The sequence below is a fragment of the Marinobacter sp. L-13 genome (assembly GCF_056857715.1).
In genome coordinates this window covers 1-57,303 of the sequence record NZ_JBSXNQ010000047.1, presented here as the reverse complement: position 1 = coordinate 57,303, position 57,303 = coordinate 1, and the positions used below count along the sequence as shown (strand labels likewise).

Here is a 57,303-nt window from a genome sequence, read left to right as displayed (position 1 = left end):
GCCCGGGTTGTCCGGGTGCTGCTCGAGAACGAGCGTCCCCTGGTGCTGGGGTCTCGCTCCATTCTCAACGTGAATGTCCCGGATGTTCCCTGGGAGGAACTGGCTGGCATTCGGGTGACGCGCCTCGGCCACCGGGAACGGGCAGAGGGTGCCGTCCCGATGACCTGTCCTCGCGGCAAAGAGCGTTACTGGATCGGGGCGGCAGGTGTCGGCGGTGACGCCGGTCCCGGCACTGATTTCAATGCCGTACGTGAAGGTTATGTCTCGGTTACCCCGGTTCACATCGACATGACCCGGCATGAGGCGCTCTCACGGCTCCGGGATTGGGTCGATACCCTGGAGGTTTCGCTGGAGGGGCGGGGATGACAGCGCAGCTCGAAGGCATCGGGATGACCTCCCGACGCACCCGGATGCGACTGGTTCAGCGCCTCAGGGAAGCCGGCATCGAGTCGGACCGGGTACTTGAGATTATGGGAGAGGTGCCACGGCACATTTTCCTGGATGAGGCGCTTTCCCATAGGGCCTACGAAGATACATCGCTACCGATTGGCTACGGCCAAACCTTGTCACAGCCCTACATAGTGGCCCGCATGACTGAATTAATGCTTGCCCACGGGCCCTCACGGGTCCTGGAGCTTGGCACCGGGTCCGGTTACCAGACCTCTGTGCTATCCCGTCTGTTCGCCGAAATCTACAGCGTCGAGCGTATCAAGGCGCTTCAGGACAGGGCCCGGGACCGGTTGCGACAACTGAACGCCAGAAACGTGTTCCTGAAACATGCTGATGGTGGCATGGGCTGGCCTGAACGTGGCCCTTTCGACGGTATTATCGTGACCGCAGCGCCCATTGAAGTTCCAGCCGAATTGCTCGCCCAACTGGCAGACGGTGGCGTGTTGATTGCCCCTGTCGGTGAGGAGAATCAGGTGCTGGTGCAGGTAACCCGGCGGGGAGATCGCTTTGATCACAAGGAGCTGGAACCGGTCCGGTTTGTGCCGCTTCTGGGCGGGGTTGTCCGATAATCATGGTCGACTCTTCAGAAAGTAAACCAAACCCGGACAGCGATATTGCACGCAGCCACCACCCTGCAGCCGTGTTTCTTCGGGGAATCGCCATGGGTGCCGCTGATATTGTTCCAGGGGTTTCCGGTGGTACCATTGCCTTCATCACCGGTATCTATTTCCGCCTCCTGGAAGCTATCAACGCGGTTCCGGGAGCAGTTTTCCATGACTTGATTCGCGGCCGGTTCAGCCGGTTCTGGCATGCCTGTGACGGAACTTTTCTGGTCGCCTTGCTGGCGGGCGTCCTGACCAGTATTGCTACCCTGGCATCTGGGATCAGCTATATGCTGGTGGCCTACCCGATCCTGATCTGGAGCTTTTTCTTTGGATTGATCGTCGCTTCGGTGTGGCATGTCGGGCGCCAGGTGCGACACTACAAGCCCGCACTGCTGGTTCCGCTGTTGTTCGGCATTGTTATCGCGTGGTGGATAACCACCCTGTCTGCCAGCGAAGTCGCGCCTTCTACTCTGGCGTTCTTTGGTGCCGGAGCGCTGGCCATCTGCGCCATGATTCTTCCTGGCATCTCGGGCAGCTTTATCCTGGTGATTATTGGTATGTATGCGCCCGTGCTCGCCGCGATCAAATCGTTGGACGCGGGCATTCTGCTTCTGTTTATGGCAGGTTGCGTGGTGGGTCTTTTATCCATCGCCCGCCTGATCACTTGGGCGTTCCACCATTTTCATGATCTCGTGCTCGCCTTGCTCACCGGCTTCATGATCGGAGCGCTCAACAAGGTTTGGCCCTGGAAGGAGACTCTCAGTTGGCGTATCAACAGCTCCGGTGAACAAGTTCCCCTGAATGAGACGAGTATCTGGCCCTCTACCTTTGCAGAGCAGGCCGGCCAGGATCCCCAGGTGCTATTTGCCCTGCTCATGGCGGCGGCCGGTTTTGCCCTCGTTCTGCTGGTGGAGTGGCTCGGTTCCCGGCATGGAGAGGTCGCACCATCGAGGTGATTTGAGGCGACTGTGTGCGAAGAGTGTTACCTAACGCACAAAACGGGTGTTTCTGGAGGTAACAAGGGAGGTCGGTCAGTAACTTGGCTTCCCGAGAAAAATGTGCAATATATTAGCAAGTTACTATAAAAACTTTAGAAACTGCTTCGACAACCGACAGCGGTTATACGGATTTTTCATAACTGGGTCAGTTTTATTCCTGTGAGATTCATGCGTGGGCTCATCACTGCCGTTTCACCGGCGTCCCCGCGGTTCCCGTCCGGTGCCTCAGAGCCTGATCGCCCCGCGAAAAAGGTGCTGGCCAGCCGCCTTGCACTCCTGCCCCTCATGGCCCTGCTGCTGCTTTCCGGCTGTAACACGCCGGCACTCTACCAGGACGACATTTACAATCCCCCGGTCTATTGGGGCCGTCACGTCGTCAAACCCGGTGAAACCCTTTACAGCATAGCCTGGCGGTATGGTCGGGACTACCGCGAGCTTGGCGACGCCAATGGCATTGGCCCGCCCTGGAATCTCAAAGCGGGTCAGGTGATTCGTCTGGATCTTCGCGGAAGTGTAACCTCGGGCAGTCAGACTACAGCAGCCAAAAAGCCGTCTGGATCGCAACCGCCGAAAACGGCGAGTCGTGCTTCGCCTCCAAAACAGACAGCTGCCACGGCACCCAAACCTGCGGTGACGAGAGCAGCGAACAAGGGCGCGCCGCTCGCTTCCCAGACCCAGACCGTGGCCCGGATTGAATGGCGCTGGCCTCACGTTGGCACTGTAATTGCTGGATATTCAACATCCGGAAAAGTCAATAAAGGTATTGATATTGCCGGGCAAGCCGGGGATGCTGTAAGAGCTGCGGCCACCGGGAATGTGGTCTACGCCGGCAACGGGTTGCTTGGATACGGCAACCTGATTATCGTGAATCACAACGAGCACTATTTAAGTGCTTACGCTCACAACCGGAAGATTCTGGTGCAGGAAGGGGAGGATGTGAAAGCCGGGCAGGTGATCGCAGAGCTCGGTAGCAGTGGCGCTGAACGACCCATGTTGCATTTTGAGATTCGTAAAAATGGTAATCCGGTTGACCCAGTCCATTATCTGCCGCCGCGCTAATGAATGACGCAGTCAGCAGGCTGCCCTGATCGCACACCCTGGCACTGACAAAACACCGCGTTCGCAAGAAAAACAAGAACGGTAAAGGCCATGACAGGCCGACCAACAAAATGTCCTGAAGAAAAAAGTGTGAAGACAAAGACGTCCGCAATAACAAGAAGTATCGGGCGAACATCCAGGATTATTGAGAGGCGGGGCAAGACAAATGTCAGCAGAGCAAGAAGACATCATCATTGATCGTGTATCGGACATGGACGATGCCGAGGATCAGTTGTTAGCAGAAGAGAAAGTTGAAAAAGAGCCCACCGAAGAAGTGGCCGAAGTAGAAGAGGACATCCCCACCCAGGGACGTTATTTCACCAGTCAAAAGCAGCTGGATGCCACTCAGCTGTATCTCAACGAAATTGGTTTTTCCCCCCTGCTTACGCCGGAAGAAGAGGTCTATTTTGCCCGTCTGGCACGCAAGGGAGAGGAGTCCGGCCGCAAACGGATGATCGAGAGCAACCTTCGCCTTGTGGTGAAGATCGCACGACGTTACGTGAACCGCGGGCTGACCCTGCTGGACCTGATCGAAGAGGGCAACCTTGGCCTGATCAGGGCGGTGGAAAAGTTTGATCCGGAGCGGGGTTTCCGATTCTCCACCTACGCCACCTGGTGGATTCGCCAGACCATTGAGCGGGCCATCATGAACCAGACCCGCACCATCCGTCTGCCGATTCATGTGGTCAAGGAACTCAATCTGTATCTCCGTGCAGCGCGGGAACTGACCCAGAAACTGGATCATGAGCCCTCGGCGGAGGAAATCGCCAGAATGGTCGATAAGCCCGTGGCCGACGTCAAGCGGATGTTGGGTCTCAATGAGCGCGTCGCTTCCATGGACACTCCCATTGGTGCCGGTGGCGAAAAGTCGCTTCTGGATACCGTAGCGGATGAAGGGGCTTCGGATCCGGCGGATCTCCTGCAGGACAACAATATGTGTTCCTGCCTGGAGAAGTGGATTGACCAGCTTAGCGACAAGCAGCAGGAAGTTCTGTCACGCCGTTTTGGTCTGCGGGGCTACCCGGTGAGCACGCTGGAGGAAGTCGGCCAGGAGATTGGTCTGACCCGTGAGCGAGTAAGACAGATCCAGGTCGAGGCGCTTCGTCGTCTTCGTGAGATCCTGGAGAAGGAAGGCCTGTCCGGAAACCTGCTGTTCAAGTAACGTCTTTCTTTTCTTTCGATCCAAAGCCGGCCAGGGAATCCCTGGCCGGCTTTTTTGTGTTTCAGGATCGCCCCAAATGAGAACCAGGGCGCGTCCCGCCCGCCAGCGCCGTTGATAGAATGCCGTGACCGGGCGGGGATAAGGGTGTCGAAACCCGGTGCACGAATGAAACACGTCAATAATAACGATCGAAAAGGAAAGGACTATGAAGAAGGCTCTTACAACCGGTTTTGCGGCTCTGACGCTGACGGCCCTGCTGTCTGCTCCAGCCGCAGCACTCACCGTGGAAGGTGTTGATGTTCCGGATACCTATTCCGCCATGGATACCGAACTGACGCTTAATGGCGCAGGTACCCGTTCCAAATGGTTCATGGACCTGTATGTCGGCGGTCTGTACGTTCCCGAGACCATCGACGATGGTGAGGCCGTGATTAACGCAGATGAGCCCCAGGCCATCACTCTGCACATTATCTCCGGCATGATTACCAGCGAACGCATGACAGAAGCCACCCTGGAAGGTTTCGAGGCCTCCACCGACGGCGATATGGCATCTATCCAGGAGGATGTGGACCAGTTTATGGCGGTCTTCCAGGAAGAAATCACCGAGGGTGACGTTTTCGATCTGGTGTACCTGCCGGGCGAAGGCGTGCGGGTCCTCAAGAACGGCGAGCAAAAGGACACGGTTGGCGATCTGGCCTTTAAAAAGGCCCTGTTCGGAATCTGGCTGTCCGATAAGCCGGCGCAGAAGGATCTGAAGGAGAAAATGCTGGGTCAGCGCTAACCGCGGCTTGGCGTCTGAAACAAAAAGCCGGCAAGATGCCGGCTTTTTTAAGCCGAGGATTCAGAGATAATCCCGTTTCTGCTTGAACTCGCACAGGTCCTCAATGATACAGGCGCCGCATTTCGGTTTGCGGGCGGTACAGGTATAGCGCCCGTGCAGAATGAGCCAGTGGTGCGCGTCCAGCAGAAACTCTTTTGGCACCAGGCGCATCAACCGGTTCTCCACCTCCAGAACGTTCTTGCCGGGCGCAATGCCGGTGCGGTTCGACACGCGATAGATGTGAGTGTCCACCGCCATGGCCATGTGGCCGAAGGCGGTGTTCAAGACCACGTTTGCGGTTTTGCGACCGACCCCGGGCAACGCCTCCAGATCCTCCCGCCGCTCCGGCACCTGGCCGCCGTGTTTCTCAATCAGGATTCGACAGGTCTTGATCACGTTCTCGGCCTTGCTGTTAAACAGGCCAATGGTCTTGATGTACTCCTTCAGGCCATCGACTCCCAGGGCCAGGATGGCCTCTGGGGTGTTGGCGACCGGGAACAGCTTGTCAGTAGCCTTGTTGACACCCACATCCGTGGCCTGGGCCGAAAGAATAACGGCAATCAGCAGCTCGAACGGGCTGGAATAGTTCAGCTCGGTGGTCGGGTTGGGGTTGGCCTCCCTGAGGCGGGTGAAGATCTCAATGCGTTTCTGTTTGTTCATCAGCTCTCAGTCTTGTGCAAGTGCGGACTCAGGATACGTTCCCGGTAACCCGGACCCGCTTGCTGCCTGCTGCTACAGGCGCTGGTTCATGTGCCTTGCGGCGCTCTTCCAGATGGTTGTCGATACCATTTTTGAGCGCGATCAGCAGTCCTAGCCCGATAAAGGCGCCGGGCGGAAGAATCATGAACAGCATATCCGGGTAGTTGTCGAAGGGGCGGATCACCCAATCGGCAGCAACGGGGCCCAGCAGCAGGTGCATGTCCACAAACAGAGTGCCCTGTCCGATAAGTTCCCGAAGGCCGCCCAGAACAACCAGCACCGCCAGAAAGCCAAGGCCCATCATGGCGCCATCCAGCAGTGCCGGAAGTGGTGGATTTCTGGAAGCAAAAGCGTCAGCCCGGCCGAGGATGGCGCAGTTGGTGACGATCAGTGGAATGAAGATGCCAAGAATCAGATAGAGCTCATAGGTGAAGGCCTGCATGAGCAATTCGGCGCAGGTTACGAATGAAGCGATGATCATGACGAATGCGGGCAGGCGCACAGACTCGCTTACGAAATTGCGAATCAGTGACACGGCAAGATTGGACCCCATGAGCACCATGAGTGTAGCCAGCCCCAGCCCGATGGCATTAACAACGGTACTGGTCACGGCCAGAAGCGGGCAGAGCCCAAGCACCTGGACGAGGGCCGGGTTGTTGTCCCAGAGCCCGTCGCGGATGATTTCGCTCGATGATTTGGTTGCCATGATCAGGAATGCTCCGTATTGGACGATTCGCCGGCAATCGCTTCAGGGTTCAGGATCTTGTCTCTCGGTGACGGCTCTTCGTTGAGCCGCTCCCGGATAATCTGACGGTTTTCCCGAAAATAGATCAGCGCTTTCTGAACCGCTTTCACTACAGCCCTTGGCGTGATGGTCGCGCCTGTGAACTGATCGAATTCTCCACCATTCTTTTTAACGTTCCACTCCCGGTGCGGTGGTTTGCCCAGCGAGCGGCCATCGAAACTCCTGATCCAGTCGGATTTGCGGGTTTCGATCTGGTCTCCCAGCCCCGGCGTTTCCTTGTGACTGGTTACCCTCACTCCGAGAATGGTCCCCGTCATGTCCACTCCCACGAGGAGATGAATCTTGCCGGAATACCCGTCGGGTGCCACTACGGGCATTATCATGCCAATGGGCTGCTCGTTCTGTCGAGCTACCCAGACGTTCAGAGGGCCGGGCTGTGCCAGGCGCTCACTGGCAGGCAACTGTACCGTATCCCTGAGCAGGTCGTTGTTGTGCCGGCTTTCGGGAATGATTTCATACAGGGCCTGGGCCTCTGCGCGGGCGGCCTGTTCACGAATTCGCTCTTCCGTGGCCACCTGGGTTACGGCAATGGTGCCGCCGGTGATCACGGCGAACAGGCCGAGCCCGATGGCGCTGCGGCGGATGGACTTTGCAACTGCAGCCATGATTACCCCTGGCTCCCCGGTACACCCCGACGGGCCTTGTGGTGGCCGTAAGTGCGTGGAGGTGTGTAATGATCAATGAAAGGAACGGCAAAATTCATCAGCAGAACGCTGAACGCCACGGCGTCGGGATAATTGCCCCAGGTGCGGATCAGGTAGATCAGAATGCCAATTCCCGCTCCATAGATGAGTTTCCCCTGGTGGCTCGTAGCTGCTGACACCGGGTCGGTAGCGATAAAAAAGGCGCCGAGCATGGTCCCGCCTGCAAGCAGATGCAGGGATAGTGGTGCATAGAGGTCGGCATTGTTGCCAAAGGCCAGGCTCATTACGATCATCCCACCAAGAAATCCTGTCGGAATGTGCCAGGTAATGATCCGCAGGGCGATGAGCAGAAGGCCTCCTGCCAGAAATGCCGCATTGACCCATTCCCAGCCTCTGGCGATACCCTCACCAAACGTTGGGTGGTTCAGCACCTCGGTTGCTGTGTGGGTGGTGATCTTGTGTTTGTACTCGTCAAGAGGCGTTGCCATTGTCCAGCCATCGACCGCTGTTTGCTGGCCGGAGGCTATGGTTGCCAGGGTCTCGCCAAAGCCCGGAGCACCGTCCCAGAGCATGGCGGGCTCTGCCCAGTTCGTTGTCATCGCAACCGGAAAAGACACCAGAACCAGGGCGTAACCAACCATGGCAGGGTTGAAAGGATTTGAGCCCAGCCCGCCATAGAGTTGTTTGGCCACAACGATAGCCGAGATCACTGCGACCGCAGATACCCACCAGGGCGCAAACTGGGGCAGCGACAGAGCCAACAGAAGGCCGGTGACGGCGGCGGTATTGTCTTTGATGAAGAAGGCAACCGGCTTTTTTCTGAGCTTGAGCAGGGCAGCTTCAGAGGCGATCGCCAGGGCAATACAGAAGACCACGTTGATCAGGTTGCCCCAGCCGAAGAATAGCGTCTGGGCCAACAGGCCAGGCAAGGCCGCAATAAGCACCCATAACATCACGCGGGATGTTGGCCGGGCCTTGTGGGCGTGTGGCGATGACTGCTGAACAAATGCCATGGATGTGTTGCCTGATCTCGTTTAGTGGGTTGTCTGGGATTCAGTCGGACCGGCGGCCAGCTTTTCTCTGGCCTCAGACAGCGCCTCTTCCGCTCTTTGCACCCGATCGTGATTCTTGGCCACGGCCCTCTCCAGCTTCTCGACGTTGTCTGCCTGCTGGGCTTTGGCGTCATCAAGCATGCCTTGCATGGTTTCCAGCTTGGACCTGGCCTGCTCCAGCTGCTTCTCAAGGGCCTCGATGTCGGGCTTTTCTTCGGTCGGCGGTGCACTGGGGGCAGGCGACTGGGACGCTTGTGCCTTTGCTTTCTTACGGGCCAGGGCCTGCTCCACAAGCGCCGACTTGGCGGCACGTTCGTCAACAGCCTGACCTTCGGCGGCCGCTTTCTCCGCCTCTGCCTGTTTTTTCGCGGCTGCTTCGGCTGCGGCCTGCGCCCGCTCCTTGCGCCTCAGTTCTTTCTCCTGTTGCTCGCGCTCGAGGCGTTCCTGGCGTGCCTCGAAGCGTTCCCGGGCCCGGTCGGCTTTCAACTGTTCTGCCTGTTGGGCACGGATTTCACCCTTGGCGAACCGATAGTACTGAACCAGCGGAATCGAACTCGGGCAAACATAGGAACAGGCGCCACATTCTATGCAGTCAAACAGGTTCAGGTGCTCCGCCTTTTCAAATTCGGTGGCCTTGGCGTGCCAGAAAAGTTGCTGCGGCAACAGCTCCATGGGGCAGGCTTCGGCGCACTGGCCACACCGGATGCAGGGTTGTTCCGGTGGTGGTGCCGGCAGTTCAGCTGCCGTTGCCGCAATCACGCAGTTGGTGGTCTTGATGACCGGTACCGCTTCGGTCGTGAGTGTGTAACCCATCATGGGGCCGCCAAGCACCAGGCGGCTGACCGCATCCTGGTTAACACCAGCCTGCCCGAGCAGATGCTCAATCGGTGTGCCAATAAGCGTTTCGAAGTTGCCCGGTTCCCGAACGGCTTCCCCCGTGATGGTAACGATTCGGGAAATCAGCGGCGTACCCTCCAGGACCGCATTTGCCACGGCAACGGCGGTTCCGATGTTCTGGCACATCACGCCGATATCAGCGGGAATTCCGCCGCTGGGCACTTCCATGCCGGTCAGTATCTGGATCAGCTGTTTCTCGCCACCTGAGGGATACTTGGTGGGAACAACCGCAATTTCGGTCTGGGTGCCTTCGGTGGCTTTTCGCAGCGCGGCAATGGCTTCGGGTTTGTTGTCCTCAATACCGATCACGCAACGCTCGGGGCGCAGAATCCACGCCATGATTTTCAGCCCGGCAACCACCTCGTCGGCCTTTTCCCGCATGGTCATGTCATCAGCGGTGATATAGGGCTCGCATTCTGCGCCGTTCAGAATGAGCGTGCTGACCTTGCGATCCCTTGGTGGCCGGAGTTTGATATTGGTGGGAAAGCCGGCTCCACCCATACCGGAAATACCGGCATCACGGATAATTTGCAGAACCTCGTCGCGCTCCAGAGAACGATAATCCGCCACTGGACTGCGCTGGCACCATTGGTCCTCGCCATCCGGTTTCAGGGTGATGCACCGGTCCGCCATACCTGAGGGATGGGGGACAGGGAAGTCGGCGATGCTCTCGATCACTCCGGATGTCGGTGCATGAACGGGAACGCCCATGCCGGTTTTAACGTCGGCAATTTTCTGGCCCTTCAAGACCCGCTCACCGATCTCAACAATGGCCTCCGCCGGATCACCGATGTGCTGCTGAAGTGGCAGAACCAACTGGGCAGGCATGCCCGCATCGCGAATCGGACGCGCGGTCGAGATGTCTTTGTGTTCCGGAGGATGGATACCGCCGGAGAAGTCCCAGAGTTGAGTCATCAGGCACTGGCTCCCTGGCGATCGGTGGCAATGAGTCCGGATTTGGGCGGTGTCCAGGTCCAGGTACGAATATCGGGTTCCACCGTCACCATGTCGATGCAGTCCACCGGGCAGGGATCAACACACAGATCGCAGCCGGTGCATTCGCTCTCAATGACCGTGTGCATGTGCTTGGCGGCGCCAAGAATGGCGTCCACAGGGCAGGCCTGGATGCACTTGGTGCAACCAATGCATTCGTCCTCACGAATCACCGCAACCCGTTTGACCTGTTCAACGCCGTGTTCGGCATCCAGGGGTTCCGGTTCCACATCCAGCAGGTCTGCCAGTGCCTTGATGGTAGACTCGCCGCCCGGCGGGCATTTGTTGATCGGTCCCCCCTCGGCAATGGATTCGGCGTAGGGCCGGCAACCGGGATAGCCGCACTGGCCACACTGGGTCTGGGGAAGAAGGGCGTCAATCTGATCCACCAGCGGGTTGCCCTCCACCCTGAACCGTTCGGCCGCAAATCCGAGCAGGCCGCCGAAAACAACGGCCAGGGCCAGAAGCACCACAACGGCAACAAGAACGCTTGTCCACATAACCTGTTACTCCTAATCCCGCCGGCCGATCAAACGCTGACTAGGCCGCCAAAGCCCAGGAAAGCCAGAGCCATCAACCCGGCTGTCACCAGCCCGATGGCAGCACCGCGAAAGGCCACCGGCACATCGGACACGGCGATGCGCTCACGCATGGCAGCGAACAGCACCAGAACCATCGAAAAGCCCGCTGCTGCACCAAATCCATACAACACGGACTCAACGAAGTTGTTGTTCTTGTTGATGTTAAGCAGGGCGACGCCCAGCACCGCGCAATTCGTGGTGATCAACGGAAGGAAGATGCCCAATACCCGGTAAAGCAGCGGGCTGGTTTTACGCACCACCATCTCGGTGAACTGAACCACCACGGCAATCACCAGGATAAAGGTGATGGTTCTGAGGAATGCGAGGTCCAGCGGCTCGAGCAGGTAGGTATAGGCAAGGTAACTGCACACCGAAGCCAGGGTCAGCACGAACGTGGTGGCCAGGGACATCCCCATGGCCGTTTCCAGTTTTCCGGATACGCCCATAAAGGGACACAGGCCCAGGAACTGAACCAGTACAAAATTGTTCACCAGAATGGTGCTGACCAGAATCAGCAGATATTCGGTCATTTACCTTGCTCCATTGGCACCTGTCAGCGCTCGGCCCGGTCGCCCTTACATAATCCGCATGCCGGGCGTGGCGCCCGAATCCGGGGACAGGATAAAGATGTCCTTGCCTCCCGGGCCGGCCGCCAGAACCATACCCTCGGACATTCCGAACTTCATCTTCCGCGGCTTGAGGTTGGCGACCATGACGGTCAGGCGTCCCTCGAGATCTTCCGGCTTGTAGGCTGACTTGATACCAGCAAACACGTAGCGCTCGCCATGCCCTATGTCAAGGGTGAGGCGAAGAAGCTTGTCGGCACCTTCCACATGCTCTGCTTTGACAATTTTAACGACCCGAAGATCCACTTTCGCGAAATCGCCAAATTCTATTTCATCGGCGATGGGTTCAAGATTGGCAGCGGGTGCCGGTTTTCCGGTCGCTGCGGGCAACTCCTCCTTGGAGGAATCCAGCATTTTCTCGATCTGGGCCATATCCACACGGTTCATCAACGGCTTGAACTTGTTGATGCCGTGGTTCTCGAGGCGTTCTGCGCGTTTGTTCCAGTCCAGCGGTGCATTCAGGAAAGCCTCGGAGGCCTTGGCGGTCTCCGGCAGCACCGGTGCCAGATAGGTCATCAGAAGATGGAACATGTTGATGGCGTTGGTGCAGATGGCCTGGAGATTCTCGTCCTGGCCTTCCTGCTTGGCGATCACCCAAGGCTGCTCATCATTGACGTACTGGTTGGCAATGTCTGCCAGTTCCATGATCCGTCTCATCGCGCGGCCGAATTCGCGGGACTCGTAGTATTCCTCGATTTCCTTGCCGGCCTCGATGAATTCCTTCAGTTTGGCGTGCTCGGTGACCTGGCCAAGCTGGCCGTCGAAGCGCTTGGTAATGAAACCGGCACTGCGGCTGGCAATGTTTACCACCTTGCCCACCAGATCCGAGTTCACCCGGGCAGCAAAGTCTTCCAGGTTCAGGTCCATGTCATCCACGTTGCCGGTCAGCTTGGCGGCGAAGTAGTAGCGCAGGTATTCGGGGTTCAGATGATCCAGGTAAGTGCGCGCCATGATGAACGTGCCGCGGGACTTGGACATTTTCTTCCCGTTAACGGTGACAAAGCCGTGAGCCCAGACTGCGGTTGGTGTGCGGAAGCCCGCATCGTGCAGCATGGACGGCCAGAACAGCGCGTGGAAGTTGATGATGTCCTTGCCGATGAAGTGGTAGACCTCGGCGGTGGAATCGGCCTTCCAGAAGTGCTCGAAATCGATGCCTTCCCGGTTGCAAAGGTTCTTGAAGCTGGCAAGGTAGCCGATCGGCGCATCCAGCCACACGTAGAAGTACTTGCCGGGCGCGTCCGGAATTTCGAAACCGAAGTAGGGTGCATCACGGCTGATGTCCCACTCCTGAAGGCCTGCGTCCAGCCATTCAGCCAGCTTGTTGGCCACCTGGGGTTGCAGCGTGCCGCTGCGGGTCCACTTGGCGAGGAAGTCCTGGAAATCCGGCAGCTTGAAGAAATAGTGCTCGGACTCTTTCTCGATCGGTGTGGCGCCGGAAACCGCCGAGCGCGGATTGATCAGCTCGGCCGGCGTGTAGGTTGCGCCACAGGCCTCGCAGTTATCCCCGTACTGGTCCTCGGTCTTGCACTTGGGGCAGGTGCCCTTGATGAACCGGTCCGCCAGGAACATGTTCTTTTCAGGGTCGTAGGACTGGGTAATCTTGCGCGTGGCAATGTGCCCGTTTTCCTGAAGCTGACGGTAAATATATTCCGAGAAATAACGGTTCTCTTCGGAATGGGTGGTGTAATAGTTGTCGAACCGGATGTGGAACCCGGCGAAGTCCTCCTGATGCTCCTCGCGGATCCGGTCGATCAACTGCTCGGAGGTAATGCCTTCCCGCTCGGCACGAAGCATGATGGCAGTGCCATGGGCATCATCGGCGCAAACGTAGTAACAATTCTGGCCACGCATCTTCTGATAACGCACCCAGATGTCGGTCTGAATGTATTCCAGCAGGTGCCCCAGATGAATAGGGCCGTTGGCGTACGGCAGGGCGCTGGTAACCAGAATATCGCGCTGTTGTTTGCTCGCTTGCGTCATGGTGATGTCCGAACCTTATGTTGACACGGGTTGGAAAGACAAAACGGGGAACTGGTGGCTGTCTTGATTGATTGCCCCAGGTAAAGACCCCATATGGTCAGAAACGGGCACAGATGATACCTTCCGAGCAGATAATTTTCACCCGAATCACCTGTTTCCGTGCTTAAAATCGAGCATGAGCTTATTCCGGAGAACCCGATGACACAGATTTCTGAGCAGGCCCTGCAATCAGCGGTTCGCGAGTACCGTGATCCTTACCTCAACAAGGACCTCTACCAACTGGGTGCCGTAAAATCCCTGAACGCCGACGAGCGCGGAAACGTCACCCTCATGGTCGAGCTGCCATACCCCTCGAAAGGCATTGCAGGTGCCCTCAAGCAGCTTGTCGGTAATGCTCTGGAAGACGTCGCCGGTGTCGAAAATGTGGACGTCCACGTGGGCCAGAAAATCCACTCCTACAAAGTCCAGAAAGACCTGCCCGCAGTACCCGGCGTGAAAAACATCATCGCTGTCGCGTCGGGCAAGGGTGGCGTCGGTAAATCCACCACTGCCGTCAACCTGGCCCTCGCACTCCAGGCCGAAGGCGCACGGGTCGGCATCCTGGACGCCGACATCTACGGCCCCAGCATCGGCATGATGCTCGGCGTGCCCGAAGGCAAACGCCCGGACACCCGCGAAAACAAATACTTCGTCCCCATGGACGCCCACGGCCTCCAGGCCAACTCCATGGCTTTTGTCGTTACCGAGAAAACCCCCATGGTCTGGCGCGGCCCCATGGTCAGCGGCGCCGTGATGCAACTGCTCCAGCAGACCCTCTGGAACGAACTCGACTACCTCATCGTCGACATGCCCCCCGGCACCGGAGACATCCAGCTCACCCTGGCCCAGAAAGTCCCGGTAACCGGCGCCGTCATCGTCACCACACCCCAGGACATTGCCTTGCTGGACGGCAAGAAAGGCATCGAAATGTTCCGCAAAGTCGATATCCCGGTGCTTGGCGTGGTCGAAAACATGAGCGTCCATATCTGCAGCAACTGCGGCCACGAAGAGCCCCTCTTCGGCCACGGCGGCGGTGAGCGCATTGCCCAGGAATACGACACCACACTCCTCGGCCAACTGCCCCTGCACATGACCATCCGCGAACAGACCGACGGCGGCACCCCCTCGGTAATCGCCGAACCGGACTCCGAAGTGGCCCGCCGTTACCGCGATATCGCGAGAAGGGTAGGGGCTGAACTGTCCACTCGGGAGCGGAACCTTTCCGGTTCGATCTCAAGCGTTTCAGTGACGGAGCACTGACAACGTCTCAAGGTTTGCGGCGTTTCACTCCGATGTTAGTTCGCGGTCTTAGGGGCAGCCTTCCAAAAATGTCGAAGGCGATGGATGGCCTTCGCCAAGGGCACATCGATCTGCTCGTAGCGGTTTTTGGAAGGCTGCTCCTATGAGCGCAGCCCGCCAATTCTGAGGTCCGAGCACCCAGCCGCAGCCCCCAGAAGTAAAGACTCGACAGCCTTCGACAGACCCCAAGGGAAAAGGTAAACTACGCCCCAATTTTCCCAGTGGATACGAGACTTCGCCAATGAGCATCAAATCCGACAAGTGGATTCGCCGGATGTCCGAACAACACGGCATGATCGAACCGTTCGAAAGCGGACAGGTTCGTGAAACCGAAAAAGGCCGCGTGATCTCCTACGGCACCTCCAGCTACGGCTACGACGTACGCTGCAGCAACGAATTCAAAATCTTCACCAACGTCCACTCCGCCACCGTGGACCCGAAGAACTTCGACGAAAACAGCTTCGTCAACTACACCGGCGACGTCTGCATCATCCCGCCGAACTCCTTTGCACTGGCCCGCACCGTTGAATACTTCCGCATTCCACGAAGCGTCCTGACCATCTGCCTGGGCAAGTCCACCTATGCGCGTTGCGGCATCATCGTCAACGTCACCCCGCTGGAACCAGAATGGGAAGGCCAGGTTACGCTGGAATTCTCTAACACCACCAACCTGCCGGCGAAGATCTACGCCAACGAAGGCGTCGCCCAGATGCTCTTCTTTGAATCCGACGAGATCTGTGAAACCAGCTACAAAGACCGGGGTGGCAAATATCTTGGCCAGACCGGCGTGACCCTGCCCAGGACATGAACGCCAACCAGTTCCTGAAAGCCGTTTCACAACTGCAGGGATGGCGCGAATGCGCCTTCCTGCTCGCTCTGGCTGAGCGCTCATTCCCGAACTACGCCCTGTTTGCCGATGCCATGGGCCTGAAGACCGGTGCCAAAATGCGCCAGCTTCTCGATCTTGGCTGGGACTTGCTCCAAAAAGACGTCTCCGAATCGGCGATCCCGCAGTTGCTCGCCAAACTGGAAACCCTGTCGCCGGACGTGGACGCCTACGACGCCTACGGTGTTTACCCGGCCTTCGACTTCTGTCAGCTACTGGAGCAGGCGCTGCTGAACCGCCTGAACCCCTCCAAACACCGCGCTACCGATGCGTCACAGATGGCGACCGGAACCGTGATGAACTTTATTGAGCTGTCCGAAGGGGAAGACCTCGAGGAAGACGAGCTCGTCCGTCTGCTTGATCATCACCCGTTGATGAAAGAAGACAAAACCTTCCAGCGGGACCTGATCCTGGAGCTGAAGCGCCAACGCACGCCAACCGATCAGTTCGTGGCCCGTCTCCGGGAGGATGCAGCCAACGAGGGCGTCAGTAACCTTGGCATTTCGCTCACCGAATAAACGTTGGGGAGCGAGCAAGCTACACTTTCGGTATTACCCGTTGTATTCAGAATAGGTCAGATGGATTTTATCCCATGAAACTCTCTGCTTTTGGTCGCAAGTTCACCGCCGATGCCGGTATCACGTCCCTCATGGATGACCTGGGTAACGCCATGGCATCCGGCGACGACATGATCATGATGGGCGGGGGAAATCCCGGGCATATTCCCGAGATCCAGCAGAGAGTACAGGAAATTCTCGCGGATATGAGTCGTAACGAGGGCGATGTTCGCCGTCTGGTCGGCATCTACGATCCGCCTCAGGGGGAAAAGCAGTTTATCGCCTCGCTCGCCGAGCTGCTCAACCGCGAATATGGCTGGGGCCTGAAACCTGAGAATATCGCCCTGACCAACGGCAGCCAGGCGGCCTTCTTCATGTTGTTCAACATGTTTGGCGGAGACTACGGCGACGGTAACCGCAAGCATATTCTTTTGCCGCTTGCGCCCGAGTACATCGGCTACGCTGACGCTGGCATTGAACCGGGCCTGTTCCATGCGGTGCAGCCGGACATCTCGTTCACCGACGCCCACGAGTTCAAATACCGGGTGGATTTTGATGCCGTAGAGGTTACCGGTGAGACCGGCGCTATCTGTGTGTCACGTCCCACCAATCCGACCGGTAACGTCGTTACTGACGAAGAGCTTGCCCGGCTTGAAGAGCTCGCCCGCCAACACGACATACCACTGATCGTCGATGGCGCGTATGGCACACCATTTCCGAGCTTGCTGTTCGTTGATGCAACACCCACCTGGAACGACCAGATCATCCTCTGCCTGAGCCTCTCGAAGCTTGGTTTGCCGGCAGCGCGGACCGGAATCGTGATTGCCGCCGAGCCGGTGATCAAGGCGTTGTCAGGCATTAATGCCATTATGAACCTGGCCACGGGCAGTTTTGGCGCCATGCTGGCCGAGCCTCTGGTTCGTTCCGGCGAAATATTGTCCCTGAGCAGGGATGTGGTTTGCCCGTTCTACAAGGCGAAGATGGAACGGGCGGTATCCGCGTTCCGGGAGGCCATGGGAGAGGACAGCTGCCGCTGGTATGTGCACAAGCCCGAGGGCGCCATGTTCCTGTGGCTCTGGTTCCCGGATCTGCCGATCTGCAGCCTTGAGCTGTATCAGCGGTTGAAGAGCCGAGGGGTTCTGGTCGTTTCCGGACACTATTTCTTTCCCGGATTACCGGAAGATGGCTGGAGGCACCGGCATGAGTGTCTGCGCGTGACCTACTCCCAGGACGACGATCGGGTTGCCGAGGGCCTCCGGATCATTGCCGATGAGGTCAAGGCCGTGTGGCGCGAGGCCGGGCGTGAGGTCTAGCGCTCGAACTCTGCTTCCTTGAGTTTCAATTCGTAGGTGCTGCCGTCCGGCTCAACCTGCCTGAGGCGGACTAGCAGGAAATTCTGCTCCGGCGAGAACCACATCAGCGTCTGGCGCTTGGAATCCTCGCGAACCTTCTCCGCCTTCAGGGTGGCGCTCTGTTTGTTGCCGGTGCTCATATTCTCGCCATTGATCACCGCGAAGCGATCGGTGTCGATAGAATTACCGTCGAGCACCCGATAGGTCATTTCCCGCTTGCCATTCTTGATGTCCTGGTGCAGCTGAAGCTGGTAGCCCAGCGGATCCAGGAGGCCTTCTTCCAGCGCCAGTTCGAAGGGCTTTCCCTTGTATTCCCCGGTTGCGACGCCTGCGGACCAGTCGAAGTCGATAGAGTTCTTGCGGTCGCTGATCAGGAAACCGGATAAGCGGTATCGGTATCGCATGGGTATGACGTGCCCGTCCTCCCAGCGGAATACCAGCGATTCATCGATGCTGACAATGAAGGAGTCGACATCCGTGCGGTACAGCCAGACATCGTTGCCCTGGGAGGAGAGTGTGCGTTTTGCGGTGCCATTGAGAGAGAGACCCTTCTCCATGGCTGCGGTATAGCTGGCCTCGAAGGGGGTCAGGTCCGCTTCGGTCTCGGCATGCAGTGTGACCGGTCCGGCGAGAATGCCGAGACAGGCCAGCAGTGCGGCGCAACCAAATCTGATGAGACGTCGTGAAAGCATCTTGTTAAACCCGAACAATTACCGTCATCAATGGCGACAGTGTAGCTGCTCGGGCAGGATGCGGGGATGACAATTCGTTCAGGCGATGCCTCAGTTGTCCGGCAAGCGCATCGGAGCGTTCAAGGGTTCGCCGTCGAACAACACATAATCGCTACCCAGTTGAATCCGGCCCTCACAGAACCAGCGCACAACAATGGGGTAGAGGATGTGTTCCTTGGCCTGCACCTTCTCCGCGAGGCTTTCTGGCGTGTCATCGGAAACAATCGCCACTTCTGCTTGGGCAATCACGGGGCCACCATCCAGCTCTTCGGTAACGAAGTGGATGGAAACGCCATGTACGGTATCGCCCGCTTCCAGTGCACGACGGTGAGTATTCAGCCCGGTGTACTTCGGCAACAGGGACGGGTGAATGTTCAGCATCTTACCCCGGAATGCCCGAACAAAATCCGTGGTCAGAATGCGCATGAAGCCTGCCAGGACAATCAGATCCGGATTGTATCGGAGGATTTCCGCCATCAGGGAGGCATCAAACTCATCCCGGGATTCGAAATTCTTGTGGTTTACCACAAAGGTCTCGATATTTGCCTGGGCCGCGCGCTCAAGGGCAAACGCGCCGGGCTGGTTGCAGCCAACGGCAATGATCTGCCCGGGAAAATCCCGCTCCCGGCTGGCGTCAATCAGTGCCTGAAGGTTGGTGCCGCTTCCGGATGCGAGCACCAGGATTTTCGGTAACGGGGTCTGATCTGCCTTCATGCCGACAGCAGCCCCGGTGCATAGCGAACGCAGGCATCTGCCTGTTCGTCATCGGCACGTTCGATCAGGCCTACCTGCCAGGCATGTTCGCCCAGTGCTTTCAGGGTATCCAGGGCCAGCTCCTTCTGGTTGGCAGGCACGCAGACAATCATGCCGATACCACAGTTAAAGGTGCGGTACATCTCTTCACTGGCAACGCCGCCGTTGTCCTTGAGCCACTGGAATACCGGGGGCAATGACCAGCTGTTGGTATCGATGGCAGCGATGGTGCCGTTCGGCAGCACCCTGGGAATATTTTCCGGCAGGCCACCACCAGTGATGTGGGAGAGGGCGCGAACGTCGACTTCGCGAATCAGCTGCAGAAGATTCTTTACGTAGATTCGAGTCGGTGCCATCAAGGCGTTGGCCAGGGTGGTATCGCCGATTGGCTGCTCGAGGTCAGCGTTGCTGACTTCCAGAATTTTCCGGATCAGGGAGTAGCCGTTGGAGTGAGGGCCGGAAGAGCCCAGGGCAATCAGCACGTCTCCGGCCTGGACGCGGCCGCCGTCAATAATCTCGCTGCGTTCGGCAACGCCTACGCAGAAGCCAGCCAGATCGTAGTCGTCGCCTTCGTACATGCCCGGCATTTCAGCGGTTTCACCGCCGACCAGCGCACAGCCAGCCTGCTCGCAGCCCTCGCCGATTCCGGCAACCACCTGAGTGGCAACGTCTACGTTCAGCTTGCCGGTCGCGTAGTAGTCGAGGAAGAAAAGCGGTTCAGCGCCGCCGACAACCAGATCGTTCACGCACATGGCGACCAGGTCGATGCCGATGCTGTCGTGCTTGTCCAGTTGCATGGCCAGTCTGAGCTTTGTGCCCACTCCGTCGGTGCCGGAAACCAGAACCGGTTCGTTATATCCGGCGGGGATGGAGACCATGGCGCCGAAGCCGCCGAGACCGCCAAGAACCTCGGGGCGGCGGGTGCGCGCGGCGGTGTCCTTGATTCGGCTGACGAGTTCATTGCCGGCATCAATATCTACGCCAGCATCGCGGTAGGTCAGGGAGGGCTTCTGTTCGCTCATGGTGTACTTAACCGTTGGCCAGTGGGTCAGGCGGCGGATTTTAACAGGTGCGGTGTGGCGCTCCAAATGTATATTGCTTTTCCGAAATCCGGGGCCGCTACTCACACCCTGGGGCATGGTGTATCCTATGCGCCATTCATGCGAATTGCAGGGTGTTTCATGTCAGTATCAGGGCAAAAGCCGGCACACAGGTCTTTATCCGGGACGTGGGTAGTTGCGTTGTTCACCGTTCTGCTGTCTGGGTTTTCCGCCCAGGCGAGTGCCGTGACGGTTTCCGGTCTCTATTCGGCAAAGGTGCCAGTGGAAGGGTCCTCGTCGGGTCAACTCGCCCAGGGATATGCAGACGGGCTGAGCCAGGTACTGGTAAGGGTTTCCGGTACCCGAGACGTACTGGCGATGGAGGGCGTTGAAGCCCTGCTGTCCGATGCCGAGTCGTTACTTCTTTCCTATCAGGTTGCCCGTGGCGAGTCCGGCCAGAGTGTTCTGAGCATGTCCTTCGGAGCGGTTGGCGTGAATCGCGCGCTGGCTGCAATTGATGCGCCGGTGTGGGGTGCCAACAGACCGCTCACACTGGCCTGGATTGCTGCCGAGGATCGTGGCTCGAGAACACTCGTAACACGGCCCGGGGCCGGCTCTGGTCAGGAAGACGCAGGAGCCTGGAGGGCTGCGTTCGATGAGGCGGCCAGAAAGCGTGGCTTGCCCGTGGCGCTGCCCCCGTCAGATTTCAGCTCTGACCGCGAATTGCTCTCGGATATCTGGGGGCAGTTTATTGGTCGGGTGAAGTCTGCATCCGGGAATCTGGACCATGATGTGCTCGCTTTGGTGCGGGTCAGCCGTGCTGGCGGGCAATGGCGTGCCGGCTGGGTCTTCGATGGTATGGCCATGAATGCCGGGGAAGAGTCGGTAACCGCCGATACCCCGGAAGCGCTGGCGGAGGCGACGATAAACCGCTGGGCGGAGTTATACGCCAGCCGATACGCGGTTGCTGCGTCGGAAGTGGGCGATTCGCCCCAGGTGGACATTGTGCTGCGTGGCGTGACGTCGCTTGAAGACTATGCCGGCGCCAATAAGGTGCTGGAAGGACTGACCCCCGTGGTTAGCGTTGGTGCCCATCGGGTACGGGACGAGCAACTGACCCTGCGGGTGGCTTTCTCCGGTGAGCTGGACCAGCTGCGGGAGTACATCGCCCTGGATCCGCGCTTCGTTCCAATGGAGGCCGACGTTCCGGCAGAACCTCCGGTTACCGCCCGCACAGCAGAGGACCAGGTGGCGTCGTCTGGGCCGAACCCGCAAGAGGCGCTCGAGAGCGAGGTATCGCAGCCGGCTGGCCCGGATCAGCAAACCTCTGCGGAGGCGTCTGAAGAGACTGCCCTGTTTACCTATCAGCCGGTGCCCGTCGATGAGGAAGATGCCAGGGAGGCGTTCGAATCCCTGTACCAGGTTCTGTATTATCGTTGGCAACCGTCTTCTGTCATCGGGAGCGATGGCGGCGAATAAGGTGTAACCGGAGGGAGTCTTTTGAATTTGCACCGCTGGCGCTGGATTCCCAATGCCCTGACGTTCCTGCGCATTCTTCTGATCGCTCCCTTCGCGGGAGCGTTACTGATCGGAGATTATCGCCGGGCGTTGCTGATATTCTTTCTGGCCGCCGGCACAGACGCGGTTGACGGCTTCCTTGCCCGCCATTTCAATTGGCGTTCCAGGCTTGGTGCAATTGCAGATCCTCTCGCCGACAAGGCCTTGTTGATCACCGCGTACCTGATGCTTACTCTCACCGAGGTTCTGCCCGTGTGGCTGTTTCTGCTGGTGTTGGGGCGTGATCTGCTGATTGTGGTCGGCGCTCTGGCCTACCACTACAAGGTTGGTCGATACGATATGGAGCCCAGCATTCCCGGCAAGATCAATACGTTTATCCAGATTCTTGTAGCCCTGGCCATCATCGTGCTTCTGGCGGACCTGCCGATGCAGCCCTGGGTGGTGGATGCCGGCATTATCCTGGTGGCTGTTTCCACCGTGTTCAGCGGGGCGCATTACCTGTTTGTGTGGGGCTTGCGGGCCTGGAGGGCTACCCGGCCATGACCGCATCCCAGTTGGTGCTCGGGGTCAAGCTGCGTGACGACGCCCGATTCGACAATTTCCATGGCGACCGGAACACGAGCGCAGCCCAGCGTCTTGAAAGCGTTTGTCAGCAACCTGATGATATGCCTGTCGTTGTTCTGTGCGGTGATGCCGATACCGGCAAGAGCCATCTTCTACAGGCAGTGTGCCACCTGGGCGAAAAGCAGGGCAGGGCAGCGGTGTGTATCAGCATCGCAGAGCTAGAGCCTTTTGGTCCCGATGCCTTGTCGGGGCTTGAGACCCATGAGATCGTCTGTCTTGACGATGTCGACCGCATCGCAGGCCAGCGGGTCTGGGAAGAGGCCATTTTTCATCTCTATAACCGGATTCTCGATCGAGGCGGCCTCTTGCTGGTGAGTCTGGCCGATTTGCCGGCCAGTTTGCCCTTTGAGTTGCCGGATCTGGTCTCCAGATTCAGTCACGGGCTGATCATCCAGTTGGGTATTTACCGGGATGAGGATCGCCTGACCATTCTCAGGGCCCGTGCCGAGAAACGTGGCCTGGTGATGGCGGATGATGTGGCCAGCTATATAATGCGCCGGGCGCCCCGAAGGCTCGGTGATTTGCTGGGGATTCTGGATATACTGGATGAAAATTCACTTCAGGCACAGCGGCGGCTTACTATTCCGTTTGTGAAGACAGTGATGGGGTGGTGAGTTGGAATGGGTTCATCGCAGGGCAGAAATCGATAACGGATTCATCAAGGGAGAGGCAATATGAGACGGGTGGTATTCAACCAGAAAGGCGGTGTCGGCAAGTCCAGTATCACGTGCAATCTCGCAGCTATCAGCGCCGCTCGTGGAAAGCGCACCCTGGTCGTGGATCTTGATCCGCAGGGAAACTCCACCCATTATCTGCTGGGCAAGCCTGCCAGCGAGCTCAAGGACACCGTTGCGGATATGCTGGAGCAGACGGTGGCCTTTACCGTGTTCAATCGCCGTCCGGACGAATTTGTCCATGCCTCACCGTTCAAGAACCTGTTTGTGATGCCCTCCAGCCCGGAGCTGGATTTTCTCGAGCGCAAGCTGGAGGCCAAGCACAAGATATACAAGCTGAGGGAAGCCCTGAAAAAACTGGGTGAATCCTTCGATGCGATCTACATCGATACCGCGCCGGCGCTCAATTTCTATACCCGGTCTGCCCTGATTGCAGCCCAGCGCTGCCTGATACCCTTCGACTGTGACGATTTTTCCCGTCAGGCGCTGTACAACATCCTCAACGAGATTCGTGATCTGCAGGAAGATCACAACGAGGATCTTGTTGTCGAAGGGATTGTTGCCAACCAGTTCCAGCCGCGGGCCAGCCTGCCCAAGCAGCTGGTCAGGGAGCTTACCGAGGAGGGCTTGCCGGTTCTGCCTGTGCGTCTCTCAAGTTCCGTGAAGATGAAAGAGTCCCACCAGAGCCGGCAGCCCCTGATTCACATGGCACCCAAGCACCCGCTGACGCGCCAGTACGAGGACCTGTTCCGGGTTCTGCATGGCGAAACCGTGGAGCTTGAGCCGCTTAACGATTGAAGCGAGACTGATATGACCGAATCCGGTAACCCGGTCGGGCAGGTTGCGGACTGCCTTCTGAACATTGAGATGGAGTTGCGGCAGCTGGGGCTCTGGGAGTCAGAGCCGCCACCGGACGAGGCGTTCCAGAGTGCGCAGCCCTTTTGCATCGATACGCTGGAATTTACCCAGTGGCTGCAATTTGTCTTTGTGGAAAGAATGAAGATCATTATCGAAAACGACCACCCGTTGCCCTCGGCCTCCGGCATAGCGCCGATGGCCGAAGAGCATTTCCGGGGGCGACCGGAGTCCGGTAGCAGGCTGGTTCGGGAGCTGGAGGTGATCGATCGCCTGCTTAGCGGGGAGTGATCAGTCCAGTCTCATTGACAGGTCGACAGCCTTCAAATCCTTGGTCAGCGCGCCAATCGAGATGAAGTCCACGCCGGTTTCGGCGATCGGCACCAGGGTGTCGGCATTGATTCCCCCGGATGCCTCCAGCTTTGCTTTGCCACCCGTGGTAGCGACCGCGGTCCGCATGTCTTCAAGTGAGAACTCATCCAGCATGATGATGTCTGCACCCGCTTTAAGGGCCTGTTCCAGCTCGTCAAGGTTCTCGGTTTCCACCTCCACCGGTTTGCCCGGTGCAATCCGGTGGGCGGCTTCAATAGCTTGGGCAATGGAGCCGCAGGCGGCAATGTGATTTTCCTTGATCAGGAAGGCATCCCACAGCCCGATCCGGTGATTGAAGCAGCCGCCACAGGTTACAGCGTATTTCTGGGCCAGGCGCAGACCGGGCAGGGTTTTACGGGTATCCAGCAGTCGAACACCGGTGTGTGCAACCCGGGCGGCATAGCCCGCGCAGGCGGTCGCAACGCCAGACAGGGACTGGAGCCAGTTCAGAGCCGCGCGTTCGGAGCTCAGCAGGCTTCGTGCCGAACCCTGCATGGTAAACAACACCTGATCCGGTGACACGGTCTCTCCATCGGCCACCTGCCAGTTCAGCTCAACGGCCGGATCCACCTGTCGGAAAACCTCGTCCACCCACTCCCTGCCCGCGATGGTGGCGGTTTCCCGCGTAATTGCCCGCCCTGTTGCCTGTTTGTCGGCTGGTATCAGTCTGGCCGTAATGTCGCCATCGCCGATGTCCTCCCGCAGACTCTGGGCAACATTTTCAATTCTGGCCTGGCGGAGGAGTTCAGGGGCAATCATAGGGCAAAAAGTCCGGTGCAGTGGGTTGACGGCGTTTCAGGCTGTCAATTCTAAAGCGCCGCCGGTGAATCGCCAAACTCTTGGGGCTGGGCTGCTAAACTGTGATGCACGTCAGGTCTACACAAAAGGTGACAAATTCTGACACAACCTGACGTGGGCAGCTCGTATCATGTGAAGTGGAGAAATAAACAGGCAATTGTGTAATACAAGGCGGAGCAGCGAGATGGTGCACGATAACAAGGTTGTCAGCTTTTCAGGCCGGAAACCGCCCGCCCGGTTTTCTTTGCCTGCGTCCCTCGTGCGCCTGCGTGACGCATCGGGTCAGTCCCTCAAGTCCGTTCTTGCCAGTTTTTTCGATCGTGCCGATGATGCCCTGTTTGAACTCGCGGACAGAGCCGGCTCCAACCTCGACCAGACCGCCTACTTTGATGCCATGCGGGAGCTCAGGCTTCGTCGCAAGGCCATGGTGGTCTCGATCCTCCAGTATGTCAGCCAGGCCTTCAATGAAATCGGCAGGTTCCAGCCCCAGCAAAGTGCCAGGTCGCTGGATGAAGTTGACGAGGACTCTCTCAGCCTCGTTGACCATTCCCAGCTTGAGCAGCAGGTGGCAGTCGATAATCTCATAAATAAACTCCGGAACCGTTATACCGAACAGATCCGTCTGCTTACCGTCCGGGTGGGGCATCTGGTGCCGGGTATCGAGCTGAAAGACGCACAAATGCCGCTGAGCCCGGAAATCATCTGTGGTGGTGTTGCCGAGGCCTGTGCCGACCTCGACATTGATATCCGGGCCAAGCTGGTGGTTCTGAAGCTGTTTGATCGCCTGCTTGCCGATACCCTCGGTGATTTCTACAAAGAAGCCAATCGCACCTTGATCAGTGAAGGCGTAATGCCTGACATGAAACGACCGCCCACCGGCAAGGTGCCCTCCCGCTCCGGTCAACGTGGGTCAGGAGAGAGTTCAGTGCCGACCAGTGCCAGCGGTCAGGCGGATTCTGCCAGCGAGAGTCAGGGTATGTCTCAATCACAGGCCACTTTCTCGGAGCTCAGCGCGCTGTTGCATCGCGGTGAGTCCAATGCTGTCACTGGCGGATCCTCGGTCGGCGAAAGCTACATTGATACCGACAGGCTTATGGCCCGTTTGACTGAAGCGCAGTCGAGCAGCAGGCAATGGGGTGAAGGTACCGTTGTACCTCTGAACGAGCAGCTTCAACCCATCCTGCGTTCCGGCGATGGCAACAGCCTGAGCGTTGGGCAGGTCGACAGTGACGTGATCAATCTGGTTTCCATGCTGTTCGACTTTATTCTGGAAGATCGCCAACTGCATCCGGTGATGAAAGCATTGATCGGGCGCCTGCAGATTCCGGTGCTGAAAGTGGCGCTTAGTGACAAGAACTTTTTCAACCGGGGCGGTCACCCGGTTCGAAAACTGCTTAACGAGCTGGCACTCTCGGCCATTGGCTGGACCGAGAAGAAGGCCGGGCAAAGAGACCCGCTTCGGGACAAAATCGAATCGGTGGTAGATCGGGTTCTGACAGAGTTCACTACCAACGTCTCCCTGTTCGAGGAGTTGCTCAAAGATTTCAGCCACTTCATGGATCTCGATCGCCGGCGTCGTGAGCTCGTCGAGCAACGTCTTCGGGATGCTGAAGAAGGGCGGGCTCGACAGGAGCGGGCGTCCCAGGCGGCGGAAGGCTTGGTTAAGGAGCTGACAGAGCAGCGGGACGTGCCCGAACCGGTTGCCGGCCTCCTGAGCGAAGCCTGGACCCGGTACCTGCAATGGGTTGTCCTCCGGGAGGGCGAGGAAAGCGACCGGTGGCAGCACGCCCGGAACCTGACCGAGCAGTTGGTCTGGAGTGTGGATCCGCGCCCGGTCACTGATACCACCAGGTCAGATCTGCTGAGGGCAATACCGGCCATTGTGGACGACCTTCGCAAGGCACTGCAGGATATTTCCTGGGACCCGTTTGCCACCGATGCGGCGATTCGCGACCTTGAACTTGCCCATGTGGATGTTTTCCAGCGATTGGTGACGGCTCCGTCCAGGCCGGAATCACCTTCGGAACCAGAGGATCTGCTCGTTCCGGAGCCCGCTGCTGAGCAGCCCGTCGAGCCCCCTGAGCCGGCGGCCGAAGACGCTGTCAAAGCAACGCCCTCGCCGGCCGAGCCTGAAGTGCCTGTTTCTGTGGTCAGCGAGGCTGCCTCCCAGGCGGACGCTGAAACGCAGACTGCTTCAGTATCTCCAGAGTGGCTGTCAAAGGCCGAAAGCCTGCGTGTGGGTTCCTGGATTGAACTTACCCGCGACGAAACCCGGGTGCGCTGTAAGCTTGCGGCCTTTATCAAGGCCACTGGCAAATATATCTTTGTGAATCGCAGTGGCGCGAAGGTGGCAGAGTATCTGCGTCAGGAACTGGCCGCCGACATGGAATTCGGGAAAATCAGCATGCTGGATGATGGTCTGATCTTCGACCGGGCACTGGAGTCGATCATCGACAACCTGCGCAGCAGCCGCAAGGACTGATTCGTAGCAACCGTGGCAACTTTGTGATTCAATCAGAGGCTGTAATGCTCTGAAACTTTTGGAATTACTTTGCCCGATTCAGACGTTTTTTCCGAACGCCCTTCCGCCTCCGGTACCGATGGAAATTCGCTTCGCGAAACCGGGCAGATTTCCTTCGCCCGCTGGACCCCTTCGCCGAATTTCGGGCCTCGTCCGGATGGAGCGGGCATCTCTCTTCTGGTCGTCCACAATATCAGCCTGCCTCCGGGCCAGTTTGGTGGCCGCGAAATAGAAGACTTCTTCTGCAACCAACTCGACCATTCTGCGCACCCCTACTTCAAGACTATCGAGGGCGTCCAGGTGTCTGCGCACCTGCTGATTCGCCGCGATGGCGCGCTGGTGCAGTTTGTCAGCCTGCTTGATCGGGCCTGGCATGCCGGCCGATCGTGTTTTGAAGGGCAGGAGGAATGCAATGATTTTTCCATCGGGATTGAGCTGGAAGGGACCGACGACAACCCTTACACCACCGAGCAATATCGCATGCTGGCGAAAGTGGCGGACCTGATTATGACGGCCTGGCCGGATATCACGGCCAATCGGATTACCGGGCACTGCGACATTGCGCCCGGCAGGAAGAGCGATCCCGGCCCGGCTTTTGACTGGCGGTATTTCCGGTCAGCCCTGGAAATAGTCCGAGGATCGGGGAGGAACGTCTGAATGGTATTTGTTGTGTTTCTTCTGGCCTACATGGTACGCAGGCGTCTGGATTCCCTGGACATGCTGTCTGGCGATGAGGTCTGGCGCCGTTGGTTCCGCTACGGCAGCCGGGTCAGGGCGGGCCATGAATCGGGGATAGCAACCGGGCTGGCACTGATCCTGTTGCCGGCCCTGATACTTGGGCTTGCGGAATACCTGCTGGTGTCTTCTGGCTGGAGAATGGCGGCTTACCCGCTGGAGTTCCTGGTGCTGGTCGTCCTTATGGGAACGCCGGGCTGGCGACAGGTACTGCGGGCCTATGCGGAGGCGTGGCATCGGGGAGACATGCAGTCGGCCTGGCATCATGTGAAAGACCTTCTTCCGGCCGATGAACGGGGAGCCGCAGTGTCTCCCGAGGCCATGCACCTCTCCCTGTCCAAGGCACTGATGGTTTCGGTGTTCCAGCGCTTTTTTCTGGTGGCTTTCTGGTATGTGGTTGGCGGTATCGGTCTCGCGGTCCTGGCGCGTGGGCTGGTAGCGCTCGCCGAGCAATGGCCGCAGGCGCCGGCCAGGCCCAGGTTTGCAAAAATGTCCGACCTTGCCGGCTGGATTCCTGCCAGGCTTTTGTCGTTAACGTTCGGAATTGCCGGAGATCTGGCCGGGTGGCTGCGTGAAACTCGCCAGACTCTGACCGGAATCTCCAAAAAAGCGGGCGAGGTACTCATGATTTCGGCCAACGGGTCGTTAACCGGGTATGCACTGGATCCAGCGAGGTTTTCCCGGATTCACCCGGATGAGTGGACAGCGTTTGGGGGAAGGAGTCTGCGAGCGGTAAGGGATCTGCTGAACAGAAGCATGCTGGTATGGATATGCATACTCGCCCTGCTGGTTATTTCCGGCGTCGTTTAGCTCGGATTTTATAAAACATTACGGTTTAACAACAAATAAAGCTTAAGTTTTTAAGACTTTAGGCGACAATAGAAGAAAAGAATTAACGTTCAGTGGTTGTTTGCCAGCACGAGGGTCCCTGTGAAGCAACTCATTAATCCTGCCATTGCCCTGATGAACCGGCTCCCGATGGTCTACAAGTTCAGTCTCATCAGCATTCTGTTCCTTTTACCAATTGGCGGGCTGTCCTGGCTTGCCATTTCCGAGCTGAATCGCTCGGTTCAGACCATGACCCGGGGTGTCGAGGGTCTGGAGCAACTCCAGCAAGTGGATCGGCTGGTGGATGCGGCGATGGATTATCGAGACTATCGCTCACCGGCGATCATCAAGGATGAGAGTGCCATTACCGCAGTTTCCGAAGAAGCGGCCACTGAGATTGACAGCCTGCTGGCGGCTCTGACCGCAGAAGAGCGCTCGTTTGATACGACTGGCTCCTGGGCCGATCAGGTTGAAGGCCTTCGCCAGGAGTGGGAAGCATTGCGGGCCGATGACAATTATCAGGGCAGCTTCGATCCTCAGTTCAAGTATTATCAGGAATTCGTCCAGAAGGCACAGGCGCTGCTTTCGGCCACCATTGAAATCTCTGGTTTGGGGCAGGGGGCCTCAAGAGAAAACCAGTTGATTCTGGGCCTGATCCAGGACTCTCTCCCGGCTGCACGCACCGTGATCGGTCGGGCAAAATCCTACGGAATATTCGCACTGGTCGAGGGGCAGGTGGGTTACGCCCTGAGCGAAACCCTGAACGAAATCTATGACCAGTTGACCAATCGCACCTCCTTGCTTTCACCGGCTTTGGCTCTTGCTTCTGAAGCATCGCCGGCCCTTGCCAATCAGGCAGGCAACGCCATTCAACGGGTTGACGAGAGTTTGATGGTGGTTCGGGATCATCTGGATCTGAACGTGATAACGCCCATGCGTCTGGAAATGCCCTGGACCGAATACGACGATCTGATGTCCGGGCAGTTGGCCCACTACGACGACGTTAAGACGGCTGCCTTCAGCGTGGTCGACTCGAACCTTCGCGCACGGCTCGAGAGTGAGATCAACCAGCGTCGCCTGATCGTGGTTGCCCTGATCGCCGTGCTGCTTGTGGTTGTCTATCTCTACATCGGCTTCTTCATGTCCGTACGCACTGCCATCAACCGCTTCAGCGAAGCCGCGCGGAACGTTGCCGCCGGCGATATGACCACGCACATCAGTTTGCGCAACCGCGATGAGCTGGGCGAGTTGACGACGGAATTCAATAACATGACCGACCGGATCGCCGAGCTGATCCGCTCTGTCAGCCGGACTACGGCGGACGTAGACCAGCAGGCCACGCGGGTCAATGACACCGCTGCGGCCAACAGCGAAGCGGTTGCGCGTCAGATGGAAGAAAGCGGCCAGATCAATGAAGCCATGAATCAGATGGTTGAGGCGGTTCATGAAGTCACCGAAAGCGCGCACCGAGTTGCGGACAGCGCGAGCAATGCCGAACAGGACACAGAAACCGGCCGGGGCGTGGTGGCCGACACGGTTGAAACCATCAACAAGCTGGCAGGTGAAATCTCAGGTGCGGTGGAAGTGATCAACCGGGTCAGCAAGGACAGTGACAACATCAGTCAGGTGCTGGTCGAGATCAAGGCCATCGCCGAGCAAACCAACCTGCTCGCCCTGAACGCCGCGATCGAGGCGGCCCGAGCCGGGGAGCAGGGGCGAGGATTCGCGGTGGTTGCCGATGAGGTTCGCTCGCTGTCACAGCGCACGCACAAATCGACGGAAGAAATCGAAGGCATGATTTCCCGTCTCCAGAGCGGAGTCAAAGACGCGGTGTCGGCCATGACCAACAGCCGGGACGTGACCGAGGCAACGGTGCAGAAGTCTGGAGAGGTGACAGAAGCCCTGGACAGAATCGCCAAGGGCATCTCTGTGATCGTGGATATGAGTCACCAGATCGCCCAGGCCGCCGAAGAGCAGTCTGCCGTTGCGAAAAACGTGAACTCGAACGTTGAGCAGATTGGCGAGCTGGGCCATAAAACAGCCGCCAATGCTGAAGAAACCCTGGGTTCTTCCAGAGAAATGTCGCAACTGACAGCGTCGCTTCAGCGTCTGGTGGAAGCGTTCAAGGTCTGACCGGCGGACCTTTGCGCGCGATCGGGTGCATAAAAAATCCGGCCCTCAGAGGCCGGATTTTTTTTGTTCCCAGAGAATCTCTTCGCCACCCTCGCGCCGGGCCAGTACGCGGGCGATGACAAACAACAGATCCGAGAGACGGTTCAGGTAGTGTCGGGAAGCGGTGTTGATCGAGTCCTCATGGCCGAGGGCGACGACAACCCGCTCTGCACGACGGCAGACCGCCCGGGCAAGGTGACATTGGGCGGCGCCGGGACTGCCACCGGGCAGGACAAAATTCTTCAGCGGTGGCAGGCCTTCGTTTTGCCGGTCCAGGGTGCCTTCCAGCCATTCGATGTGTTCGTCACCAATCACACGGCTGCCGGGGATGGCAAATTCGCCCCCCAGGTCAAACAGATGATGCTGAATGCGGCGCAGGCTCTCCACCAGTTCGTCGTCGCTGTCCAGGGTTTCGATTAGCAACCCGATATGGCAGTTGAGTTCATCAGCGGTGCCCATGGCTTCAACTCGCTGGGCATTCTTGGCAATCCGGTTGCCATCGGCCAGGCCCGTGGAGCCATCATCTCCGGTGCGGGTGTAAATCTTGGAAAGGCGGTTGCCCATCAGTCTGCTCCTGTTAATGTGACGACAGTTGTTGTACCCGTTCGGTCAGCATTTGGTTCACCGGCGTGTCGATACCGAGTTCTTTTCCGAGTTTTGCCAGATACCCGTTGATAAAGTCTATCTCGGTTTGGCGTTTCCGGAGAACATCGGCACGCATCGACGATGTGTTACCGGCGGTGTTTTGAGCGACCTGTTCAATGCGTTGGCGCAGGGAATCCGGTGTTTCCGTGATCTGGACGGCGGCGCTCATCAGATCTGACAATTCCCGGCAAAGCTCCTCGATGGTGTCCTGATATAGCCCTGCAGACAGGATGTCGCCATTGGGGCAGTTCAGGATCGCGGTGTAGGGATTGATGCCCGCATTGATGATCAGTTTCTGCCAGAGTCGCTGGAGGATGGCCGGCTCCGGATGAATGGCCAGGCCGGAGTCTTCCAGCATGGCGACCGCGCGGTCCACCGAGAATCTGGCCTGCTCTGTCAGCGGACCCACCCAGGTATCGCCGGTACCGGCATGGACGAGAAGCCCCGGTTCAGGTCGATTTGCGCCCTCGGTGGTGCTTGCGGCCAGGATCGGGCGCTCCGGCCACCGCTCGGCGACAGCTTGCTGGCTGCCCAGTCCGTTCTGGAAAAGCAGGATGGGGGTTTCAACGGGTAATTGGTCGATCGCGCCTGCTAAGGCGCTCAGGGTATCACCGGCCTTGGTTGTCACCAGCATCAGGTCCGGCGTGTCGCCGGTCCTGAGGAAAGGAATCTGTATGGAGGATTCCGGCCCCTCAAAGGGCCGGAAACGGTAATCGATGCTTGAGTCGGTGGGCTCGCCCGGTCTGGCCATGAAGGCAACGCAACCGTTGGGTAGCATTGCGCCCCAGAGCCTGCCCAGAGAGCCTGCACCGAGAATACCGATCATGCCGGTTACATGGCCTCGATATCGGCCCTTTGCTGGCTCAGGCGGGCCTGGCTGCTTTGGGCGTCCCGGAGTTTTTCCTGTTCCTTCTCGACCACCTCGGCCGGAGCCTTGGCCGTGAACTTCTCGTTACCCAGTTTACCCTCCAGGCGACCGATCTCTTTCTGCAGGCGTTCCAGCTCCTTGTCCAGACGCTTGAGTTCGGCATCCTTGTCAATCAGGCCGGCCATGGGAACCAGTACTTCCATGTCTCCCACCAGTTGGGTGGCAGACATGGGGGCTTTGTCACCCTCAAACCAGTCCAGGCTCTCCAGCTTGGCCAGGGAGCTCAGGAACTGGCGATTGTCATTCATGCGGCGCTGATCCTCGGTGTCTTTGCCACGCAGCAATACCGGAATCTTCTTCGCCGGCGAGATGTTCATTTCGCCCCGGATGTTGCGCACGGCAACGATCACGCCCTTGAGCCACTCAATATCAGCGGTAACCGCTGAATCCTGCTTGGTGGCATCCGGTTGCGGGTAGGCCTGCAGCATGATGCTGTCGCCAGTCTTGCCGGCCAGGGGCGCGATCCGCTGCCAGATTTCCTCGGTGATAAACGGCATCATCGGGTGCGCCAGGCGCAGAACGGATTCCAGTACGCGCACCAGGGTGCGACGGGTGCCACGTTTGGCTTCGGCACTGGCGTCTTCATCACTGAGCACAGGCTTGGACAGCTCCAGATACCAGTCGCAGTATTCGTTCCAGATGAACTCATAGAGCGCGTAGGCCGCCAGATCGAAGCGGTACTGGTCCAGGTGACGGATCACGTCCTGCTCGCAGCTCTGCAGCTCGCTGATGATCCAGCGGTCTGCCAGAGACAGTTCCACGGGCTCGTCATTCACACCACAGTCTTCGCCTTCGGTGTTCATCAACACGTAGCGGGCTGCGTTCCAGAGCTTGTTACAGAAGTTGCGGTAGCCTTCCAGGCGCTTCATATCCCAGTTGATGTCGCGGCCGGTCGTTGCCATGGCGGCAAGGGTGAAGCGCAGGGCATCGGTGCCGTGGGCGGTGATGCCCTCCGGGAATTCCTTCTTGGTGCGCTTGCCGATTTTCTCGGCCAGCTTGGGCTGCATCAGGTTGCCGGTTCGTTTCTCCAGCAGGTCATCCAGGCTGATGCCGTCGATCATGTCCAGCGGGTCGATCACGTTACCCTTGGACTTGGACATCTTGTCGCCGTGCTCATCACGGATAAGGCCGGTGACATAGACGGTATGGAAGGGTACCTGGGGGCTGCCGTCCTCGTTCTTCATGAAGTGCATGGTCATCATGATCATCCGGGCAACCCAGAAGAAAATGATGTCGAAGCCGGTGACCAGGACGTCGGTCGGATGGAAGGTTTTCAGGCGCTCGGTGATCTCTGGCCAGCCCAGGGTGCCGAACGTCCACAGGGCAGAGCTGAACCACGTATCAAGAACGTCTTCATCCTGCTCGAGGGCGACATTGGCGTCCAGGTTGTGCTTCTGGCGCACTTCATGTTCGCTGCGGCCCACGTAGATATTGCCGTCGGCGTCGTACCAGGCCGGAATGCGGTGGCCCCACCAGAGCTGGCGCGAGATACACCAATCCTGGATATCGCGCATCCAGGCGAAGTACATATTCTCGTACTGCTTGGGTACGAACTGGATACGACCGTCTTCCACCGCTTCAATAGCCGGCTTGGCCAGGGTCTTGGCATCGGCAAACCACTGGTCGGTGAGCATGGGCTCGATAATCAGGCCCGACCGGTCACCGCGGGGGACGCTGAGCACATGGTCCTCGATATTCTCGACCAGCCCCTCGGCCTCCATATCGGCAACAATTTGCTTGCGCGCCGCCTCGCGGGTCAGGCCAGCGTAGGCGCCCGGCATGGTGCCGTCGAGTTCGGTGTTTTCGGTGCCGTCGGCATTGAACACCTCGGCCACGTCCCGGATGTTGGCGTCCTGGGTCATGACGTTAATCATCGGCAGGTTGTTGCGCTTGCCCACGGCATAGTCGTTGAAGTCGTGGGCCGGCGTGATCTTCACGCAACCGGAGCCTTTCTCCGGATCGGCATGATGGTCGGCAACGATGGGAATACGGCGGTTCACCAGCGGCAGAATTACGTGCTTGCCAATCAGGTGCTGATAACGCTCGTCTTCCGGATGCACGGCCACGGCCGTATCACCGAGCATGGTTTCCGGCCGGGTAGTGGCAACGACCAGGTAATCCTTGCCATCCCGGGTTTGCGCGCCGTCAGCCAGCGGGTAACGCAGGTGCCAGAAAAAGCCTTTTTCTTCCTTGTTTTCCACTTCCAGATCGGAGATGGCGGTGTGCAGTTTCGGGTCCCAGTTCACCAACCGCTTGCCGCGATAGACAAGTCCCTCGTCGTACAGGCGGATAAACACTTCCTGAACGGCTTTGTAGAAGCCGTCGTCCATGGTGAAGCGTTCGTTGTCCCAGTCCACGGAATTGCCAAGGCGGCGGATCTGGCGGGTGATGGTGCCCCCGGAGTGCTCTTTCCAGTCCCAGATGCGCTTGATGAATTCTTCCCGGCCCAGATCGTGGCGGGTCTTGTCCTCTTCCGCAGCGAGTTTGCGCTCAACCACCATCTGGGTGGCAATGCCGGCGTGGTCGGTACCAACCGTCCACAGTGCGTTACGGCCCTGCATGCGCTTGAAGCGGGTGAGGGTGTCCATGATGGTGTGCTGGAACGCGTGGCCCATGTGCAGGCTGCCGGTTACGTTGGGCGGCGGGATAGCGATGCTGTAGGACTGGCCTTCACCGCTGGGGCGGAAGTACCCTTTGGATTCCCAGTTTTCGTACCACTGGCGCTCGATGTTTTCTGGCTGGTAGGTTTTTTCCATGGGGTTCTGCAGTGACCGTTGGTTGATTCACAAGGGAAAATTGAGACGCACGATTATACATGGTCGCCCTGTTTGCGGCGAACCTAACGCTTCCTCTGATCATGCACCCGGGGTTCAATCCCCAGTGCCCGCAATTGCTTGAAGTGTGACCGCGCCTGATTAAGAACATTCGGGTCGTTATGGGCAACCAGGGCCAGTCGCTTGAACCGGTCGGCATCCGCCGGCAAGGTTGCGGAGAGAATGATCACGGTGTCCCAATCCTCTGGCGCCGGCGGGCAAAGCAGAATGCCAACGGGGTCGGAGCAGGTTGTGGCGGAGTCCGGAACAACGCTATGGGGGATGAATGCGTCCGGGCTGAAGTTCCAGAGCAGGTCGTCCAGCTCATCTGCGTGTTGCATGGTATCGCACACGACGCACACGCGGTCGCCCTGCTGCCAGGCTTTGTCCACGAGTTTTGCAGCGTGGAGATTGCGTGCGGCGGGCGTGTTCTGGGCAAGGATGTGAAACCAGTAGCGCTGGTTCCGGTCTTCCTGTCCGGAGTGGCCGGCAGCCGGGCTGCCGGTCTCCGAAGAGCTGGAGGGCTTACTTTCCTGCATGGGACATCAGGTAGTCGACCAGCATGGGCACCGGGCGACCGGATGAGCCCTTGGCTTTGCCGGAGTGCCAGGCGGTGCCGGCGATGTCCAGGTGCGCCCAGCGATAGTCCTTGGCAAAGCGGGAAAGGAAACAGGCCGCTGTTATGGTCCCTGCAGGGCGGCCACCGATGTTGGCCATGTCGGCAAAGTTGCTGTCGAGCTGGCTCTGGTATTCGTCCCAGAGCGGCAGGCGCCATGCCCGGTCACCGGCACGCTCGCCGGCGGCAAGAAGCTCGTTGGCAAGTTCATCGTTGTTGGCCAGCAGGCCGGTGGCGTGATTGCCAAGTGCAATGATGCAGGCGCCGGTCAGGGTCGCCAGATCGATGACGGCGGCCGGGTCAAACTTCTTCACGTAGGTGAGGGCATCGCACAATACCAGGCGCCCCTCGGCGTCGGTGTTGAGGATTTCAACAGTCATGCCGGAGAGCGTGGTCACGATGTCGCCAGGGCGGGAAGCGCCGCCATCCGGCATGTTCTCTGCTGCGGCAATCACAGCCACCACGTTGATCTTGGGTTGGGTTTCGGCGAGCACTTTCATGGCGCCGAAGACACTGGCGGAGCCGCCCATGTCGTACTTCATTTCATCCATGCCCTCGCCGGGCTTGAGGCTGATACCGCCGGTGTCGAAGGTGATACCTTTGCCCACAAGTACGTGGGGCTTGTCCTTGGCCTTGCCACCACGGTATTCCATCACGATCAGTCGCGGCGGTTGGGTGCTGCCTTTGCCCACGGCCAGGATGGTGTTCATGCCCATCTTTTCCATCTGCTTTTCGTCAAGCACTTCGGTCTTGATGCAGTCGTAATCCTTGGCCAGCTTCTTGGCTTGCTGAGCCAGCCATTCCGGGTGGCAGATGTTGGGCGGCGTGTTGCCCAGATCCCGGGTGAGATTCATACCACGGCCGGTGGCCAGGCCGAGGTTGAAGGCATCCTTGAGGGCCTTGCCGGCACTGGAGGCATGCACAATAGCTTTGTTGAGCTTCCGGGCGGCGGGTTTTTCGCTCTTGAAGTCGCTGAAGGTGTAAAGCTGATCTTCAAGGGTCCGGCCAATCAGGCTGAGACGGGCTGCTTCAGAACTCACAGCTTCTTCGCCGGTTACAGGGGTATCTGCGAGGGCGATGGCGACGCTTTTGGACGGACCGTCCTTGAGCGCGGTCATCATCGCGATCAACGCTTTACGGTAGTTGGCGGGGCTGCGATCTTCATCCTTGCCAGTACCAACCACAAGCAGGCGAGTCCAGGGCTGATCGGTCAGGGGAATGGTCAGCGTCGTGGCATTCTTGCCGGACAGGTCACCGGCCTTCTGGAGTGTCTTGATCATCCCGCCCAGAGCCTCATCGGCCTGATTCGTCGAATCGGGCCAGGTGCCTTTCTCAGGCAAGCCAACTACGAGACAGTCTGCTTTGGTGCTGGCGATGGCTTTACTGCTCAGGCTGAAATTCATGGCAACTCCTGTTGATTGTTCACGAGGCTCCCGCCGGCGGCGGGAATCGTTCTTGATTGTGATCTAGTCTAGCATTGGGGCTTGCGGGGAAATTATCAAGCGATTGGCGCCGCTTCCGTGCCTGTGTGTGCCTTCATGCCGGTGTAATGCCGCTACTCTGTCATTCGGCACCAAGGTTACATAGAATACGCGCAGTTCCCAGCGACCTCCACGTTTCAGCGGATACCGCCAGAGAGACCGATTTGAGCATCATTTTCCGTTACCTCATACGCCAGATCATGATCAGCATGGTTGCCGTTTCGGGCATCCTGCTGCTGGTGTTCATGAGTGGCCGTTTCCTGAAATATCTCGACAGTGCGGCCCAGGGCAGCATTTCGGCCGGTGTGCTGCTGGAGATCATGGCCTTTCGGTTTCCGGGTTTTCTTGAGCTGATTCTGCCCCTCGGGCTGTTCATCGGTATCCTGCTCGCCTATGGGCGTATGTATCTCGAAAGCGAAATGACGGTCCTGTCCGCCTGTGGGGTGAGTGACAAGGCACTGTTGGGAAAAACGCTTCTGGGCAGTCTGCCAGTGATGATCATTGTCGGTGCCATGAGTCTTTACGTGTCGCCCTGGGGAATGAATCAGGTTCAGGAAATTCTGAACGAACAACGAAAGGCAACCGAGTTTGAAATGCTTGCGCCCGGGCGCTTCCAGGATTTTTCCTCTGGCGGACGGGTGACCTATACCGAGGCTTTGAGTGAAGACAAGCGCCAGTTGCAGGGCGTTTTTATCGCCGAGTACGCGCCGGACGGGCGTGGCCTGACGATCATAACCGCAGATTCCGGCTCCCAGCTGATCGATCCGGAAACCGGCAGCCGTTTTCTCATTCTGGAAAACGGCGGTCGCTTTGAGGGCGCCGCGGGCCAGCTGAATTACAATGTGATCGATTTCGAAGCCTACGGTCTGAAGATTGAGGGCGGCGAGGCTGGCACCAAGCAGCGGGAAGAGGGCGCCAGTACCTGGAGCCTGATGCAGTCAGACCGCCTGGAAGATCGTGCGTTGCTGCACTGGCGTTTTTCGCTGCCGCTCATCGTGCCAATTGTGACGTTGCTGGCAGTGAGGCTGAGCCGCGTGAATCCACGCCAGGGCCGGTTCTTTCATCTGTTACCGGCAATGCTTGTCTACATTACTTATCTCGGGCTGCTCATTGTCGCCCGGGACTGGCTGGCGGCCGGCAAGGTCCCGGAATGGCTGGGCATGCTCTGGGTCCACGCGTTGTTCCTCGGCTTCGGGCTATGGCTTCAGTTCGGCCCAGCGTGGTTGTACCGCCGGCGCCTGATTCGGGATGGGGGTGCTCGTGCGCAAGATTGACGGGTATGTAATGCGCACGGTTGGCGGTGCGATGTTCCTCGTGATGATGGTGGTGTTGTCCCTTGATCTCATTTTTGCGTTCATCGCCGAACTGGATGACATCCGCAACAACTACCAGATCCAGGACGCACTCTGGTATGTCTTTCTGACCCTGCCAAGACGAATCTACGATTATCTGCCGCTGGGTGCCTTCATGGGCTGCCTGGTGGGCCTGGGTTCTATGGCCAGTTCCTCGGAGTTGACGGTTGTACGGGCTGCCGGCGTATCGCTCAAGCGTATTGTCTGGTCCGCAATGAAGCCGGCGCTGGTTATCGTGGTTATGGGTGTATTGATAGGCGAATATCTGGCTCCGCCTGCCGAGCGCGTGGCCCAGAGTTACAAGGCGGTGGCATTGGGCGCCGGTAGCAACGTGGCGTCGGCTTCGGGGGTCTGGCACAAGGAAGGGGATTCATACATCCATCTGAATGCCGTGCAACCGAATGGCGTCCTGCATGGAGTGTCGCGTTTCCAGTTTGATGATGATCGGCAGCTGCTGGCCGCAAGTTTTGCGGAGCGAGCGATTTATCAGGGCGACCACTGGTTGCTGGAGAATGTTCGCACCACGAGCTTCGAGGATGATCGGACAGTACGCGTTGACGACCGGACCCTGCGCTGGGAAACCGGCCTCTCGCCCGGCGTTCTCAGCGTGTTGATCGTGAAGCCTGAGAATCTTTCGATGACCGGACTCTACACATACGCCACCTATCTTGGCGAGCAAAGCCTCAACGCCTCCCGCTATTGGCTGGCGTTCTGGAAGAAGGCGCTCATGCCTCTGGGAACGGCGGTCATGGTGCTGGTGGCAATATCCTTCATCTTTGGGCCGTTGCGCTCGGTAACCATGGGATTCCGGGTGTTTACCGGGCTGTTGGTGGGGCTTCTGTTCAAATATATGCAGGATTTTCTTGGGCCAATGAGCCTTGTATACGGGTTCAACCCAATGCTTGCGGTGCTGGTGCCCATCGCGGTAAGCGCCGTGGCTGGTGGCATCCTGATGCGGCGGGCTGGTTGACCAGCCCTGCTATCCCACCGGCTAAACCATTACTTTTTGGTCGCTTCTTTGGGTATGGATACAACCACGCTGTCAGAGAGGCGGTCGGTAATGGACAGACCATTGATCGGATAGAACAGCGCAACAATAGCCGGGATGCCCAGAAACAGGGTGGCAGCTCCGAGGTAGTAGCTGCCCAGAAGTGTCAGGAAGATCACAGCCGCCGCCGTCACGTAACGCCTGAGCGCCTTGCTCCAGCTCACCGAAGTACCATCAATGTTTTCAATTCGAATCCGCCAGACCTGCATCCCCAGGGTCTGGCCAATGCGCGTCCAGAAATAGGCAAAGAACAGGTAAAGGATCAGGAACAACGTGAACGTCAGCCCCGGGTCCCCGGAAAGCTGGCCTGCCTCGGCCATCTGTTCGTACCTGTCCCAGCCGGTGATCCAGCCAGCCACCATGGTGTATCCCCAGGTAGCGACAAGCAGCACGGCAATGCTGATCAAACCGTCGTAAATAATGGCAAGGGCACGTTTGAGGGCGGTGGCTGGTGGGAATAGTTCCTCGGCGTCATGGAAGCGTCGGGGCATGGAATCTCCTGTGATGTTTCACGTTTTTCCTGTTCTCGGCGTGTGCTAGAGTAGCGGATTTGCACAAGCATGTAAGTATCCGTATTCAATCGCGGACCGGGCGGCATTTCCGCCGGGTTTCTGGAAAGGTATCAAAGGGCTATGAAAACCGCAGAGTTGCGACAGGCATTCCTCGATTATTTCAAGCAGCAAGGTCACACCATTGTTCCAAGTAGTTCGCTGGTACCTGCGGACGACCCCACATTGTTGTTTACGAATGCGGGAATGAACCAGTTCAAGGACCTGTTCCTGGGTCGTGAAGAGCGCGACTACACCCGGGCAACCTCGTCCCAGAAATGTGTCCGCGCTGGCGGCAAGCACAACGACCTCGAAAACGTCGGTTACACCGCCCGTCACCACACCTTCTTCGAGATGCTGGGCAACTTCAGCTTCGGTGATTACTTCAAGCGGGAAGCCATCAACTACGCCTGGACATTCCTGACCGGCGAGAACTGGCTGAACCTGCCTCAGGAGAAACTCTGGGTTACCGTTTACGCGGAAGACGACGAAGCCTTCGACATCTGGAACAAGGAAATCGGCGTGCCGGCAGACCGTATCGTCCGTATCGGCGATAACAAAGGCGGCCGTTACGCCTCAGACAACTTCTGGCAGATGGGGGACACCGGTCCCTGCGGTCCCTGCACCGAAATCTTCTACGATCACGGCCCGGATGTTGCTGGTGGTCCCCCCGGATCACCGGAAGAGGACGGTGACCGCTACATCGAAATCTGGAACGTGGTGTTCATGCAGTACAACCGCACCGCTGACGGTGAGATGTTGAAGCTGCCCAAGCCGTCTGTTGACACTGGCATGGGTCTGGAGCGCATCACGGCGGTTCTGCAGGGTGTTCACAGCAACTATGAAATTGATCTGTTCCAGGATTTGCTGGCAGCCGCCTCACAGATTCTGGGCGGTGCCGCAACCACGGAAGCATCTTTGCGTGTGGTCGCGGACCACATCCGTTCCTGCGCCTTCCTGATCGCGGACGGCGTCATGCCCTCAAACGAGGGGCGCGGTTTTGTGCTGCGCCGTATCATTCGCCGCGCGGCACGCCATGGCAACAAGCTGGGTGCAACCGGGCCGTTTTTCTACAAACTCACCGGTGCACTGTGCGAGCTGATGGGCGAGGCCTTCCCGCAGCTGGTCAGCAGCCGCAAACAGATTGAAAAGGTTCTGCTGCAGGAAGAGGAGCAGTTTGCCAAGACGTTGGACAAGGGTTTGCGTCTGCTTGAGCAGGACATTGCCGAACTCAAGGGTACCGAGATTCCGGGTGAGACAATCTTCACGCTTTATGACACCTATGGTTTCCCTGTCGACCTGACCAACGACATCGCTCGCGAACGAGGCCTGACGCTGGATTACGAAGGTTATGAGAAGGCGATGGAAGGTCAGCGCGAGCGCGCCCGGGCAGCCAGCAAATTCGGGATCGACTACAACGCCGCGGGCCTGCAGCTTGAGGGCAAGACCGAGTTCACCGGTTACGATCACATTGACGGCCACGAGAAAATCCGTGCAGTCATCGTGAACGGCGAGGAAAAGACCGCCGAAGCCGGTGATGAGGCCGTTGTGGTGCTCGAGCGCACGCCGTTCTATGCCGAGTCTGGTGGCCAGGTCGGCGATACTGGTCTGCTGACCTGGAGCGGCGGCCGGTTCAAGGTAACGGACACCCGAAAGGAAGGGGATAACCACCTGCACCTTGGCACCCTGATCGAGGGCGAGCTGTTTCCGGGGCTGGAAGTCGATGCGCGGATTGATCACGCCCGTCGCGAGCGAACCAAGCGTAACCACTCCGCTACGCACCTACTGCACGCGGCCCTTCGCAAGGTACTGGGTGAGCACGTTAGCCAGAAAGGTTCACTGGTGGACCCGGATAAACTGCGTTTCGATTTCTCCCATTTCGAGGCCGTTACTCCGGAGCAGCTTCGCGAGATTGAGCGCCAGGTGAACGAGCAGATCCTGGAAAACAGCCCGGTCCAGACCGAAATTACCGACATGGAAAAGGCCCAGGAAAAGGGTGCCATGGCGCTGTTCGGGGAAAAGTACGGTGATGTGGTTCGGGTACTCAGCATGGGTACCGACAATTACTCCGTTGAACTGTGTGGTGGTACGCACGTTTCCCGTACCGGGGACATTGGTCTTTTCCGTATTACCTCTGAAAGTGGCATATCATCCGGCGTCCGTCGTATCGAAGCCGTTACCGGCATGGGCGCGCTGGACTGGATCGACGGCACCGAGCGTACCCTTCGCGAGGCGGCCCGTCTGGTGAAAGGCTCCCGCGAGTCGGTCATTGAAAAGGTCCAGCAGACGATTGACCGCAACCGTCAGCTTGAGAAGGAAGTGGACGCGCTGAAGGCAAAACTTGCTTCCTCGGCCGGTACCGATCTGGCCAGTACCGCTGTCGACGTCGGCGGGCTCAAGGTGGTGGCTTCCGAGTTGGAAGGTGCTGACCGCAAGGCCCTGATGGAAACGGCCGATCAGCTGAAGAACAAGCTAGGCGAGGGCGTTGTGGTTCTGGCCAGCGTGGAAGATGGCAAGGTGACTCTGGTTGCCGGTGTTACAAAATCGGCCACGGGCCGGATCAAGGCCGGGGACCTCATGAAGCATCTGGCCGCCCAGGTCGATGGCAAGGGCGGGGGGCGACCCGACATGGCTCAGGGTGGTGGCAACGATCCATCCAAGCTGGAGGATGCCCTGGCGGGTGTTGCCGGCTGGGTCGAGAAAAATATCGCTTAAGCAACTGTTTTTGTCGGCGGGCTGGGGTTTATAATCCCGCCCGTTTCTTCTAAGTGGCGGAGTGTCACTCCGCTGTGAGTCCCCGTTTCGGATATTGGGAAAATAATGGCTCTGTTGGTTCAGAAATTTGGTGGCACATCGGTTGGAACAACCGAGCGTATTGAAGCGGTAGCCGAGAAGGTGAGCCGTTTTCGGAAGGAAGGTCATGATGTTGTTGTCGTGGTTTCCGCCATGAGCGGTGAAACCAACCGGCTGATCGCCCTGGCCAACAACATCATGGAGGAGCCGACACCGCGTGAGATGGATGTGCTGGTATCCACTGGTGAGCAGGTAACCATTGCGCTCCTGTCCATGGCGCTGCAGAAGCTCGGTTGTGAAGCGCGGTCCTACACCGGTTCACAGGTGCGCATCCTGACCGACAGCAGCCATACCAAGGCGCGGATCAAACAGATCGATGAGCAGCGTATGCGCGAAGATCTGGATGCTGGTCGAGTGGTTGTGGTTGCCGGATTCCAGGGCATAGACGAGAGTGGAAACATCACTACGCTCGGGCGTGGCGGCTCCGATACCACAGCGGTGGCTCTGGCGGCAGCGCTCAGGGCAGACGAGTGCCAGATCTATACTGACGTTGACGGTGTCTATACAACCGACCCAAGGGTTGTCGACACTGCGCGCAGGCTTGAACGGATTACGTTCGAGGAAATGCTTGAAATGGCGAGTCTGGGTTCGAAAGTGCTCCAGATCCGCTCGGTAGAATTTGCAGGTAAATACAACGTTCCATTAAGGGTTCTTTCCAGCTTCCAGGAAGGCGAGGGCACCCTGATTACTCTTGAGGATGAAAACGCCATGGAACAACCGGTTGTTTCCGGCATCGCTTTTAACCGTGATGAAGCCAAACTGACCATTGCCGGCGTACCGGATACCCCGGGCAGCGCGCTGCGCATTCTGAAGCCGGTGAGTGACGCCAATATCGAAGTGGATATGATCGTGCAGAACGTGGGTGAGGATAACCGCACAGCCTTCACGTTCACCGTCCATCGCAATGATTTCAAGCGTGCGAAAGAAGTGCTTCAGCGTGTTGCTGACGAACTGGGCGCTCGTGAAGTGGCCGGCGACAGCAAGATTGCCAAAGTCAGCATCGTGGGTGTCGGTATGCGTTCTCACGCTGGTGTGGCCACTCAGATGTTCGAGGCGCTGTCCAACGAGGGAATCAATATCCAGATGATCTCCACATCAGAAATCAAGATTTCCGTGGTGATCGACGAGAAATACCTTGAGCTTGCGGTTCGCGCACTTCACAGTGCATTTGAACTGGACAAGCCCGCGGTATCGGAAGAGGCCTGAAAACCGCAGATAAAAGGTCGGTCTGCGGGGCCTCCGAAAAAAGGGCATCATATACTGAGCCTATGACAAACGTGCACCGTATAAGGGAATGTGCGTCTACAGATCAGTAAGTGATCCCACTATAAAAGCAATAAATAGATCAAAAAACCATTTATCGGAACAGGTAGCTCTGGATAGGGAGTAAGGGATATGTTGATTTTGACTCGCCGCGTGGGCGAAACTCTGATGGTCGGCGACGATATCACCGTCACCGTCCTGGGAGTGAAAGGCAATCAGGTGCGCATTGGCGTCAATGCCCCGAAAGAAGTCGCGGTACACCGTGAAGAAATCTACCAGCGGATTCAGTCGGAAAAAGGCTCTGAAGAGCCCGAGCCCGGCAACAGCTGAGAGACAGAAAGCCGTTCAAGGGAAACCTGAACGGCTTTTTTGATGGTGTGGGGAAACGGGCCCGAAAAATCTCGTGTCAACCCTATGAAAACAGAAAAATTATGGTAGTATACGCCCCGTTCTCAAGGAGAGGTGGGTGAGTGGCTGAAACCAGTTCCCTGCTAAGGAACCGTACGAGCAATCGTACCGAGGGTTCGAATCCCTCCCTCTCCGCCATTTCCTTTTTTGAGGAAAGCGAGACAGGTTGAAGTAGCACTCAACCAAAGCAAGTGATCAATGTGCGGCTGTAGCTCAGCTGGATAGAGTACCTGGCTACGAACCAGGCGGTCGGAGGTTCGAATCCTCCCAGCCGCGCCATCGATCAACCTGCCACAAGTTTTAAGCGGCTGTAGCTCAGCTGGATAGAGTACCTGGCTACGAACCAGGCGGTCGGAGGTTCGAATCCTCCCAGCCGCGCCATATTAAGATCAAGACGCCTCAGTTTGTGAACCTCACAGGCTGAGGCGTTTTGCTTTGTATAGCTGGGAGGATTTGAACCGATAAGAGGTTCGACCGAAACCCACGCAGTGGGTTGAGGAACGCCGGAGCAATGCGACGGCGACCCCGAAGGGGTGAGGGCCAAAGGCCCGAATAATCCTCCCAGCCGTGCCAAATAAAGTCCAAAGCGCCTCAGTTTGTGCACCCCACAGGCTGGGGCGTTTTGCTTTAGCCTTCCAGTCTTGCTCTCCGTCAATTTCCGGTTGATCAATATTTGCACAGCTCCACCCTCCCTGCCTATTCGTTCAGATGTAAGGAAATCGAAATCAAACAGGAGGTTTCACTCATGAGCAAAACAGTAAACGGCGCCTATCGGGATCGCGACCAGGCCAAGAATACCTGGGATGACTTGATTGCGACCGGCATTCCCCGGGATAACATCTACATCGACGAAGACGCCAAGCTGGTCAAGGTCATCGTGCCTGCAGAGACCGAACGTGAGGTCAGGGAAATTTTTGACCGTCACGGGCTGCAATGAACGACCAGATTCCGTCATCAGGGAAAGGAGTGAGGGCATGAGCGGCAAAGACAGTGTTGCAGCTGGCCACGGACGGGATGACCGGCTTCTCAAAGAAGAGATTCACGATCCATACGTAGCCAGATCCAAGCCCAAGGAGCCAGCGATATGCTCCGAGTGCGGTGCAGCTTTCCATAAAGGGCGCTGGCAGTGGGCAACGCCACCCGCAGGCGAGCTTAACGAGCTTATGTGTCCGGCTTGTGAGCGAATCCGGGATAATATGCCAGCTGGAATACTGACTCTCTCCGGGGGCTTTCTGGGTAAGCATCGAGATGCAATCCTGAAACTCATCCACAACAAGGTCGAGGAAGAAAAGCTCGAGCACCCGATGAAACGTCTTATGAGTGTGGAAGACGGTCCAGAGGGAGAGCTGGTGGTGAAATTCACCGATCTGCATCTACCCCGGGGCACCGGGGAGGCTATTGAGCGAGCGTACGACGGTAATCTGGACATCCAGTACACCAAGGAATCGAACCTCGTTCGGGTGTACTGGAATCGGGATGATTAGGCAGCAGGCTGTTCAATTACAGCCTGAAACGTGAAACAAGGTTCTGCAGGTCGCTGCCCAGCCTTGCCAGTTCGCTGCTCGAGCTGGCGGTCTGGTTCGATGAGGCGGCGGACTGATCCGTAACATCCCGAATGCTGGTAATGTTCTGGTTGATTTCCTCGGCCACCGAAGTCTGTTGTTCGGAAGCTGTGGCAATCTGACTGTTGTACTGTTTGATCTCCTCTACAGCACGGGCAATGCGCTCAATGGTCGTTCCGGTTGCCGTGGCACGTTCAAGGGTGTTCGAGGCCATGGTGGTGCTGGACTCCATCGCGGACACCGAGTCACCGGCGCTGTTCTGAAGTGACGTTACCAGAGTCTCGATTTCCTGGGCCGATGATTGTGTCCGCTGTGCGAGAGAGCGCACCTCGTCGGCCACCACGGCAAAGCCGCGACCCTGCTCACCAGCCCGCGCTGCCTCGATAGCGGCGTTCAGCGCCAGCAGGTTGGTCTGCTCGGCGACGGATTTGATCACATCCAGAACGGTGCCGATGTTCGCGGTTTCTTTCTGGAGTCCCTGGATGGTCTCCATGCTCTGGCTGACTTCCCGTGCCAGATTGTTGACCTGATCTACGGTCGCGCGGACTTCCCGCTCACCGTCGCTGGCCTGGCTGGCCGCATCGGCGGCCACGGAAAAGGCCTGTTCGGCGCTGCGGGCGATCTCACCAACGGTTGCGGTCATTTCGTTCATGGCGGTAGCAACCTGATCGGTTTCCTGCTTCTGACGATTGATGCCATCGCTGGTCTGGCTGGTAACAGTTGAGAGTTCTTCTGCCGAGGCTGCAATATTGGAGGCCCCCGACTCAATACTTCTTACCAATTCCCGGAGGCTGGTCACCATGGTAGCCAGGGCAGCCATCAGTCGTCCGATCTCGTTGGTACCGCTGGCCTTGATATCCACGGTCAGGTTGCCAGAAGCCACCTCGGAGGCGATGCTCACTGCCTGGTTAACAGGGGAGACGATGGCGCGGGTAATGAGTAGGGCCATCAGGATGCCAAGAATAAGGGCGATACCGGTCGCGCCGAAGATCAACCAGGAAGCCTGCTCACGATCAGCCTCCATTTTCTCAGTCTGAAGTGCCCGAAGGTTATTTGCCGATTCGATGGCACTGCGAGCTGTGCTGACCATATCATCCGACAGCTGTTTTCCGGAGTTGGTGAGATCCACGACCGTTTGAAATTCATTGACATAGGTCTTCAGCGCAGCATTGATCTGGTCTTTTTCCTCGGTCGTGATCGCCGCTGATTTCAGCGGGCCCTGGACTCTTTTCGCATCATCGAGATAAGCCTTGACGCTGGCGTCATCATGTTCGATCAGGAACTTGCGTTCAGAGCGACGCATATCCTCGAAAATGGCTGAAGCGAAGAACAGAGAGCTGTGGGCCTTCAAAGAAGATCCGAAGATGCGGGCACTGGTTTCAAGGCGCTCGAGCGCTGCCTCCCGTTCACCAATGTTGGTTTCAACCTCGCCCATGAGCCGCTGGTATTGTTTTACGTCTGCCTGGATCTGGCCCAAGGTTTCAATATCCTTGGCGACTGCGAGCAGCGGCTTGATCTCATTGGTCAGCTCCAGAACCCGGTCGCCCTGGGCCTGAGTCCGGGCAACAGCCTGCGCCTCACCGGTCAGCAGAAAGTTCTTCTCCTCAACCCGGGCTTCGGTCAGGTTGGTGTTTACCTGCCCGAGCATGGCAACAATGTTCGAACGTTGGCCATAGCTCTCCAGGGCCCGATCACCTACCAATCCCACTACGATGGTCAGCAGCAGGAGAACCGCAAAGCCGCCAGCCAATCTGGTCCGGATGGTCATGTTGGTGAGGAAGCTCGAGACTGTCATGGTTTTCCTTACTTGCTTGAGGGCAGCATCAAAGCGTGGTTTTGCCTCATTTTTAGCGCGAGGCAGCAAACGAAATTGATACACCGAGGAAATTTGGAATCTTTTATTTGCAGCTATTAAGGCCGCTTTTATCAAAAGAATCCAGAGGCATACCGTAACAGATAGTTTCTGGACGAGTTTATTTGATACGGAAATGCAGCAATTCTCCGAAATATAAAATCATTAAGCAGTGAGCCTACAAGGACTCGAAGGTGAACACTGCCTGATTGGTATTCAGGTCTGCTCGGCTTTGAGGGTGCGACAAAAAGTCACACCTATCGATTCGGTGGCTAGACAGGAACGACTGGCTGCAACTGCGAGCGGTGTAATGGAGTTTTCTTTCACAGGTAATTGTCTTGAGATTCCTGTTCGTGGGCGCCTCATGGCTGGGTATACGGCCGATCGCGATGTTGCAGCTTTGCGCTTCTGGCAAAAGCATGAGAACTGTTCGTGCTAGATTGTTCTACTAGTTGTAACTAAAAAGCATTTGCTTATCGGTTTTTGTGCTTTACGATTGTGAATGAACGGTAATCTTGAACTGCTCTATGTTTTGGATTTTCTGAACTGCATTAGGGAAAGCATTATGACTACTAAAAAAATGATTTTGCGAGACATCGACTTGCTAGCGCCGTGTTTTGTTCCATGATTGGCCTGCCGTGTGTGGCTGTTGCGGCAACGATGGAGGGAGTGAACGAAGAAAACCTTGCGGTTCCACCGGTTGAAGGTAAAACCTTGGTGTATACCGATACAGAGGGAACTGCCAGCTTTGGGTGGCTCGATCCGGTTAACGATTTTGGCAATGTAGGGTTGGGGATCAAGGTCTATAACGAGCCGTTCACCGCCCAGCAGACATACGATTTTGCCGGTTGCCTGATGGCTCAGCCCGATCGTGCCCCCGGCGACAACTGTACAGCCCCGCCTGATTCCGGAAAGCGTTTCAAGCTTAAAACAACCGAAACCAATGGTCCCATCGACATTGTTGTCGATGTGTCAGCCGATGATTCGGTAAGTCTCTATCGGGTGATTGGCAAGTTTTCCAATCTTACCGACGCCTCCAATTCGGTTGGCGGTGATTTGAATGCGATCCGTTTCGAGCTCGGTTTTGGGGTTGGAAGCGAGTTTATGCGTTCATCTGTTGGTGATGGTCTGGGTTTCGGCTTTGCAGATGGCGCTAAACTGAGTATCGGGCCTGTTGGTAAGTACCCCGGCGGCCTTTTCGGCGGTAGTAAAGTTGAGGGATTGCCTTTCTTCAGCACCGAGGTTGCTCCATTTACTGAATCGCTTGCTACGGCTGATGATGGAGATGTGCTTGAAACCAATGGCACCATTGCCACGCAGTACAGTTCTTTGTTTGGTGATTGGCGGACGCTGAGCGAAACGCCCACGGGATGGTTTATTGATCACGATGGTAATCCGGCCAACGACTCGATCCTTCTGGCTTATAACGCCGGAACGGCTTCCGCGCCGGATTGGCAGACTTATGAAAAAGTCTTTAGTACGACAGTTGAGGTAGATGCCGATGGCGACAATACGGTAGATACTCTCGCTGATCGATGGGATCCCAACAGCATTAACTTCGACCCGAGCGTAGCCGACGATGTAGGGCCAATTGTGGATACCTTGGGTGAGGGGGATGCCCAAGATACTGTACCTGATGCAATTTCATTGAATCAGTCTTCTGCTGCTGGCCTGTATGTTGCCGATTACAACAATACGGGCGAGGGTTTCAAAGTCCTGATCGATGGCGAGGCTGTAGCCATTGATGCCTTCGCCGAGTGGGCTAATCAACCTCCGAAAGTGCTCAATACTTCAGACGGCTCCCTCTACGCTACATGGAGGTCTGATGAGGGTGAGGATGGGTTGTATGAGTTGGCAGACGGTTCGTTCGAAACTGTTGAGGCTGTAAACGCGACGATTCTGGCTGATGAAGCGGCATATGAACGCGTTGCCGGTTATGTTCAAGGCCCGATTGAAGATCTCGCCAACGTCAATATCAACCCCACAATTTCAGTGGGCGCGGCTGCCAATTGGCCAACCTGTACCGGTGATGGTGTGAGTACGACTTGTAGCTTCACGTTCAGGGTTACCGGTCTGAATGGTGCAGTTGATGATCCGATGATTCCAGATACTCCGGTTGAACCCGAGCCTGAAGAGCCCACTGCAGCGTCCAGTAGTGGCGGCGGTACCATCTTTGGTTGCACCGCAGGCAAACCAGGTGCTCCGTTCGATCCGGTTCTGCCGGGCCTGGTGCTGATGGCGATGGGCGGCTTGTGGGCGCGTAAGCGTCTACGCAATGCCTGAATAATCTCGAGGTAAAAGGCGCAAATAAAAATCGGGGCTGACAATCAGCCCCGATTTTTTTGTGGCCCTGAACAGCAATGTCCGACTACTGGCTGTTTGAGCCTTTCATCTTATACTGCTGGTTCTTGCCGTTACCGCCACCCCCGGCGCCCTGTCCATTTTGCTGGCCCATACCCTGGCCGTTTTTCTGCCCCATACCCTGGCCCATGCCTTGGCCTTTACCCATGCCTTTTCCGGAACCCTGTCCCATGCCGTTCCTGAGCTCAACGCCACGCTCTCTGGCTCGTTCCATCATCCGTTCATGGTGGAGCTGGCGGTACTTCGCACGCTCGGCGTCGGTGTTCAGGTTGCGCATGGTTTCCCGGTGCTGTTGCAGCTCTTGCTGGGTCATCAGTTCCCGTCCGAAAACCTGGTCGTCCGATTGGGCGGCAACCGGCATACTGGCCAAAGACGCCAGTAACGTGGCGCCAGCAATCAAGCTCAATGATTTTTTCAGTCTCATAGTTAATCCCCTTCGTTCTATGGATATAACTAAAGTATAGGTCAAGTCAGAAGTTTTGGGGTTATGAGTAGTACCTATGTATTTCCCGGGTGCATGTAGGACCAAAAGGGTGGATCTGCGGTTGATTAGTGCGTTACCACATCAGATCATCAGGGATTTCGTAGCCTGCGTAAGGATCATCCTCACCTGCATCGTCCTGTTTGCGATCATGAAGTACCACCACGGCGCTCTCATCCCGCTCCATGATTTTTCGGGCAACACCTTCCGCCACAATCTCGTAGTTATCGTTCACGAAAACAATTGCCAGGCGGCCGCGGGATAGCTGATCGACCATAGTGTCGTCTACGAAGAGCTTCTTGATCTTCTTGTCATGAACAAACTGATAGGAGGTTTCGCCGCGGCTCCGGTCCAGCCGGTTGGTTTCTACCAGTTGCCGGATCTGGGCCTGGATGGCTTTCTTTTCGGCAGCGCGCTGACGCTCCAGGTTGAGTTGGCGATCCCGCTCTGCTTTTTCCTCACGGGCCTGACGTGCACGGGTCTCGGCCTCGTTAACTTCCACAGCACCCTTGGGTTGCTGCTTTCTTTTCTTCCGTTTTTCGCTGCGAATGGCCTTGGCTTTTTTCTCGTCGGCAAGGCCGGCCTTCAGCAATTGATCCTGCAGGGATGCCATCAGTAACTCCGTTCTTTCGTTGCATATTCTGGTATCATTTCGGCCTAGTATACGCCCTCATTATTGCCTTCATAACCAGCTTCCGCTGAATCCGGGATTTTCTTCTATGTCTTCTTTTAACGACTTTGGCCTGTCTACCGCCATGTGCTCGAACCTTAACCAGCTGGGGTTTGCCCAACCCACGGAGATTCAGGCGAAGGCCATTGCGCCGGGGCTGGCGGGAAAAGACATCATTGCCATGGCCAAAACCGGTAGCGGAAAAACGGCGGCGTTTGGCATCAGCCTGGTTGAGCGGCTCAATCCCCGACTGTTCGCGGTTCAGGCGCTCGTGCTGTGCCCGACCCGTGAGCTGGCAGACCAGGTCGCCAAAGCTATCCGTGAGTTGGCGCGGGCCCGGGACAATATCAAGGTGCTGACTCTGTGTGGTGGTGTTGCCATCGGCCCCCAGATCGGGTCCCTGAGCCATGGCGCTCATATTGTTGTGGGTACCCCGGGCAGGATTCAGGACCACCTGCGCAAGCAGACCCTCTCGCTGGCGCGGCTTAAAACCGTGGTGCTTGATGAGGCGGACCGAATGCTGGATATGGGTTTTCAGGAAGCGATGGAAGACATCCTGTCCCAGACTCCGCCATCACGCCAGACCATGATGTTTTCGGCGACCTGGCCGGCGCCCATCCGTGAATTGAGCAAGCAGTACCAGAAAAGCCCGGTAGACGTTCGGGCCGAGGAAGCCGGTGACAACCCGGACATTGAAGAGCTGTTCTACGAAGTGTCGCCACATTCCAAATCGGATGCCATCGTAGCGCTGCTTTCCGAGCGTCAGCCCGAGTCCTGCATCGTTTTCTGCACCACCAAACAGCAGTGTGACGACATGGCGGCGGAACTTGGTGAGCGGGGTTTCTCTGCGCTGCCTTTGCATGGCGATCTGGAGCAACGGGATCGAGACAGCGTGCTCGTGCGGTTTGGCAATCAGAGCTGCTCCATCCTGGTTGCCACCGACGTGGCTGCCCGTGGCCTCGACATAAAGTCTCTGCCCCTGGTTATCAACGCCGAGCCCGCGCGGGATCCCGAAGTGCATACCCATCGGATCGGGCGCACCGGCCGGGCAGGGGAGCGGGGTCATGCTGTTACCTTCTGCACGCCGGCCCAGGGGCACAAGATTACCCGCATCGAGTCCGAAAGAGGCCGCAGCGTGACATGGGGAGACACAGAGAAACTCCTGGCGACGCCGCTGAAACCGGTCGTGCCCGCCATGAAGACCCTGTGCATTGCCGGTGGTCGCAAAGACAAGGTTCGTCCCGGCGATGTCCTGGGTGCCCTGACGGGCGAAGCAGGCCTGCCTGGCAAAGCTGTCGGCAAGATTGATCTGTTTGATCATCAGTGTTTTGTCGCGGTAGAGAAGTCGCTTGCAGCTAAGGCATTGGCCAGGCTCGAAAGTGGCAAGGTCAAGGGGCGGAAAATACGCGTTCGATATGCCTGAATGAGAATTGCTTCGTCTGTATAAATGCGTGTCTTTTCGGGCCGCGACGCTCGGAAACCCCGTATAGATTTTTGCATTCAGGTTGCCCGGGCACCCTGAAAACGGTAAATTACGCAGGATTTTGCCCCCCGAATTGTCGCGGAAGCGTGTTAGACCTTAGTCTAACTGGTCAGTCCGGGCACAGATCGGGAGAAATATAAATCAATACAGGTAGCTGTTCGATATGAATGACCTGATGTCACAAGCCGTCGATCTGATGATTGCCGGAATGGGGTTTGTATTCGTGTTCCTCATTATTCTGGTGTTCGCGACACTCCTCATGTCCAAGCTCATAGGACGGTTTGCGCCGCCAGAGCCGGCAACCCCGGCCAAAACGCCACGTGCCAAGCCGAAGGCGCCCGCGTCGGTTGACCCTGACACCGCCGAGGCCATCAAGAAGGCGATTGCACAATTCCGGTCCCGCCACAAGAAGTGAACCGGTAAAAGACTAGAACCTTTAAACAGAAGGCTGACACGATGACTGACACAAAGAAACCGCTGGGGATTACGGACGTTATCCTGCGTGACGCCCACCAGTCCCTGCTTGCCACCCGTATGCGGCTGGATGACATGCTGCCAATTGCCGAGAAACTCGACAAGGTCGGTTTCTGGTCCCTGGAATCCTGGGGCGGCGCTACCTTTGATTCCTGCATTCGCTACCTGGGCGAAGATCCCTGGGAGCGCATCCGCGAGCTGAAAAAAGCCATGCCCAACACCCAGCAGCAGATGCTGCTGCGCGGTCAGAACCTGCTGGGCTATCGTCATTATGCGGATGATGTGGTGGACCGTTTCTGTGAACGTGCCGCTGAAAATGGCGTTGACGTATTCCGTATTTTCGATGCGATGAACGATCCCCGTAACCTGGATCGTGCCATTAAGGCCGTTCGCAAGACCGGCAAGCATGCCCAGGGCACCATTGCCTACACCACCAGCCCGGTGCACACCATCGAGATGTGGGTAGAGCTGGCGAAAGAAGTTGCCGACATGGGTGCGGACTCCATTGCGATCAAGGACATGGCCGGTATCCTCAAGCCGTACGTGGCCTATGATCTGGTCAGCCGTCTGAAGAAAGAGCTGGATATTCCGATCCACATGCAGTGTCACGCCACCACCGGCATGTCGACCGCTACCGCCATCAAGGCTGCGGAGGCCGGTATCGATAACGTGGATACGGCCATTTCCTCCATGAGCATGACCTACGGTCACTCGCCCACAGAAGCCGTCGTTGCGATTCTGGAGGGCACTGACCGTGACACCGGCCTGGACCTCAACCTGCTGGAAGAAATCGCCAGCTACTTCCGCCAGGTGCGCAAGAAGTACGCGAAATTCGAAGGCAGCCTGCGTGGGACCGATTCCCGCATCCTGATTGCCCAGGTACCAGGTGGCATGCTCACCAACATGGAAAACCAGCTGCGTGAGCAGAACGCCAGCGACAAGTTTGATCAGGTTCTGGACGAGATTCCCAAGGTTCGCGAAGACCTGGGCTTCATCCCGCTGGTAACCCCGACGTCCCAGATCGTCGGTACCCAGGCGGTACTGAACGTTCTGACCGGCGAGCGCTACAAGTCCATCTCCAAAGAAACCTCTGCGATCCTGAAAGGCGAGTACGGTGCTGCACCGGCGCCGATGAACAAGGAACTGCAGGAGCGTGTTCTGGATGGCAAAGAGCCTGTGACCTGTCGTCCGGCGGATCTGCTTGAGCCGGAAATGGACAAGCTGACTGACGAACTCAAGAAGCTGGCCGACGAGAAGGGTATCAAACTGTCTGACAACGTTGAAGACGACGTTCTCACCTACGCGCTGTTCCCGCAGATCGGCCTGAAGTTCCTGGAAAACCGTGACAACCCGGATGCGTTCGAGCCGGTTCCGACCGCTGAAAGCGCTGCTCCGGCCGCGAAATCTGAAGGCCCTGAGACCTACACCGTTGAAGTGAATGGCAAGAAGTTTGTGGTTGCCGTTTCCGAAGGTGGCGAGATCAGCCAGATCCAGGGCGAGGGCGGTGCCGCTTCCGCACCGGCTGCTTCCTCGGCTCCGGCACCTGCAGCGGGTGAAGGCGAGCCTGTGGTTGCACCGCTGGGCGGCAACATCTTCAAGGTTCTGGTTTCTCCGGGTGACACCGTGGAAGAGGGCGATGTGATGATTATCCTCGAGGCCATGAAAATGGAAACCGAGGTTCGCGCGCCAAAAGCCGGCACAATCGGCGAAGTCTTCATCAAGGTCGGTGATGCCGTCTCCCCTGATGACGAAATGCTGACAATCGCATAAGGGCCAGCATTCCATGGATAAATTAATGACACTCTGGACAGGTAGTGGCCTGTTCAACATCGAGATCGGCCAGGTGATCATGATCGCCATCGGCCTCTTGCTTCTCTATCTTGCGATTAACAAGAAATTTGAGCCGTTGCTTCTGGTACCCATCGGGTTCGGCGGCATCCTGGCGAATATTCCGGAGGCAGGCCTTGCCCTGACTGCGGCGGAAAATGCCATCCATTTTGCCCTGAAGGAAGAGTCAACTCAGATTCTGGCTGCTCTGGCCGCACCTCTGGATGTGGCCTACCAGGTCGGGCAGGCGGTGACGCCAGAGTTGAAAGACGCCTTCAAGGTGGCCGTAAAAGAGGCCAGCTACTCCGAAATGGCGATGGCCAACTCCCTGGCCCAGGATTTCGGTTACGGCAATGGCATGCTCTATAACTTCTACTCCGTGATCATTGGCAGTACGGTTGGTCCGCTGTTGATCTTCATGGGTGTGGGCGCGATGACCGACTTCGGTCCGTTGCTGGCTAACCCCAAGACCCTGCTGCTGGGTGCCGCTGCCCAGTTCGGTATCTTCGGTACTGTCATTGGTGCTGCGCTGCTGGACTGGACCGGTGTTCTGGAGTTCAACATTCTGGAAGCCGCCGCTATCGGTATCATTGGTGGTGCAGATGGCCCGACTTCCATCTATGTCTCCAGTGTTCTGGCCCCGCACTTGCTGGGTGCCATTGCGGTCTCTGCCTACGCTTACATGGCACTGGTGCCGATGATCCAGCCGCCGATCATGAAAGCACTGACCTCCGCTGAAGAGCGCAAGATCAAGATGACGCAGCTGCGCCCTGTCAGCAAGCAGGAAAAGATCATTTTCCCGCTGGTGGTTCTGATTGCGGTCGTTCTGTTCCTGCCGGATGCAGCGCCGCTGCTGGGTATGTTCACCTTCGGTAACCTGATGCGTGAATGTGGCGTGGTCGAGCGTTTGAGCGACACGGCCCAGAACGCGCTGATTAACATCGTGACCATTTTCCTTGGCCTGTCCGTTGGTTCCAAACTGATGGCAGACAAGTTCCTGGACGCCCAGACCCTGGGTATCTTGGGCCTGGGTATCGTGGCCTTCGGTGTGGGTACTGCCTCGGGTGTTCTGATGGCGAAGCTGATGAACAAGCTGAGCAAAGAGCAGATCAACCCGCTGATCGGTTCTGCCGGTGTATCTGCGGTGCCGATGGCAGCGCGGGTCTCCAACAAGGTGGGCCTGGAAGCCAACCCGCAGAACTTCCTGCTGATGCACGCCATGGGCCCGAACGTGGCTGGCGTTATCGGCTCTGCGGTTGCTGCGGGTGTAATGATCAAGCTTCTTGGCTGATTTGTTCACCGCAGTACAAAAAACCCCGCCTCTGTGCGGGGTTTTTTTGGTGCGCCCGGCACGGGCGCACTCCTGGAGGTGCAAGTCCTCCCGTGAGCTGGCCACAGCGAACGAAGTGAAGCGCAACTGCGGAAGGGTGACCGACCGTGGGGAGGAAGCGTGGAGCGTAAACCGTGAGCCGAT

The 57,303-nt window shown here is 57.6% G+C and carries 52 protein-coding genes and 3 tRNA genes (1 of these 55 only partly in view); 34 read left to right on the top strand and 21 right to left on the bottom strand.

Annotated elements, in window-relative coordinates; translation table 11 throughout:
* The 6 genes from surE to AC13DD_RS06830 form a co-directional block, all read left to right on the top strand.
* Positions 1-366 carry the 3' end of a 5'/3'-nucleotidase SurE gene (surE, locus tag AC13DD_RS06855; RefSeq protein WP_482931017.1) on the top strand. Its footprint begins 405 nt before the window's first position, so only the last 366 of its 771 coding nucleotides appear in the window; its start codon lies beyond the left edge, outside the window; it ends in the stop codon at positions 364-366.
* Positions 363-1,019 (top strand): protein-L-isoaspartate(D-aspartate) O-methyltransferase, encoded by a 657-nt coding sequence (locus AC13DD_RS06850; protein ID WP_014576717.1) that lies wholly within the window; start codon positions 363-365, stop codon positions 1,017-1,019. The genes surE and AC13DD_RS06850 overlap by 4 nt, the downstream gene beginning before the upstream one ends.
* A gap of 2 nt (positions 1,020-1,021) precedes the next feature.
* Positions 1,022-2,011 (top strand): polyprenyl-phosphate transporter, encoded by a 990-nt coding sequence (locus AC13DD_RS06845; RefSeq protein ID WP_273017494.1) that lies wholly within the window; start codon positions 1,022-1,024, stop codon positions 2,009-2,011.
* Positions 2,012-2,221: 210 nt separating this feature from the next.
* The gene (locus tag AC13DD_RS06840; protein WP_273071122.1) at positions 2,222-3,112 is read left to right on the top strand and encodes a peptidoglycan DD-metalloendopeptidase family protein; all 891 of its coding nucleotides are present in this window, start codon (positions 2,222-2,224) and stop codon (positions 3,110-3,112) included.
* A 205-nt stretch (positions 3,113-3,317) separates the two neighbouring features.
* Entirely contained in the window at positions 3,318-4,313 is a 996-nt protein-coding gene (gene rpoS / locus AC13DD_RS06835) for an RNA polymerase sigma factor RpoS (RefSeq protein ID WP_008172872.1), read from the top strand.
* Between the two features lie 205 nt (positions 4,314-4,518).
* Entirely contained in the window at positions 4,519-5,094 is a 576-nt protein-coding gene (locus AC13DD_RS06830; RefSeq protein ID WP_104271449.1) for a chalcone isomerase family protein, read from the top strand.
* Positions 5,095-5,154: 60 nt separating this feature from the next.
* Here AC13DD_RS06830 and nth read toward each other — a convergent pair whose 3' ends face one another.
* The 8 genes from nth to metG are packed head-to-tail and all read right to left on the bottom strand — an operon-like array spanning position 5,155 to position 13,410.
* Positions 5,155-5,793 (bottom strand): endonuclease III, encoded by a 639-nt coding sequence (nth, locus tag AC13DD_RS06825; protein WP_008172868.1) that lies wholly within the window; start codon positions 5,791-5,793, stop codon positions 5,155-5,157.
* 28 nt (positions 5,794-5,821) lie between these two features.
* A complete protein-coding gene (locus tag AC13DD_RS06820) occupies positions 5,822-6,538 on the bottom strand; it encodes an electron transport complex subunit E (RefSeq protein ID WP_008172865.1) in 717 nt (238 codons plus the stop codon).
* Between the two features lie 2 nt (positions 6,539-6,540).
* The gene (gene rsxG, locus AC13DD_RS06815) at positions 6,541-7,242 is read right to left on the bottom strand and encodes an electron transport complex subunit RsxG (protein WP_482931016.1); all 702 of its coding nucleotides are present in this window, start codon (positions 7,240-7,242) and stop codon (positions 6,541-6,543) included.
* A gap of 2 nt (positions 7,243-7,244) precedes the next feature.
* Entirely contained in the window at positions 7,245-8,294 is a 1,050-nt protein-coding gene (rsxD, locus tag AC13DD_RS06810; protein ID WP_008172861.1) for an electron transport complex subunit RsxD, read from the bottom strand.
* A gap of 21 nt (positions 8,295-8,315) precedes the next feature.
* Positions 8,316-10,145, bottom strand: a complete 1,830-nt coding sequence (rsxC, locus tag AC13DD_RS06805; RefSeq protein ID WP_482931015.1) for an electron transport complex subunit RsxC — start codon at positions 10,143-10,145, stop codon at positions 8,316-8,318.
* Entirely contained in the window at positions 10,145-10,723 is a 579-nt protein-coding gene (gene rsxB / locus AC13DD_RS06800; protein WP_088557582.1) for an electron transport complex subunit RsxB, read from the bottom strand. The genes rsxC and rsxB overlap by 1 nt, the downstream gene beginning before the upstream one ends.
* A 29-nt stretch (positions 10,724-10,752) precedes the next feature.
* Positions 10,753-11,334: an electron transport complex subunit RsxA gene (rsxA, locus tag AC13DD_RS06795; RefSeq protein WP_014576726.1), complete on the bottom strand. Its 582-nt coding sequence runs from the start codon at positions 11,332-11,334 to the stop codon at positions 10,753-10,755.
* Between the two features lie 45 nt (positions 11,335-11,379).
* Positions 11,380-13,410 carry a methionine--tRNA ligase gene (gene metG / locus AC13DD_RS06790; RefSeq protein WP_482931014.1) on the bottom strand — a complete coding sequence of 677 codons (2,031 nt, stop codon included), beginning with the start codon at positions 13,408-13,410 and terminating at the stop codon, positions 11,380-11,382.
* Between the two features lie 198 nt (positions 13,411-13,608).
* Here metG and apbC point away from each other — a divergent pair, with 198 nt between their 5' ends.
* The 4 genes from apbC (at position 13,609) to AC13DD_RS06770 (ending at position 17,504) form a co-directional block, all read left to right on the top strand.
* Complete coding sequence (gene apbC / locus AC13DD_RS06785) at positions 13,609-14,709, top strand: iron-sulfur cluster carrier protein ApbC (protein ID WP_053114915.1); 1,101 nt, start codon at positions 13,609-13,611, stop codon at positions 14,707-14,709.
* A 280-nt stretch (positions 14,710-14,989) separates the two neighbouring features.
* Positions 14,990-15,556, top strand: a complete 567-nt coding sequence (dcd, locus tag AC13DD_RS06780) for a dCTP deaminase (protein WP_008172848.1) — start codon at positions 14,990-14,992, stop codon at positions 15,554-15,556.
* The gene (locus tag AC13DD_RS06775) at positions 15,553-16,152 is read left to right on the top strand and encodes a YjaG family protein (RefSeq protein WP_008172846.1); all 600 of its coding nucleotides are present in this window, start codon (positions 15,553-15,555) and stop codon (positions 16,150-16,152) included. Before dcd ends, AC13DD_RS06775 begins: the two co-directional genes overlap by 4 nt.
* Before the next feature lie 74 nt (positions 16,153-16,226).
* Positions 16,227-17,504: a valine--pyruvate transaminase gene (locus AC13DD_RS06770; protein ID WP_053114916.1), complete on the top strand. Its 1,278-nt coding sequence runs from the start codon at positions 16,227-16,229 to the stop codon at positions 17,502-17,504.
* Here the strand turns inward: AC13DD_RS06770 and AC13DD_RS06765 are convergent.
* The 3 genes from AC13DD_RS06765 to purM form a co-directional block, all read right to left on the bottom strand.
* Positions 17,501-18,235: a DUF3108 domain-containing protein gene (locus AC13DD_RS06765; protein WP_008172842.1), complete on the bottom strand. Its 735-nt coding sequence runs from the start codon at positions 18,233-18,235 to the stop codon at positions 17,501-17,503. The two genes, AC13DD_RS06770 and AC13DD_RS06765, sit on opposite strands and share 4 nt — an antisense overlap.
* Before the next feature lie 90 nt (positions 18,236-18,325).
* Complete coding sequence (purN, locus tag AC13DD_RS06760; protein ID WP_014576731.1) at positions 18,326-18,988, bottom strand: phosphoribosylglycinamide formyltransferase; 663 nt, start codon at positions 18,986-18,988, stop codon at positions 18,326-18,328.
* On the bottom strand, positions 18,985-20,049 hold the full coding sequence (purM, locus tag AC13DD_RS06755) for a phosphoribosylformylglycinamidine cyclo-ligase (protein ID WP_092031940.1): 1,065 nt from the start codon (positions 20,047-20,049) through the stop codon (positions 18,985-18,987). Before purM ends, purN begins: the two co-directional genes overlap by 4 nt.
* A gap of 219 nt (positions 20,050-20,268) precedes the next feature.
* Here purM and AC13DD_RS06750 point away from each other — a divergent pair, with 219 nt between their 5' ends.
* From AC13DD_RS06750 to AC13DD_RS06730, 5 genes are read left to right on the top strand one after another with little or no spacing between them, the layout of a single operon-like run.
* Positions 20,269-21,546, top strand: a complete 1,278-nt coding sequence (locus AC13DD_RS06750; RefSeq protein ID WP_008172836.1) for a DUF2066 domain-containing protein — start codon at positions 20,269-20,271, stop codon at positions 21,544-21,546.
* A 21-nt stretch (positions 21,547-21,567) separates the two neighbouring features.
* On the top strand, positions 21,568-22,128 hold the full coding sequence (locus AC13DD_RS06745) for a CDP-alcohol phosphatidyltransferase family protein (protein WP_175497385.1): 561 nt from the start codon (positions 21,568-21,570) through the stop codon (positions 22,126-22,128).
* Complete coding sequence (gene hda, locus AC13DD_RS06740) at positions 22,125-22,823, top strand: DnaA regulatory inactivator Hda (protein ID WP_008172833.1); 699 nt, start codon at positions 22,125-22,127, stop codon at positions 22,821-22,823. The genes AC13DD_RS06745 and hda overlap by 4 nt, the downstream gene beginning before the upstream one ends.
* A 60-nt stretch (positions 22,824-22,883) precedes the next feature.
* On the top strand, positions 22,884-23,681 hold the full coding sequence (locus AC13DD_RS06735) for a ParA family protein (protein WP_008172831.1): 798 nt from the start codon (positions 22,884-22,886) through the stop codon (positions 23,679-23,681).
* A gap of 12 nt (positions 23,682-23,693) precedes the next feature.
* Positions 23,694-24,029, top strand: a complete 336-nt coding sequence (locus tag AC13DD_RS06730; RefSeq protein ID WP_008172829.1) for a YqcC family protein — start codon at positions 23,694-23,696, stop codon at positions 24,027-24,029.
* Here AC13DD_RS06730 and nadC read toward each other — a convergent pair whose 3' ends face one another.
* A complete protein-coding gene (gene nadC, locus AC13DD_RS06725) occupies positions 24,030-24,869 on the bottom strand; it encodes a carboxylating nicotinate-nucleotide diphosphorylase (protein WP_273082920.1) in 840 nt (279 codons plus the stop codon).
* Between the two features lie 223 nt (positions 24,870-25,092).
* Here nadC and AC13DD_RS06720 point away from each other — a divergent pair, with 223 nt between their 5' ends.
* The 4 genes from AC13DD_RS06720 (at position 25,093) to AC13DD_RS06705 (ending at position 31,125) form a co-directional block, all read left to right on the top strand.
* Positions 25,093-27,390 carry a DUF1631 domain-containing protein gene (locus tag AC13DD_RS06720; protein ID WP_008172826.1) on the top strand — a complete coding sequence of 766 codons (2,298 nt, stop codon included), beginning with the start codon at positions 25,093-25,095 and terminating at the stop codon, positions 27,388-27,390.
* A 69-nt stretch (positions 27,391-27,459) separates the two neighbouring features.
* Positions 27,460-28,086, top strand: a complete 627-nt coding sequence (ampD, locus tag AC13DD_RS06715; protein ID WP_482931013.1) for a 1,6-anhydro-N-acetylmuramyl-L-alanine amidase AmpD — start codon at positions 27,460-27,462, stop codon at positions 28,084-28,086.
* The gene (locus tag AC13DD_RS06710) at positions 28,087-28,974 is read left to right on the top strand and encodes a histidine kinase (RefSeq protein WP_273071021.1); all 888 of its coding nucleotides are present in this window, start codon (positions 28,087-28,089) and stop codon (positions 28,972-28,974) included.
* A gap of 120 nt (positions 28,975-29,094) precedes the next feature.
* Positions 29,095-31,125, top strand: coding sequence for a methyl-accepting chemotaxis protein (locus AC13DD_RS06705; protein WP_482931012.1), 2,031 nt, complete (start codon positions 29,095-29,097; stop codon positions 31,123-31,125).
* Positions 31,126-31,170: 45 nt separating this feature from the next.
* On the opposite strand, the gene AC13DD_RS06700 is transcribed toward AC13DD_RS06705, so the two are convergent.
* The 5 genes from AC13DD_RS06700 to AC13DD_RS06680 form a co-directional block, all read right to left on the bottom strand.
* Positions 31,171-31,728: a cob(I)yrinic acid a,c-diamide adenosyltransferase gene (locus AC13DD_RS06700; RefSeq protein WP_482931011.1), complete on the bottom strand. Its 558-nt coding sequence runs from the start codon at positions 31,726-31,728 to the stop codon at positions 31,171-31,173.
* A 13-nt stretch (positions 31,729-31,741) separates the two neighbouring features.
* Positions 31,742-32,635: a ketopantoate reductase family protein gene (locus tag AC13DD_RS06695; protein ID WP_482931010.1), complete on the bottom strand. Its 894-nt coding sequence runs from the start codon at positions 32,633-32,635 to the stop codon at positions 31,742-31,744.
* A gap of 5 nt (positions 32,636-32,640) precedes the next feature.
* A complete protein-coding gene (locus AC13DD_RS06690; RefSeq protein ID WP_482931009.1) occupies positions 32,641-35,493 on the bottom strand; it encodes a valine--tRNA ligase in 2,853 nt (950 codons plus the stop codon).
* An 83-nt stretch (positions 35,494-35,576) separates the two neighbouring features.
* The gene (locus AC13DD_RS06685; protein ID WP_053114924.1) at positions 35,577-36,089 is read right to left on the bottom strand and encodes a DNA polymerase III subunit chi; all 513 of its coding nucleotides are present in this window, start codon (positions 36,087-36,089) and stop codon (positions 35,577-35,579) included.
* On the bottom strand, positions 36,076-37,569 hold the full coding sequence (locus AC13DD_RS06680) for a leucyl aminopeptidase (RefSeq protein ID WP_014576747.1): 1,494 nt from the start codon (positions 37,567-37,569) through the stop codon (positions 36,076-36,078). The genes AC13DD_RS06685 and AC13DD_RS06680 overlap by 14 nt, the downstream gene beginning before the upstream one ends.
* A 242-nt stretch (positions 37,570-37,811) precedes the next feature.
* On the opposite strand from AC13DD_RS06680, the gene lptF reads away from it, so the two are divergent.
* A complete protein-coding gene (gene lptF, locus AC13DD_RS06675) occupies positions 37,812-38,921 on the top strand; it encodes an LPS export ABC transporter permease LptF (RefSeq protein ID WP_008172817.1) in 1,110 nt (369 codons plus the stop codon).
* A complete protein-coding gene (gene lptG, locus AC13DD_RS06670) occupies positions 38,908-39,969 on the top strand; it encodes an LPS export ABC transporter permease LptG (RefSeq protein WP_053115564.1) in 1,062 nt (353 codons plus the stop codon). Before lptF ends, lptG begins: the two co-directional genes overlap by 14 nt.
* A 29-nt stretch (positions 39,970-39,998) precedes the next feature.
* Here lptG and AC13DD_RS06665 read toward each other — a convergent pair whose 3' ends face one another.
* A complete protein-coding gene (locus AC13DD_RS06665) occupies positions 39,999-40,538 on the bottom strand; it encodes an RDD family protein (protein WP_008172814.1) in 540 nt (179 codons plus the stop codon).
* 141 nt (positions 40,539-40,679) lie between these two features.
* On the opposite strand from AC13DD_RS06665, the gene alaS reads away from it, so the two are divergent.
* The 8 genes from alaS (at position 40,680) to AC13DD_RS06625 (ending at position 46,603) form a co-directional block, all read left to right on the top strand.
* Positions 40,680-43,310, top strand: coding sequence for an alanine--tRNA ligase (gene alaS, locus AC13DD_RS06660; RefSeq protein ID WP_482931008.1), 2,631 nt, complete (start codon positions 40,680-40,682; stop codon positions 43,308-43,310).
* 105 nt (positions 43,311-43,415) lie between these two features.
* Positions 43,416-44,654, top strand: a complete 1,239-nt coding sequence (locus AC13DD_RS06655) for an aspartate kinase (RefSeq protein ID WP_014576751.1) — start codon at positions 43,416-43,418, stop codon at positions 44,652-44,654.
* Positions 44,655-44,843: 189 nt separating this feature from the next.
* Positions 44,844-45,041, top strand: a complete 198-nt coding sequence (csrA, locus tag AC13DD_RS06650) for a carbon storage regulator CsrA (protein ID WP_008172808.1) — start codon at positions 44,844-44,846, stop codon at positions 45,039-45,041.
* A 126-nt stretch (positions 45,042-45,167) separates the two neighbouring features.
* Positions 45,168-45,257 (top strand) — tRNA-Ser (locus tag AC13DD_RS06645).
* Positions 45,258-45,321: 64 nt separating this feature from the next.
* Positions 45,322-45,398 (top strand) — tRNA-Arg (locus AC13DD_RS06640).
* A gap of 25 nt (positions 45,399-45,423) precedes the next feature.
* Positions 45,424-45,500, top strand: a tRNA-Arg gene (locus tag AC13DD_RS06635).
* Between the two features lie 364 nt (positions 45,501-45,864).
* Positions 45,865-46,056 carry an SPOR domain-containing protein gene (locus tag AC13DD_RS06630; protein ID WP_053114925.1) on the top strand — a complete coding sequence of 64 codons (192 nt, stop codon included), beginning with the start codon at positions 45,865-45,867 and terminating at the stop codon, positions 46,054-46,056.
* 37 nt (positions 46,057-46,093) lie between these two features.
* Positions 46,094-46,603 carry a BCAM0308 family protein gene (locus AC13DD_RS06625; RefSeq protein ID WP_053114926.1) on the top strand — a complete coding sequence of 170 codons (510 nt, stop codon included), beginning with the start codon at positions 46,094-46,096 and terminating at the stop codon, positions 46,601-46,603.
* A gap of 16 nt (positions 46,604-46,619) precedes the next feature.
* Here the strand turns inward: AC13DD_RS06625 and AC13DD_RS06620 are convergent, their stop codons facing one another.
* Complete coding sequence (locus AC13DD_RS06620; protein WP_053114927.1) at positions 46,620-48,476, bottom strand: HAMP domain-containing methyl-accepting chemotaxis protein; 1,857 nt, start codon at positions 48,474-48,476, stop codon at positions 46,620-46,622.
* Between the two features lie 726 nt (positions 48,477-49,202).
* Between AC13DD_RS06620 and AC13DD_RS06615 the strand changes: the two genes are divergently transcribed.
* Positions 49,203-50,816 (top strand): choice-of-anchor F family protein, encoded by a 1,614-nt coding sequence (locus tag AC13DD_RS06615; protein ID WP_217646348.1) that lies wholly within the window; start codon positions 49,203-49,205, stop codon positions 50,814-50,816.
* Positions 50,817-50,901: 85 nt separating this feature from the next.
* Here AC13DD_RS06615 and AC13DD_RS06610 read toward each other — a convergent pair whose 3' ends face one another.
* A complete protein-coding gene (locus AC13DD_RS06610; RefSeq protein WP_053114929.1) occupies positions 50,902-51,318 on the bottom strand; it encodes a hypothetical protein in 417 nt (138 codons plus the stop codon).
* Between the two features lie 133 nt (positions 51,319-51,451).
* On the bottom strand, positions 51,452-51,988 hold the full coding sequence (locus AC13DD_RS06605; protein WP_008172128.1) for a DUF2058 domain-containing protein: 537 nt from the start codon (positions 51,986-51,988) through the stop codon (positions 51,452-51,454).
* A 106-nt stretch (positions 51,989-52,094) separates the two neighbouring features.
* Between AC13DD_RS06605 and dbpA the strand changes: the two genes are divergently transcribed.
* From dbpA to AC13DD_RS06585, 4 genes are all read left to right on the top strand, one after another.
* Positions 52,095-53,468, top strand: coding sequence for an ATP-dependent RNA helicase DbpA (gene dbpA, locus AC13DD_RS06600; protein WP_008172127.1), 1,374 nt, complete (start codon positions 52,095-52,097; stop codon positions 53,466-53,468).
* Between the two features lie 223 nt (positions 53,469-53,691).
* Positions 53,692-53,943 carry an OadG family protein gene (locus tag AC13DD_RS06595; protein ID WP_008172126.1) on the top strand — a complete coding sequence of 84 codons (252 nt, stop codon included), beginning with the start codon at positions 53,692-53,694 and terminating at the stop codon, positions 53,941-53,943.
* A 41-nt stretch (positions 53,944-53,984) separates the two neighbouring features.
* The gene (gene oadA / locus AC13DD_RS06590; protein WP_053114930.1) at positions 53,985-55,772 is read left to right on the top strand and encodes a sodium-extruding oxaloacetate decarboxylase subunit alpha; all 1,788 of its coding nucleotides are present in this window, start codon (positions 53,985-53,987) and stop codon (positions 55,770-55,772) included.
* A 13-nt stretch (positions 55,773-55,785) separates the two neighbouring features.
* Positions 55,786-57,120 carry a sodium ion-translocating decarboxylase subunit beta gene (locus tag AC13DD_RS06585; RefSeq protein WP_053114931.1) on the top strand — a complete coding sequence of 445 codons (1,335 nt, stop codon included), beginning with the start codon at positions 55,786-55,788 and terminating at the stop codon, positions 57,118-57,120.
* Positions 57,121-57,303 lie beyond the last annotated feature (183 nt).

Excerpts from the sequence above, each read along its gene's own strand:
- AC13DD_RS06850 (WP_014576717.1), top strand. The coding sequence starts at position 363 with ATGACAGCGCAGCTCGAAGGCATCGGGATGACCTCCCGACGCACCCGG.
- AC13DD_RS06845 (WP_273017494.1), top strand. The coding sequence starts at position 1,022 with ATGGTCGACTCTTCAGAAAGTAAACCAAACCCGGACAGCGATATTGCA.
- AC13DD_RS06840 (WP_273071122.1), top strand. The coding sequence starts at position 2,222 with ATGCGTGGGCTCATCACTGCCGTTTCACCGGCGTCCCCGCGGTTCCCG.
- rpoS (WP_008172872.1), top strand. The coding sequence starts at position 3,318 with ATGTCAGCAGAGCAAGAAGACATCATCATTGATCGTGTATCGGACATG.
- AC13DD_RS06830 (WP_104271449.1), top strand. The coding sequence starts at position 4,519 with ATGAAGAAGGCTCTTACAACCGGTTTTGCGGCTCTGACGCTGACGGCC.
- nth (WP_008172868.1), bottom strand. The coding sequence starts at position 5,793 with ATGAACAAACAGAAACGCATTGAGATCTTCACCCGCCTCAGGGAGGCC.
- AC13DD_RS06820 (WP_008172865.1), bottom strand. The coding sequence starts at position 6,538 with ATGGCAACCAAATCATCGAGCGAAATCATCCGCGACGGGCTCTGGGAC.
- rsxG (WP_482931016.1), bottom strand. The coding sequence starts at position 7,242 with ATGGCTGCAGTTGCAAAGTCCATCCGCCGCAGCGCCATCGGGCTCGGC.
- rsxD (WP_008172861.1), bottom strand. The coding sequence starts at position 8,294 with ATGGCATTTGTTCAGCAGTCATCGCCACACGCCCACAAGGCCCGGCCA.
- rsxC (WP_482931015.1), bottom strand. The coding sequence starts at position 10,145 with ATGACTCAACTCTGGGACTTCTCCGGCGGTATCCATCCTCCGGAACAC.
- rsxB (WP_088557582.1), bottom strand. The coding sequence starts at position 10,723 with ATGTGGACAAGCGTTCTTGTTGCCGTTGTGGTGCTTCTGGCCCTGGCC.
- rsxA (WP_014576726.1), bottom strand. The coding sequence starts at position 11,334 with ATGACCGAATATCTGCTGATTCTGGTCAGCACCATTCTGGTGAACAAT.
- metG (WP_482931014.1), bottom strand. The coding sequence starts at position 13,410 with ATGACGCAAGCGAGCAAACAACAGCGCGATATTCTGGTTACCAGCGCC.
- apbC (WP_053114915.1), top strand. The coding sequence starts at position 13,609 with ATGACACAGATTTCTGAGCAGGCCCTGCAATCAGCGGTTCGCGAGTAC.
- dcd (WP_008172848.1), top strand. The coding sequence starts at position 14,990 with ATGAGCATCAAATCCGACAAGTGGATTCGCCGGATGTCCGAACAACAC.
- AC13DD_RS06775 (WP_008172846.1), top strand. The coding sequence starts at position 15,553 with ATGAACGCCAACCAGTTCCTGAAAGCCGTTTCACAACTGCAGGGATGG.
- AC13DD_RS06770 (WP_053114916.1), top strand. The coding sequence starts at position 16,227 with ATGAAACTCTCTGCTTTTGGTCGCAAGTTCACCGCCGATGCCGGTATC.
- AC13DD_RS06765 (WP_008172842.1), bottom strand. The coding sequence starts at position 18,235 with ATGCTTTCACGACGTCTCATCAGATTTGGTTGCGCCGCACTGCTGGCC.
- purN (WP_014576731.1), bottom strand. The coding sequence starts at position 18,988 with ATGAAGGCAGATCAGACCCCGTTACCGAAAATCCTGGTGCTCGCATCC.
- purM (WP_092031940.1), bottom strand. The coding sequence starts at position 20,049 with ATGAGCGAACAGAAGCCCTCCCTGACCTACCGCGATGCTGGCGTAGAT.
- hda (WP_008172833.1), top strand. The coding sequence starts at position 22,125 with ATGACCGCATCCCAGTTGGTGCTCGGGGTCAAGCTGCGTGACGACGCC.
- AC13DD_RS06735 (WP_008172831.1), top strand. The coding sequence starts at position 22,884 with ATGAGACGGGTGGTATTCAACCAGAAAGGCGGTGTCGGCAAGTCCAGT.
- AC13DD_RS06730 (WP_008172829.1), top strand. The coding sequence starts at position 23,694 with ATGACCGAATCCGGTAACCCGGTCGGGCAGGTTGCGGACTGCCTTCTG.
- nadC (WP_273082920.1), bottom strand. The coding sequence starts at position 24,869 with ATGATTGCCCCTGAACTCCTCCGCCAGGCCAGAATTGAAAATGTTGCC.
- AC13DD_RS06720 (WP_008172826.1), top strand. The coding sequence starts at position 25,093 with ATGGTGCACGATAACAAGGTTGTCAGCTTTTCAGGCCGGAAACCGCCC.
- AC13DD_RS06710 (WP_273071021.1), top strand. The coding sequence starts at position 28,087 with ATGGTATTTGTTGTGTTTCTTCTGGCCTACATGGTACGCAGGCGTCTG.
- AC13DD_RS06700 (WP_482931011.1), bottom strand. The coding sequence starts at position 31,728 with ATGGGCAACCGCCTTTCCAAGATTTACACCCGCACCGGAGATGATGGC.
- AC13DD_RS06695 (WP_482931010.1), bottom strand. The coding sequence starts at position 32,635 with ATGATCGGTATTCTCGGTGCAGGCTCTCTGGGCAGGCTCTGGGGCGCA.
- AC13DD_RS06690 (WP_482931009.1), bottom strand. The coding sequence starts at position 35,493 with ATGGAAAAAACCTACCAGCCAGAAAACATCGAGCGCCAGTGGTACGAA.
- AC13DD_RS06685 (WP_053114924.1), bottom strand. The coding sequence starts at position 36,089 with ATGCAGGAAAGTAAGCCCTCCAGCTCTTCGGAGACCGGCAGCCCGGCT.
- AC13DD_RS06680 (WP_014576747.1), bottom strand. The coding sequence starts at position 37,569 with ATGAATTTCAGCCTGAGCAGTAAAGCCATCGCCAGCACCAAAGCAGAC.
- AC13DD_RS06665 (WP_008172814.1), bottom strand. The coding sequence starts at position 40,538 with ATGCCCCGACGCTTCCATGACGCCGAGGAACTATTCCCACCAGCCACC.
- alaS (WP_482931008.1), top strand. The coding sequence starts at position 40,680 with ATGAAAACCGCAGAGTTGCGACAGGCATTCCTCGATTATTTCAAGCAG.
- AC13DD_RS06655 (WP_014576751.1), top strand. The coding sequence starts at position 43,416 with ATGGCTCTGTTGGTTCAGAAATTTGGTGGCACATCGGTTGGAACAACC.
- csrA (WP_008172808.1), top strand. The coding sequence starts at position 44,844 with ATGTTGATTTTGACTCGCCGCGTGGGCGAAACTCTGATGGTCGGCGAC.
- AC13DD_RS06630 (WP_053114925.1), top strand. The coding sequence starts at position 45,865 with ATGAGCAAAACAGTAAACGGCGCCTATCGGGATCGCGACCAGGCCAAG.
- AC13DD_RS06625 (WP_053114926.1), top strand. The coding sequence starts at position 46,094 with ATGAGCGGCAAAGACAGTGTTGCAGCTGGCCACGGACGGGATGACCGG.
- AC13DD_RS06620 (WP_053114927.1), bottom strand. The coding sequence starts at position 48,476 with ATGACAGTCTCGAGCTTCCTCACCAACATGACCATCCGGACCAGATTG.
- AC13DD_RS06610 (WP_053114929.1), bottom strand. The coding sequence starts at position 51,318 with ATGAGACTGAAAAAATCATTGAGCTTGATTGCTGGCGCCACGTTACTG.
- AC13DD_RS06605 (WP_008172128.1), bottom strand. The coding sequence starts at position 51,988 with ATGGCATCCCTGCAGGATCAATTGCTGAAGGCCGGCCTTGCCGACGAG.
- dbpA (WP_008172127.1), top strand. The coding sequence starts at position 52,095 with ATGTCTTCTTTTAACGACTTTGGCCTGTCTACCGCCATGTGCTCGAAC.
- AC13DD_RS06595 (WP_008172126.1), top strand. The coding sequence starts at position 53,692 with ATGAATGACCTGATGTCACAAGCCGTCGATCTGATGATTGCCGGAATG.
- oadA (WP_053114930.1), top strand. The coding sequence starts at position 53,985 with ATGACTGACACAAAGAAACCGCTGGGGATTACGGACGTTATCCTGCGT.
- AC13DD_RS06585 (WP_053114931.1), top strand. The coding sequence starts at position 55,786 with ATGGATAAATTAATGACACTCTGGACAGGTAGTGGCCTGTTCAACATC.